We start from the raw sequence: 57,021 nt of genomic DNA, 5'->3' as shown, positions 1-57,021 counted from the left end.
GAAACCGAGCGTCGGAATCTCGGTATCGCCAACCGTCACTGTTGCTGTCGACACCGTCGAACGTGAATCCATACGACAACGATCACTGGCCCGGCTCTTCAAACCGATCCAGCACCGCCTCGAGAACAGCCCGCGCTGCCGGCCCGGACGCGGTGGTCGCCATACGAAACGGACACGCTACTGATAATCAGGATCGACGCCGTCGACGAGCCAGTCGACGGCCTGCTGGTGCCAGTCGTCGGTCGTCCCGGCGTTGAGATACCGTTCCCAGTCGTAGATTCCCGACTCCTTGGCGAGGCGGCGAAACTGCAGCGTCAGAATCGCCGAGTCGAGCACCACGCTCGAGCGAACCATTCCTGCGTCCTGGTAGTGTTGCTGTCCCGCCCGCATGACCTGCTGTTCGTCGTCGCTGAGCAGGTTCAACTCCCGCATGTCGACGAGAACGCCGAACTCGTCGGGCGCGTCCTGTAACGCCGTTCGAGAGTCGTCGGTCCACTCCTGAAGCTCTTGTTCGTCCATCTTCCCAGCAAACGTAATCTTGAACCCGAACTCCGTCTGTTCAATTGTGTACATTAGTGAACTATTTCGACGGGAGGGAATCTCATAATATTATGATTCCGATGTTCGCTACCCTGTGCCCGACCTGTGACACGCCGCCGCAAAAACAGCTGCTTCGACTCGAGGACAGCCCCGTCTAGACCGCGCTGCCGGGCTGGTACTCGCCGAACTCCTCGCGGAAGACGTTACAGACCTCGCCGACGGTCGCGTACGCTTTCACCGCGTCGATGATGTACGGCATGAGGTTCTCGTCGCCCTGGGCGGCCTCGCGCAGGGCCTCGAGTTTCGCTTCGGCCTCCTCGTCGTCGCGCTCGCTGCGGGTCGCCTCGAGGGTCTCGATCTTGCGCTGTTCGTCTTCTTTGGTGACCTCCTCGACGTCCATCTCGACGTCCTCTTCGACCTCGAACTCGTTGACGCCGACGATGATGCGGTCTTTGTTCTCGATCTCTTTCTGGCGGTCGAAGGCCGTGTCCTGAATCTGGCGCTGGACCCACTGCTGTTCGATGGCCTCAAGCATGCCGCCGCGTTCGTCGACCTCCTCGAGAAGTTCGTAGGCTTCTTCCTCGACCTGATCGGTGAGACTCTCGACGTAGTAGCTGCCGGCCAGTGGGTCGATGGTGTCTGCCGCGCCGGATTCGTGAGCGAGGATCTGCTGGGTTCGCAGGGCGGTACGGACGGACTCCTCGGTCGGCAGTGCGAGTGCCTCGTCTTTGCCGTTGGTGTGGAGACTCTGCGTGCCGCCGAGGACGGCCGCGAGGGCCTGATAGGCGACACGGACGACGTTGTTCTCGATCTGCTGGGCGGTCAGCATCGAGCCGGCCGTCTGGGTGTGGAACTTGAGCTGTTTGGATTTCGGGTCGTCGGCATCGAAGCGCTCGTCGATGATGTCGTGCCACATCCGACGGGCTGCACGGAACTTTGCGACCTCTTCGAAGATGTTGTTGTGGCCGTTGAAGAAAAACGACAGCTGTGGAGCGAACTCGTCCACGTCGAGGCCGGCGTCGATCGCTGCCTCGACGTACTCGATCCCGTCACCGAGCGTGAACGCGAGTTCCTGTGCTGCCGTTGCACCTGCTTCGCGGATGTGATAGCCCGAAATCGAGATCGTGTTGAACTTCGGCGTCTCTTCCGAACAGAACTCGAAGATATCCGTGATGATCCGCATCGACGGCTTGGGCGGATAGATGTAGGTGTTCCGCGCGCTGTACTCTTTGAGCACGTCGTTTTGGATCGTTCCACGGAGTTCCTCGCGGTCGACGCCCTGTCGGTCGCCCACGGCAATATAGAGCGCCAGCAAGACGGAGGCCGGCGCGTTGATCGTCATCGACGTCGAGACCTCGTCGAGCGGAATGCCGTCGAAGACCGTTTCCATGTCGTCGAGCGAGTCGATCGCGACACCCGCTTTCCCAACCTCACCGGCGGACATCGGGGCGTCCGAGTCGTGGCCCATCTGTGTTGGCAGATCGAACGCCATCGACAGCCCGGTCTGTCCCTGATCGAGCAGGTAGTGGAAGCGCTCGTTGGTGTCTTCCGGCGTCGAGAAGCCGGCGTACTGGCGCATCGTCCAGAGCCGACCGCGGTAGCCCGTCTAGCCCGTCGAGTATACCCCGCGCGTGTACGGCGGCTCACCCGGATAGCCGAGATCCTCGTCGTAATCGAGGTCGGCAACGTCGGCTGGCGTGTAGATCCGATCGACGTCTTGACCCCCTGTATCCGTCGTGAACGTCTCCTTTCGTTCACCGAACCGGTCGATGACTGGCTCTACTTCGTCTTCGTGCCACTCCTCCTCGTTGGCACGAATCTCCTCGAGTTCATCAGCGTCAAACATTATCGTTACCGTGGATGGGGTGGGGCTTGAAGTTTGATGAACGCGCCCGGCGTCGCCTCGAGTCGCGGGCCACTCAGAGGGACAGCAATCCCTCTCAGACGTCGTCGTCCGGGTCGTGTCGTGCGGCCATTCTGCGCGCCTCCGTCGCATACCGGTCTCGAGTCGCGGGGTCGTCGACGGTGCCCACGGCATCCGGCGAGACGCACAATCCCGCTTTCGTTTCTCGAGCAGGGCCGGTGAAACTCGTCAGCGCACGCTCGCGGCGGTGGTAGCGGCTGCCGTCTTCGGTGGCGTACACCAGGATGATCAGGTTCAGTTCGTCGTCCGAGTACGTCCGCTCGACGAGCCAGACGCGGACGCCGTCGTCGTCTTCGCCCGTGGTATGTTCGTCGGTCGATGGCATCGTGTTACTGGCCCGTGTCGTACTTGTACGTCGCCGATTCAGGGTCGATCCCGAAGTCCTCGGGTGATTCGACATCTGCCGACTCCTCGCGGCCGTCGGGTGCGTGCTTGAACGCCTCCCGGAGTCGGTCGGGCATCCGGAACCGGGAGCGCTCGAGTTCGAGGGGGACGGCCTCGGGATCGACGCCGTCGCGTTTGTCGGTCAGGCGCTGTTGGAGCGGTTCCGGAAGCCGTGCGTCGTCGATTCGCCGGAAGCCAAACTGGGCGAGATAGCTGCCTTCGCCGGTCAACGCGTAGACGGTGTCGAAATCCTCGTCGCTGGCGTACTCGACGAGGCGTTCGACGACGTGAGCCCCGACGCCCTGAGTTCGCCACTCCTCTAAGACGCCGATGCTGGTCAACTCACAGATGTCTGCACCGTCGTCGACTCTGTGGATGCGAATGCGGCCGAACCCTGCCTTTTCGCCGGATGCTTCGTCGACGGCGACGACGTAGTCGCGCGAGCGGAACGCCGTCTCGTCGAGCCCCATCGCCTCGATATGGTCGAGCAGCCAGACTTCCTCTCTGTTTTTCGCGTCCCGCACGTACATACACTAGAAAAACGGACCGTACGGCAAAAAATATTTGTGAGGACTGGCCATTGCTGGAGACTCGAGGCGGTTTTCATCTCGCAAGTCGCCGGCTGTACCGTTTTGCCGACAACCAGCAACGACGTGTCGGCACGGACCATGGAACGAGGACGACGACTGCGAGAGACAGTGCAGACCAGACGACGACCACTCCATTGCTGACTTCACCTGCCACGAGCCAGACCCCGACGGCGAGAACGGCTCCAAGAGTCGGGAGCAACACCCGCAGGGTGGCGTGTCGCATCGCCTCTGAAATCGTCGGTGCGGAGTACCAAGCGAGTAGTCCGCCAAGCCCGCCGCCGAAGACGATCAGCGAGTTTCGACTCCCGACGAACACCGTGGCAAGCACGCCGAAACTCAATCCAATCGCGAACGTCGCCGTCGTCTCATCGACCGGTAATCGTCGCGAGACGACGTTTCTGAGCAGATAGTAGCTTCCGAGAAAGCCAACGCCGTAGATAAATCCGCCGGCCACGTCGCCGGGATAGTGCACACCGAGTCCGACCCGTGTGAACCCAACCCAGCCGATGAGCGTGATTCCGACGAGCGCTCGGTTTCGAAGGGTGCTTCTCGGTAACTCGAGAGCGATCATGCCGACGATAATCGTGGCAGCCATCGTGTGGCCGCTGGGAAAACTCGTTGTGGAAATATGGGCCGCGTGCTCGTACCACGGGACGAACCACGTGGGGAAGGCGTCGGCGCTGACTGGTGGGTCGACGGTCGGACGTGTCGCGGTATGATACGATTTGGTGAGCGACATCAGCCCGTAACAGCCGATAACGCCGCCAAGCCACGGCGCTACACGATCGCGGTTGGTCCAGTAGGCAGCGATCATCGCGGGTGCGATCAGATAGACACTCCCGAGATACGAGAGCACGACCATGATGATTCCGAGCCACGTCGGCACAGCGTCACGGACGGCTTCGATGACAGCAGGATCGAACCACATTCAGACAACTATTAACTTTTCTAATAAGTATTTCTTTCGATCATGTTTGATTTGCACACGTCTGCGAACGCTTGCGTGTCGGATTCGATCACGACCACGCGTTTATGGGATGAGCAGGCGCAAAACCTCGCCGTTTACAGTAGTTGCCGAAGCAACTCTTCAAATAATCTAAAACTCTTTGATTCGTTGCGGTGGTTGGTGGCACCAGCATGCGATAGCTGAAGCGTCACGATCAAAGAAGCGAAGGAGCGCCGTACAGCGGCGCTCCGAAGCGTTGTCACTCGCTTTGCTTCTTCCTGACCGATCTGCTCGGTCGACTCAGAGAGCGGTCTATCCGTAGTCGGTCAGGAGCACGAATTCACGGAAGATCCTCGTCGAGATTGGTGGTTTTCCTGGAATCGCTCCCTCTGTAACGAGAACGTTCGCCAGAACCCAGAGATTGTACAGCGCAACTGCGAACAGAAAGTAGAACAGTCGCACCGAGAACGTCGGCGACGACGTTCTCGGAAGAAAGTCTCCGATTTGGCGATAAGAGGTCTCAATTCCCCAGCGGCGGCGGAACGCCGCCGCGTACGCTCGAGCGGCCTCAGGTGCGATCTCGAGGTTTGTGACAAACCACACGTGCTCGTCCTCTTCTGAGCGATGAGGGACTACAAAGATCATTACAGGAGCCGATGCGGTCGGTTTCCGCTTGCGCTGCATGAGATAGTCGTCGACAACCGTCTCAGCGCCGGCGCTGAGACGGTCTTTCATTCCTTTGCTCGGACGCGCACGAACGATGTAATCGACACCGAGCTGTTCCAATTCAGCGACAACGTGGACCTGGTAGAAGCCACGGTCGAGATAGACGTGCCTGAGTGAGATGTACTGCTGGGCGGTCTCCAGCAGCGTTCGAACGGCTTCGCGCTTGGCGCGAAAGCCGTTCTCTTCGAGTGGAAGCACAGCAAGCGTAAATCGTGTCCCAGGAGTCACAATACAGAGAGTCGCAAAACAGTACGTTCGAGTCGTTCCTTGATCCGGGTAGGTGGTGAGAACGTGATCTGTGTCGGCTGTACCGTAGAACCGCCATTCGTGAAGATCGATCGCGACGTCGACACAGCTGGGCAACAGTCGACGTTTCCGAAGGACCTCGAAGAGATCATCGCGGACGCCATCGAACTGCTCGTCGATGGCGTCCGCTTCCAGATTCCGAAGATGGTAGAGAAGTGACTTTGCGAGCGAGTTGCGAGCCGTTGACGTGATGTCAACTGGTTCGTTGTGGTCTAACTGGTGCGTTTTCCCGCCTGTATTGGCGAACTCTTGATCAAAAGCGATCCGAGAAAGGACTTCGAGAAAGTCCTCTCTCGTGTACTTTCCACACAACTTGATATCAAAGTCGAGTTCTGGATAGACAAGGGTTGATGCGGCACGACAGACCTGTTTTGCTTCGGTTGTCTTCACCATAGACACCCTCACCAGCAGCAGCATCGTGAATTAGGTTCGGCGTCTACTGTTCACGCCGGGGAGGATGTCAAACGGGACAGTGGTCTGGAACTGTACTATGACACATCTCGCCCTCGTCGACGCCCAGCACCCACTTGAGGGGCATGCCACGCTCATCGAGGGCGGCGAAAATGGGTTCTCGAGCGAGGCTCTCACTCGAGAACTGTCGGGAGTTGTGTGAGCGATGAGAGCCGATGTGTTGGCTCGACGGCGAGTGCGTCGTCGGTCGCGGACTCACTCGAGCGTGTGAGCAGCGCCGAATCGATCCCCGCGTTGTGGGCGGCTTGAACGTCGATCTCTCGGTCACCGACGTACAGCGCCGATTCGGCCTCGAGGGAGTCCATCGCGTGGGTGATGTTCGTCGGCTCGGGCTTGCGCCGAGCGAGTCCATCCGGCGTCAACGGACAGCCGTAGACGGTCTCGAACACCGACTGCAGGCCGAATCGGTCGAGGAGCCTCGTGACGACGGTCGGGTGGTTGTCGCTGACGATCCCGAGGGGATACTCGAGCGATCGAACCACGCTCACATCGTCGTAGGCCCCACGAAGCCCGCGTTCGACCTCGCTCAGCTGTGCACGGACCAGTTCGCGCACCGCCTGTGTACAGAACCGGTCGGTATCGATCTCGAGGTGACGACAGCGGTCGGCGATCGACTCGAAATCACCCTGCATGAGTTCCTGAAGCGTCGCTGCTGCTGGACCCGACCGTCCGAGGTTCTCGTATGCTCGGCTGAGTGCGTCGTACATCCGCTGGGACGAGGGCGTCTCAACCACGACCCCATCGAAGTCAAACAGGACCGCGTCGTACTGCATCGCTGGGGTGGTATTTGCTCTCGACCTATAGCCTTTTCTAGCTGACCGACAGCACACTGTGTGTCTCACGCGAACGGTGGCGGACCGTCCGGAGCACAGTCGGAACGCCCTGTCTGTGACGGTCACTCGCCGCTCGAGCCACTGAGTCACTCGGACTCGAGGGTCGGCACGTCGGCTGGCGTATCGAAGTCGTGGAAGTGCTCGCCTCGTTCCTTGCTTAGAATGTGCAGGGCCGCCGAGGCACCGTCGCCCGCAGCGATGATAGCCTGCCACTTTTCGGCTCGGACCATCGCCCCCGTCGCGTACAGGTTCTCGACGCTCGTCTCCATGTCGAGACCCACGTCGACGGTTCCCTCATCGTCGAACGCACACTCGAGGTCGTCGGCGATCGACCGATCCCCGCCCGTCGCGAGCACGACGTACTCGGCCGTGTGACTGTCGGATTCGGTTTCGACGTCGAAGCCGTCCGCACCGGCTTCGATACCGGTGACGGCGTCGTCCGTGTAGACCTCCGCGCCGCGATCCCTGACCTGTCCGCGTGTGAGTGCCATGAACTCGCTGCCGCTGATGCTCCGGATACCCGGATAGTTGAACAGGTGGGCTTTGTGCATCCACGTCTCGTCGGTGTCGAAGACGACGGTCTCGAGGCCGTTTTTCGCGGTGAACAGTGCAGCACTCAGTCCGGCGGGACCGCCGCCGACGATCGCAACGTCTGGCATATCACGGTCGACAACGATGAGCGAAATAAACGATTTTGCACGAACAGCTGATGGTCACGAAGACGGACCGGACGCCGTCTCCGGCGCGTTAATCGTCACTGGGGCCGACGATGTGGCGGCTCATCACGCCGGTGAAGTTGGCGATACCGACGTTCTGTGAGAACGACGTAATCGGAAACGCAGAGAAGATAGAGCCGAGCGAACTCAGAATGCCGTCGTTGAACAGCCCGCCGCGGAACTCCGTATCGGTCGGATTTCGACCCTCCGCGGCCTCCATGGAGACGGTTGGAGAAATCGCGGCAAAAACGGTTCGTTCTCGCGGTTGTCCAGCCTCGAGACTGCCGCGGCGACACTGATCAGGGAAGCGAGACGTCCTCGAGTTCGATCCGAGTCGACTCGGGAACTGACTCGCTCGAGACCGCATATGCGCCGTCTGTGGCCTCTGTCTCGGCGTCGTCATCTGTGAGCACGATCACGCCCTCGGCGAGCAGCGGCGTGAGGACGCCCGCAACCGTGGCTCGAGGGTCCGACAGCGGTTCGCGAACGACGACGCGGTCGCCGGCCTCGATACCGTACTCGTCGATCAGTTCGCTCGCGGTCTCGAGTGCCATCTCGTGACTGATCGTCCGATCGCCGTCGGTCAGGATCGTCGTCTCGGGGTCGATATCCAGCGGTGGGAACGAGGGGTTCTCGCTCCAGACGCCTGCATCGAAGTGGTGGATATCGGGTTCGTTCGGTTTCGACCCGTAGCCCACCCGCTGGGCACCACGCGGAAGGTCGTAGATCCCGGCTTCGAGGTCGTCGACCGGAGCCACGAGCGCTCGGAATTCGTCAGCATCCGTGAGGTCGGTTGGCGGGTCGAACCGCGTGGTTCCCTCGAGTAGCGAGGTGCCGAAGAAGGCGAGCAACGCAAGCGGGTTTTCCCCGACGATCCCGACGGTAACGTCCTTGCGAACGCCCGAGTGTCGAAGGAAGTTCCCGGCTTTCCAGGACGTCGTACACAGCCAGTGGTGGTCGAACTCCCGGCCCGTCGCATCGACGAGTGCCGTGCGATCGTCCCGGAGTTCACGCGTGAGGAGCTCGTCGACAGTCACGGCGGTCATACCGCGTACTCAGTTCCCGGCCGAAAAAAGCGCGCCGACTCGAGGCCGACAGCAGCCCGTCATACGACGGCGCGTTCGCACTGGTCGCCGACTGCTCGAGTCAGTGTCAATCGTCCGCGGCTGCAGGGGCAGTGTCGGGGTGGTCGATTTCGGTGCCGAGACACGCCAAGAACTCCGCGAGCCACTCGGGGTGGTCCGGCCACGCCTGTCCCGTCACCAGATTTCCGTCGCGAGTCACCTCTCCCGTCCAGTCGCCGCCAGCGCCGCGAACGTCGGCCTCGAGCGCCGGATAGCCGGTACAGGTGCGTCCCTCGAGGACGTCCGCGGCGGCGAGGATCTGGACACCGTGACAGACCGCCGCGACGGGTTTGTCTTCCTCGAAGAAGTGCTGGACGATCTCGAGGACCTCATCGTATGTTCGGAGATACTCGGGCGCACGGCCGCCGGGAACGACCAGCGCGTCGTACTCGGCGGGGTCGACGGCGTCGAAGTCGTGGTTCAACTCGAAGTTATGCCCCGGCTTTTCGGTGTACGTCTGGTCACCCTCGAAGTCGTGGACGGCCGTCGGACACGTGTCGCCGGCTGCTTTCTCCGGGCAGACCGCATGGACATCGTGGCCGACCATCTCGAGCGCCTGAAACGGGACCATTACCTCGTAGTCCTCGACGTAGTCGCCGGCGAGGAGCAGGATCTGTTGTGCTGACATGGAGCTCCCGTACGAGTACACCCGCACCGGACATAATCAATGTTGGATGATACCACGACACTCGGAATTTCGGACGTGTGTTTCTCGGCCCACTCACAACAGCTCCATTGGGAACACCACACGGGGCGAAGAACCGACAACGCTGCCACAGCCGTCGTCACACGACTAGCTGTGACGATCGGCTAGAACGCGCGTTTGATCTTCTCGAAGAAGCCTTCCTTGACGTCGATCTCGTCGCCGCCGGCCTCGGCGAACGCCTCGAGGGCGTCGCGCTGTTCGTCGTTCAGATTCTCGGGGGTGACGATCTGGACTTTCACGTAGAGGTCACCCTGCCCGCGGCCGCGGAGTCGTGGCATCCCCTTCCCCTCGAGGCGGAAGGTTTCCCCACTCTGGGTTCCTTTGGGGATGTCGAATTCGACGGAGCCGTCGAGCGTCGGCACCGTGACGGTGTCGCCGAAGGTCGCCTGTGGGAACGAGACGGCGAGTCGGTGTCGAAGGTCGTCGCCCTCGCGTTCGAACGCCTCGTGCTCGCGAACCGAGACGTCGATCAGCAGGTCGCCACGACGGCCGCCCTCGGGGCTGGGCGCGCCTTCGCCCTCCATCCGGAGCGTCTGGCCGTCCTGAATGCCCGGCGGAACCTCGACGGTCAGCGTCGCCTCGCTGCGGACGTAGCCCTCGCCGCGACACTCGTCGCAGGTCTCGGAGTACAGCGTCCCCTCTCCCTCACAGTGGGGACACGTCGTCGTCTGCTGGACCCGCCCCAGCGGCGTCTGCTGGACCTGCGTCACCTGTCCTCGGCCCTGACACTCCGAACAGGTCTCGGCGTCCGCGTCCGCGGGATGGCCCGCACCGTCACAGACCTCACACGCTTCGGGTCGCTCGACCGTAAACTGCTTTTCGGCCCCCTCGAACGCCTGCTCGAGATCGATCTCGAGTTCGGTTCGGAGATCCCGGCCCTTCCGTGGTCGACGCCGACCGCGGCCGCCACCGCCGCCGAAGACCTGTTCGAAGATGTCGCCGAGTCCGCCGCCACCCATGCCGCCACCGCCGCCCATGCCACCGAACGGGCCACCACCCATCCCGCCGGCACCGGCGTCGCTGGCGTCGAAGCCGTGCTTTTCGGCTTGCTCGTAGCGGTCGTGACCCATTCGGTCGTAGGCTTGGCGTTTTTCCTCGTCGGTCAGCACCTGCTTTGCCTTCTGGATCTTCTTGAATTTCTCCTCGGCGTCAGGGTCGTCGCTGACGTCCGGATGATACTCCGTAGCCTTCGTCCGGTACGCCTGTTTGATCTCCTCAGCCGACGCGTCGGAACTCACACCGAGCACGTCATAGAAGTCCTCGCTCATTCGTTGTCACACCGATACTCGGTTGAGCCACTTGAAACGAACGTTCCAGCACCGACGTTTTTGCGCAAGCGGTTCGCCTGCGAAAAAACTTCGCTCAAAAAGGCCGCTCGCTCTCGCTGGTCGCTTGCGGGTGCAGTAGCTTTCGTCTCGACCGCAGCGGCAACACCGCCGTAGTTACTGTTCGTTCACCGGGTCAATAAATAGTCAGATGTAGTCTGACCGGCTGAAGAAAACGACTTACTCGTCGTCGTCTTTGTCCACTTCGAAACGTTCGCTTCGCTCACGTTTCGAAACTACGGAAGGCTCACTTCGCTCACCTTCCGAGCCGACGACTCGGACTCGCGTTACTCGTCCTCGTCGTCGACGTCTTCGAAGTCCGCGTCAACGAACTCCTCGCCCTCGTCACCTGCTGCGCCGCCTGGGCCGGGGTTTGGACCGCCGCCCATGCCGCCCATGCCGGCACCTGCGCCTGCGCCAGCGCCCGCTGCACCGCCAGCGCCTGCGGCACCAGCCTGTTGCTGGTAGATCTGCTTGCCGATCTCCTGAAGCTCTTTGCTCAGGCTCTCGGTCGCAGCTTCGATGTCTTCGGCGTCCGCATCGCTGTCGTCGATCGTTTCCTCGAGTTCCTCGACGGCTGCCTCGATGTCACCACGCAGGTCGTCGTCGACTTCCTCTTCGTTCTCCTCGAGCAGCGTCTCGGCGCGCTGGATCGTCGCTTCGGCCGTGTTGCGGGCCTCGATGCGCTCGCGTTTCTGTTTGTCCTCTTCGGCGTGTTTCTCGGCTTCGGCCTGCATCTCTTCGATCTCGGAGTCGGAGAGTCCGGCACCACCCTCGATGGTGATCTCCTCGCTTGCGCCGGTGCCTTTGTCCTCTGCGCTCACGTTGACGATGCCGTTTTCGTCAATGGAGAACGTGACCTCGATCTGTGGGGTGCCTGCCGGCGCTGGCGGGATGTCGGTCAGGTGGAACTCGCCGAGCATCTCGTTTTTCTGTGCGAGTTCGCGCTCGCCCTGGAAGACACGGACCTGCACGGAGGTCTGGTTGTCCGCCGCGGTCGTGAAGATCTTCGACTCTTCGGTCGGAATCGTCGTGTTCTTCTCGATGAGCCGCTCGAAGAGGCCACCTTTGACCTCGATCCCCAGCGAGAGCGGCGTGACGTCGAGCAACACGATGTCGTCGACCTCGCCGCCGAGAACGCCACCCTGAATCGCCGCGCCCAGCGAGACGGCCTCGTCGGGGTTGACGTTCTTCTGAGGCTCCTTGCCGGTGAGCTCTTCGACCTTCTCACCGACCTGTGGCATCCGGGTCGAGCCACCGACCAGCAGGACCTCGTCGATGTCGTCTTTGCTGTAGCCGGCGTCCTCGAGTGCCTGCTCGGTCGGCTCGACGGTGCGCTCGATCAGGTCGCTGGTCAGCGACTCGAACTTGGCGCGAGTCATGGACTCCTCCAAGTGGATCGGGCCGTCGTCGGTGGCCGTAATAAACGGCAGGTTGATCTCGGTCTCCTTGCGCGAGGAGAGTTCGATCTTGGCCTCTTCGGCGGCGTCTTTGAGCCGCTGGAGGGCCTGTCGGTCCTCGCGGAGGTCCATCCCGTGTTCGGCTTCGAACTCCTCTGCAAGCCAGTCGATGATCGCCTCGTCCCAGTCGTCGCCACCGAGGTCGTTGTCACCGTTCGTTGCGACGACTTCGTAGACGCCGCCGCCGAGGTCGAGAATCGAGACGTCGAACGTGCCACCACCGAGGTCGTAGACGAGCACGGTCTGGTCGGAGTCGTCGTCGAGGCCGTAGGCCATCGACGCGGCGGTTGGCTCGTTGATGATGCGCTCGACCTCGAAGCCGGCGATCTCGCCGGCGTCTTTGGTCGCCTGACGCTGTCGATCCGAGAAGTACGCGGGAACGGTGATGACAGCCTTCTCTACTTCGTCGCCGAGATACTCTTCAGCGTCGCGTTTGATCTTCTGAAGGATCATCGCCGAGATCTGCTCCGGCGTATACTCCTCATCCTCGATCTCGACGGTGTAGTCGTCTTCGCCGATGTGGCGTTTGATCGAGGCGATCGTCTTTTCGGGGTTCTGGATCGCCTGATTTTTCGCCGGCTTGCCGACGAGTCGCTCGTCGTCGTCGGTAAACGCGACGACGGAGGGCGTCGTCCGCTCACCTTCGGCGTTGACGATGATCTCCGGGTCGCCACCTTCCATCACCGCGAACGCGCTGTTCGTCGTCCCAAGGTCAATTCCGAGAATTTTGTTGCTCGCCATCGTGGGGGGCTATTGTGCGCACTTTGTTTTAAAGCTTACTAGGGCGTTTCGTGAGCCGAATAAAATAGACCGAATCGGCGATAGACGCCACTCTCGAGGGGGTAACACAGGCAAATCGAAATCGCGTGAAAATCAGGTCAGAACTGTCAATCGGCGGTAGCGTCCGTCACTCAGCCGTTTCTTCGGCTGCGGCCTCGTCGCTATCGTCGCTGTCGGCCGCCGCCGAGGAGTCGTCGTCCGCGTCGCCCTCGAGTTCGCCGTTCGAGACCGTCACTTGTGCGTTCTGGATCACTTTCTCGCCCATCTCGTAGCCGGGTGTGTAGACGTCGGCGATGGTCCCTTCGGGCAGCGCGCTGTCGACGCGCATCATGACTTCGTGGCGCTGTGGGTCGCTCTCAGTGCCCGGTTCGGGATCGATCTCCGAGACGTTCTCGTCCTCGAGCACGCGGTCGAACTCGCGAAGCGTCATCTCGACGCCATCACGGAGGCTGTCGGCGTCACCGCTTTCCTCCGCTAAGGCGCGTTTCATGTTGTCGCGGACGCCGAGTAGTCGTTCGACGAGGTCCTCGGTGGCGCGGTCTTTGATCTGCTGTTGGCGCTTTTTCGCGCGTTTCTTGTAGTTCTGGAAGTCGGCCTGTTTGCGCTTGAGCCGACCCTTGAGGTCGTCGACTTCGGCTTCGGCTGCCTCGAGGTCGTCTTGTAACTCGCCGATGGTTTCTGCCTGTTCTGCGACGCGCTCGGAGAGATCCTCGAGTTCCGCGCGCTGGTCGGTGGCGGTGGCGTTTACTTCACGAGCATCCTCGACGATAGCGCTGACCTGGTGGGCGAGGTCGTCGTCGTGCTCGCTGATCTCCTCTAGAAGTTCCTGGATGTCGTCGCTCGTTTCCGGGGTGATAGCTGGCTCGTCGTCTGAAGCGGCCGGTTCGGCTTGTGGTTCGTCCTCGGCTGGTGTGTCCGTATCGGGCGAGTCGGCGTCGCCGGCCGCGTCGGACTCGACGTCGGCCGTCTCGCCGTCGTCGGATTGCTCCTCGGACGGGACACCCTGGGCCGTCGCGTTCGTGCCCTCGTCTTCGCTCATGTGCCAGTCAACGAACAGCGGTAATAAAAGGGTTGAGGTACGGTGCGCTGGCCACGACGGAGGTCCCGTCCGCGACGCTCGAGCAAGTACCCCGACGGCACCGTCGCTCGAGGCGCTCGAGACACCAGACCGTATTTGTCGCTCCCACCCGGAACGTCGGTCGTGAGGCGGCCCCAAGACGACCCCACAGATGCGCCACCGGCGCTCCGGTACGAAGATGGCACTGTTCGAATCGACGGCCTCGAGTCCGACGCGCTGGCCGCGGTTCGTGAGTCGGTCCCCGGCCTCGAGGCCGATCCCCGCACCGACGGCTGGCGGGTGCCAGCGTTTCGCTACGCTGCCCTTCGACGCGCGCTCGAGGCCGAGCACGTTCGAATCGACGACCACGTCCTCGATCTCGAGTCGCTGCCGGCGCTCGAGTCGGCGTACGAACTCCGCGAGTACCAACAGGAGGCCCTCGAGGCGTGGCTCGAGACGGATCGCTGGACCGACAGCACCGGTAGTGACTCGCTCGCGCGTGCACCGGCGGGCGTTCTCGAACTCCCGACCGGCAGCGGGAAGACTGTCATCGCCATCAAGGCGATCGAGCGACTCGCCGTGCCGACGCTCGTGGTCGTCCCGACGATCGACTTGCTCGAGCAGTGGCACCGAGAACTCGAGCGGGAGTTCGACTGCGAGATCGGGCGGTTCGGCGGTGGCGAGCAACGCAGAGAGGCGATTACGGTCTCGACGTACGACTCGGCGTACCTGAAAGCCGACGCCGTGGGCGATCGGTTCGGCGTCGTCGTCTTCGACGAGGTTCACCATCTCGGCGGCGAGGGGTACCGCGAGATTGCACGGCTGCTCGCTGCGCCTGCACGACTAGGGCTTACTGCCACCTTCGAACGCCCCGACGGGGCGCACGACGTGATCGAGGACGTCGTCGGGCCGCTCGTTTCCCGCGTCGACATCGACGAACTGGCCGGCGACCACCTCGCGGCCTACGATCTGAAGCGCCTCGAGGTGACACTCACGCCCGCAGAACGCGAAGAATACGAGCGAAACCAGCGCGTCTTTACGGACTACCTCGCACGCTCGAACATCCAGATGCGAAGCGGCTCGGACTATCAGGAACTCGTCAAACGATCCGGAAACGACCCCGAGGCCCGCAACGCGCTGCTCGCGCGCCAGCGCGCACGCGAGATCATGCTCGGAAGCGAGGCCAAACTCGAGGCCCTTGCCGACATCCTCGACGATCACCGCGGGGAGCGGACGATCGTCTTTACGGCCCACAACGACCTCGCCTACGACGTCAGCGAGCGGTTTCTGATCCCGACGGTCACCCACCAGACCGGCGCTGGAGAGCGTCGCGAAATCCTCGAGCGATTCCGCGAGGGGACCTACACGCGCATCGCGACCTCGAACGTCCTCGATGAGGGGGTCGACGTTCCCGACGCATCGGTGGCAGTCGTGCTCTCGGGCAGCGGGAGCGAACGGGAGTTCGTTCAGCGACTCGGACGGATTCTTCGGCCGAAAAAAGACGGCACGCGAGCGATTCTCTACGAGGTCGTCTCCGAAAATACGGGCGAGAAACGAGTCGCCGAGCGGCGACGCGACGACTCGCTGTAAGCTTCGACGCTCGATGGCTCGCACGACGGGCGTTCACCTTCGGTGTCGGCGCTGGTCGTCGACACTCCTCCGGGACGATCACCGACAGGTTGGATCCGGTTTCCTCCCTTCGTCGATCGAGCTCTCGTCTCCCGTTCGAGTCTCGAGCTATGATCACTCCTTCGAGTGCACCATCGCCATGAACAGCGCGTTCTCGGCCTTCCTCGAACGCCAATAGCGACTGCCCGCTTGGACGTCTACGATGGGTCCGTTATCGCACACCCCCGTCGACGGCACACCCCGACCGTGCAACTTGCCTTGCTATGGATGGGCTGGCCCTTACACTACTCGTTCTGGATACTGCAGTAGGCCGGTCGCGTACCCTTTCGCGAGCGTCGATGGCTCTCGAGACGCGGACAGCGGATCGAACCTGCTCTCGAACGACGACATGCGGCCCCACGGATTTCAATTATGGTAGCAAACGACTCAAACACAGACGACCGAAACGACGAGCAGCCGAAATCAACCGATAATAACGCGAATCAACCCGATGCGAGAGATGACCAACCGGAGCGGGAAGCGATAGCTGACGATCCGGAACGACAGGAGCGAGCCGACGGCGGAGACGGTGGTGGGTCACGATCCGACTCGGAGTCGCAGGCGGGTACCAGCGACGACCAGGAGGGTGAAAGCGCCGAGAATAGCAAGCAAGCGCAACTCGACGAGGTCCGCGAGAACTCCGAGGGCGAGAAGTTGACGACTGACCACGGTGTCAAAGTGAGTGATACGGACAACTCCTTGAAAGCGGGCGAACGCGGGCCGACAATCATGGAGGACTTCCATTTCCGGGAGAAGATGACCCAGTTCGACCACGAGTCGATCCCGGAACGGGTGGTCCACGCCCGCGGCACCGGCGCGCACGGGTACTTCCAGCCCTACGAAGATCCCGACCTCGGCGACGAGTACGACGACATAGAGGAGCTGACGAAAGCGAAGGTGCTGACGAATCCCGACCAGAAGACGCCCGTCTTCGTGCGGTTCTCGACGGTCGTGGGCTCGCGGGGATCGTCCGACACCGTCCGGGACGTCCGCGGCTTCGCGACGAAGTTCTACACGAAAGAGGGTAACTGGGATCTCGTCGGGAACAACATGCCGCCGTTTTTCATTCAAGACGCGATGGAGTTCCCGGACCTCGTCCACGCGATCAAACCCGAACCCGACGACGGGATGCCCCAAGCGTCGGCGGCCCACGATACCTTCTGGGACTTCGCCTCGTTGAAGCCCGAGACGACGCACATGCTCATGTGGGTGCTCTCGGGACGGGCCCTCCCGCGGGCCTACCGGATGATGCAAGGATTCGGCGTCCACACTTTCCGGCTGGTCAACGACGACGGCGAGTCGGTGTTCGTCAAGTTCCACTGGACGCCCGAACTCGGTACCCACCAGCTCGTCTGGGACGAGACGACGAAGCTCTGGGGTAAGGACTCGGATTTTAACCGGAAAGGTCTCTACGACGTCATCGAGGAGGGGTACGACCCCGAGTGGGAACTGGGTGTCCAGATCTTCGACGAGGAACAGGCCGAGGCGTTCGACTTCGATGTCCTCGATCCGACCAAGATCGTCCCCGAGACCGAGGTGCCGGTCCGACCGATCGGCAAGATGGTGTTAAACGAGACGCCGGACAACTTCTTCGCCGAGACCGAACAGGTCGCGTTCCACCCCGGCAACGTCGTCCCAGGGATCGACTTCTCGAACGACCCCCTGTTGCAGGGCCGGCTGTTCTCCTACCAGGACACCCAGCTCAACCGCTTCGGCAGCGCCAACTGGGACGAGATTCCGATCAATCGACCCATCGCTGAACGGCACAACAACCAGCGCGCCGGCTTTATGCGCCAGGAAATCAACGAAGGGACGGCCTCCTACAAGCCCAACTCGATCGGCGACGACGACCCACAGGAGGTCCCCGAGGAGGAAGGCGGCTACGAGCACTTCGCCGAGAAGATTTCCGGGGAGAAGATCCGCAACCGCAGCGACAGCTTCGAGGACCACTTCACGCAGGCGCGGCTGTTCTGGAATAGCATGTCCGAGCCCGAACAGCAGAACATCGTCGACGCCGCTCACTTCGAACTCGGCAAGGTCGACCGCATGGAGATCCGCGAGCGGATGGTCTACGATCTGTTCAATAACGTCGACCACGAGTTCGCCAAACGCGTTGCCGAGGGGATCGGCGTCGACCCGCCCGACGAACCCGGCGAGGAGATGCCGACCCACGACAGGGAAGATCCCTCGCTCAGCATGGAAAACCGGACCCCGGACACGATCGAGACCCGCAAGATCGCGATGCTGATCGACGACGGGTTCGACGATGAGCACGTCTCGACGCTCCGGTCTGCCTTAGAGGAGGACGGTGCTCGAGTCAAGGTCGTCTCGAAAGTTCTCGGCGAGAAGTCAGGAGCCGACGGCGGCACGGTCGACCCCGACAAACACCACGTCGCGGCGGCCTCGGTCTCGTTCGACGCGATCGTCGTCCCCGGTGGCAGTGAGAGCGTCGATGCGTTGTGCCAGCAAGGCGATCCGAAACAGTTCGTCGCCGAGGCGTTCAAACACTACAAGCCGATCGCCGCAGTCGGCGAGGGAACGGAGCTGTTCGAGGCGGTCGACCTGCCGGACACCGAGATCGCCGACGAGGGCGACCTCGAGTCAGACGCTGGCGTCGTTACCTGTCGGAACGACGACCTCGAGGCGTTCGCGGCAGCGTTCATCGACGCGATCGCCGAGCATCGCCACTGGGGACGCAGTCCCGAAGGAGTGCCAGCGTAGTCGTCGCTTGCGGGTGACGATTGACCAGCGGTCGTCGCGCGGTCACGCTGGCACCTGCTTCCCTGCTCGGATCGACTGACGCCACCGTTCGGTCCGCTACTGGAACGATGGCAATACGTCGTCGCCGAACGCTTCGAGGAACGCTTCCTGGTTCGTATTCACGTTGTGGACGAACACCCTGTCGACGTCGAGTTCGACGTCAGCCTCGAGCCACGCGATGTGCTCCTCGAGATCCCCGGAGACGCGGACGTTTTCCTCGACCTCCTCGGCGGTGATCTGGTCGGCGAGTTCGTCGTACTGTTCGGGCGTCCGAAGCTCTTGGGTCACGGGACCCGGGATGCAGTTCGTCCCCCACTGCTCGTGGGCACCCTCGAGTGCGTCTGCGTCGCTTTCGGCGTAGGAGTGTTGGGCCTTGAGATAGACGGGTTTCTCGGGTGCTGTTTCGCGGAAAGCCTCGACGCGGGCGGCGTCGGCCTCGTGGTCGGGGGTGGCGACCGTGATCATGCCGTCAGCCCACTCGGCGAGCCACGCCGCCGTCTCCTCTGAAAGCGCGGCCCCGATCAGCGGCGGCGCGGTCTCGGGGCGGGAATAGAGTTTTGCCTGTTCGACGTCGACGCGGCCATGGTGGGTCACCTCCTCGCCCTCGAACAGTCGCCGCATGACGTCGGCACACTCCTCGAGGCGGGCGTTTCGTTCGCGCTTGACCGGCCAGTCGGTGCCCGTGATGCCTTCGTTCAGTAGTTGGCCGCTGCCGACGGCGAGCCAGAACCGTTCGGGATACAGTTCGCGCAGCGTTGCCGCGCCCTGGGCGACGATCGCGGGATGGTACCGGTAGCCAGGTGCGTTGACCGTCCCGAAGGTCAGGTCGGTCGCCTCGAGTGCCGAGCCAAGCCACGACCAGACGAACCCGGATTCGCCCTGCTGTTCGCTCCAGGGATGGAAGTGATCCGACGCAAGGGCGTGGTCGAACCCGTGCTCGTCGGCGAGTTGGACGTACTCGAGGAGGGCACTCGGCGCGAACTGTTCGTGAGAGGCGTGGTAGCCGAGGTCGGTCACGGGACCGCCCACCCCCGGCCGTGATGGCGATCGGGATCGCGTTCGTGATGGGACAGCACGGTCACGGACTCCACGAAAACGGACTTAATTCCACGGCGTGGCTGTGCTACCCCGTTGCCGTTCTCGCCACTCGAGGGCGTGCGATCGTCGTGTCTCCAGCCGTGCCAGCCGCCGCAGTGTGATGTATGCGGTCCACAGCGACGCTCTCGAGTCGGTACGTATATAGTGAAATGGCTGTGAGGGATGGGCATGCTATCTGGGTTGCCAACCGGGAGCGCACTCGCGCTGGTGTTGATGCTCCTCGTCCCGGTCATCACGCTCGTACTGTACTGGATCGATCACACGCAGAACGACGGCTACGTCTCCGTTCTGGGGAGGCGATAACGATGGCGACGCTGCAACTGACGTTCGGTGTCTACCTGTTGATCCTGCTCGCGATCGGACTCTACTTCTATTTCACCACCGACACCCAGCGGCTCTCGGAGTACCTGATTGCAGACCGAGATGTCGGGACGTGGCCGGTTGCAATCTCCGAAGTGTCCTCGGTCGCAAGCGGCTGGACGTTCTTCGCGTGGGTCGGCGTCGGCTTTACCGTGGGGCTCAACGGGCTCTGGTTTTCGGTGACGATGATCTTCATCATCGTCTTCATGTACCGCTACGTCGGCTCGCGGTTCCGCCGCCAGTCCGAGAGCCTCGGGAGCATCACGATCGCTGATCACCTCTCGCTTGCCGTCGAAGACGAACGGCTCAGTTTCTACATTCGGGTCGTCGCAACGCTGTCGATTCTCGTCTTCATGGGTGCGTATATCGGTGCCCAGATCATCGCAGTCGGCGAGGCGATGGATACCGGCGTCGGAATCGATTATCTCGCTGCGGTCGCCGTCGGCGGTGTCGTCGTTGGGCTCTACACGACCCTTGGCGGCTTCAACGCCTCCATCTGGACGGACGTCTTTCAGGGAGTTCTCATCTTCGTCGCGGCGGTGACGTTACCCGTGCTCATGATCATGGAGGTCGGCGGCTGGTCGGTGTTTCTCTCCGAGGCCGCGGCGGTTGACGACGCCGCGTTGCTCGATCTCAACGCTGGCCTCGCCGGGCAAGCGATGCTCATCGCAACGCTTGCGTGGGTGACCTTCGCGTTCGGGACGATCGGCCAACCCCACTCGCTGATGCGCCTGCAGGCGATCCGCTCCGAACGCCATTTGAGCGGCGCAGCCGTCATCTCTGTCGCTTTTCAGTCGCTGCGTCTGACCGTCCCGCTGCTTATCGGGATGGCTGGCCGCATCATCTACGGCTCCGTCGAGGACCCCGAAAGCGTCGCCATGGTCGCGATCGTCGACTTCTTCCCGGCGGTCATCGCCGGTATCCTGCTGGCTGCGATCATCTCTGCGATCCTCTCGACGTCCGACTCGATGCTCCTCGTGGCCTCATCGGACCTGACCCGGTTCTACGAGGAACAGATCGACCCCAAAGCGAGCGACACCGAACTCATCCTGCTCGGTCGTGGCGTGATCGGCGTGCTGGCCATCGGCGGGATCGTGCTCGCGTTCCTCCGACCCGGTACGATCTTCGAGATTATCGAGTTCGCCTACGTCGGCCTCGGCGCGACGTTCGGCCTGCCGCTGTTGTTCTTGCTGTTCTGGGAGCGAACGACCGGTGAAGCCGTCCTCGCCGGCATCGTCACCGGACTTCTCACCTCGATCGGGAACCTCTATCTGTTCCCCGATCTGTTCCCAATCCTCGTCTGGCCGCTCTGTCTTGCCGTCATCGTCGGCGTCACACTCGTGACCGCAGCAGACGGCGCTGGCGTCGCCGACGTTCCCGAACCGACCCCACAGCGTGTCGATCCGGCTGACGACTAAGCGCCAGTTCCATCTTTCTCCGCTTTTCGTCCTTCTGTCACACCCGTCGTGGTCCGATTCCGAACTGGATTTCTGACTCGTCCTCATCCCGGCAACGGGGCACTTTTGGCCCTCCCGAACTGACTGCTCGCCATGCTGACGAAGGACCTGCTTCGCGTCTCGAGGGCCGGTGGCGGCTACCACCCCCAGTTTGCCGGCCGGGAACACCGGCCGTTGGCGGCCCGCGTGATCGGCACGTATCAGGGCCACGTCGGCACCCCACGAGCCGACCTCGAGGACGCACTCGCCGACCTCGAGGCCGACGCGTCGGATTTCAAACTCGTCCGCGGGTTCGCGGCCCTCCTCGAGCGCGAGGCGACGTTCGAAACGGACGCCGCAATCGAGCCCGAACGTGCCCGCCGGGCTGCGTTCGAGGCCGCCGAAGCGGTCGGCGTCGTCAGCGAGGACGACCGGACGATGGCGCTCGTTCGGGCTGGCGAGTCGCTGTCACTGTCCGCGGACGTCCTCGAGCGAGCGCTCTACGCCGACCTCGAGGCACGACAGGTGCTCACTGCGTTCGATTCGCCGTGGGACCCCGACGAACTCGTCGCCCAGTACAACCTCTCGCTCTCTCAGACAGCACTGTTCGATGCGACCGAACTGCGGGTTCGCTCGAGCGATCCGAAGGCGCTGATTTCGGCGATCAAACGCCTCCGGCTGATGTACGAGATTCGCCGCCTCGAGGACGAACACGCTGGTATCGCCGAACGCGAGGTGATCGTCACCGGCCCCACCCACCTCTTCCGGGCGAGCCGTCGGTACGGTACTCGTTTCGCCCGCCTCTTGCGGACGGTGACGAACGCCGACGAGTGGTCGCTCGAGGCGACGATCGACGACCGCGGGACCGAACGCACGCTCTCGCTGTCCCATGTCGACCCCGTCCGCGCTCCCGACGCCGACCCCGTCGCGGATGTCTCGTTCGACAGCGGTGTCGAGGCCGACTTCGCTGGTCGGTTTTCGAACCTCGACCTCGAGTGGGACCTCGTGCGCGAACCCGAACCGCTCGCGACGGGGACGCGGGTGATGATCCCCGATTTCGCCTTTGACTACCAACACAGTGACTTCCGCGTCTACTTCGAGATCATGGGTTTCTGGACGCCCGAGTACGTCGAGAAAAAACTCGCCCAACTCGCCGATCTCGAGGACGTCGAACTGATCGTCGCCGTCGACGAGTCGCTCGGCGTCGGCGCGGAGATCGCCGCCCGCGACTTCCGGGCGATTCCCTACTCGGGGACGGTTCGGCTGAAAGCCGTCGCCGACGTGCTCCGGGAGTACGAACGCCAGCTCGTCGCCGAAAGTGCGGCCACGCTCCCTGCACAACTGCAACCGGACGACGACGTCGTCTCACTCGAGTCGCTAGCCGAGCGCCACGGCGTCAGCGAAGACGCCCTCGCAGACGTCTCGTTTCCCGACCACGAGCAGGTCGGGCGGACGCTCGTTCAGCCAGCCGTGCTCGAGTCGCTCGCTGCCGACCTCGAGGCCGGGATGGCGCTTTCGGAGGCCGAGGACGTGTTTGCGGCTGTTGGTATCGGGGACTCGAGTGCGACCCTCGCCGAACTGGGCTATCGCGTCGAGTGGGAGGGGCTGGCCGGCGGGACGATCCGTGAGCGATAGCGATTCGACTGTTCTCGTGTCGGCACGAACGGCAGGAAAAAGCGGCAACGACGATATTCGAGCGGCGACCGTTCAGATGTCTCGCTGGCGGCCTTTCGGCACCATCGAGCGCAGTTCACCGTGGACGTAGAGACCGATCCCAAGCGGCTCGAGGTCGCCTGCAAGTTCGTGTGCAGCGATGAGATATCCCCAGTCGCCGTCCCACCACTCGAGGTCCTGATCCTCGCCAGCCGCGAACGCCCGTGCCTGTTCGCGCTCGAGTTCGATCACGCAGTCGGTGGCGAACTGGCCGAAGCGCTGGACGAAGTCCGTCGTCGGCTTCCAGTGTTCCTGTCGCGTCCGGAGGCAGGTCATCCCAATCGCTTCGATCTCGATCGGCGTCGGTGCCTCACCTGCGTAGATCCAGATCTTGCCGGCTCCTTTCTCCCAGAACGTGTAGTCGGCGAACGTTTCCGGCGGGATGCCAAAGCGGTCCTCGAAGTAGTCGATCACTTCCTTACGGCTGGCCCGACCCTCGACGGTTCGCTCTGTATCCGTTTCGGGGAGTCGATCGAAGCGCTGCCCGTCGTTGTCGCTCATTCGGCGGTCACCTCCAACTTCGCGACGAAAAAGCCGCCGGTGTCGTTCTGGTGTGGGTAGATACGGGCGGCGCGCTCGAGTGAGTCGTCGAACGTCTCGTCGTCCCACTCGGACAGTCCCGAGGAGTGCTTGAGGCCGAGGTCGAAGTCGACGACGCGACAGGCCTCGTTCTCGAGGGCGTGCTGGACGACGGCCTCGTTCTCCTCGGGCGCGAACGTACACGTCGAGTAGACGACGGTGCCACCCTCGCGTGTGGCTTGGACAGCCCGCCGGAGGATGCCTTTCTGGATGCCCGAGACGGAGCTGATGTGGCCTTCGTTCCAGTTGTCGAGCGCGTCGGGATTCTTCCGGATCGTCCCCTCACACGAACAGGGGGCGTCGACGAGCGCTCGATCGAACTCGTCGAACGGAAAGCGCTTGAGCGAGTAGGTCCGGGCGTCGGCGTTGGTCACGGCGAGACTCGTCGCGCCGAGTCGCTCGGCGTTGAACCGCAGCGCCGAGATTCGGCCGAGGTTGTTGTCGTTTGCGACCACGGTCCCGCGGTCGTCCATCAGTGCGGCGAGCTGGGTCGCCTTCCCGCCCGGTGCGGCACAGCTATCCCAGACGCGCTCTCCCGGTTGCGGGTCGAGGACGACCGGCGGCACCGCCGACACCTCCTCTTGTCCGTGAGTCAGCCCGTGAAACGATGTCCACGTCGAGCCCGGCGAGTCCGTCTCGAGGCGAACCACGCGCGGGTTCCAGTCGGCCTGTTCGTAGGCGACCCCCTCCTCATCGAGGGCCTCGAGCGTCCGCTCGACGGACCCTTTGATCGTATTGATGCGGGCGGCGTTGCCGAGTGGCCGTTCGCACGCGGCGAGAAACGCGTCGAAATCGTCGATGATCGGTCGATACCGCTCGAATGGCTCCATTGAACTGAAATTCGAGCGCCCAGCGTTTGTGGGTTTCGAAGGCACGTGGAAGCCGGCCCGCAATTCCGCTCGCGGTTGTCGCCGCGATCCGAGCCGCTCGGCATCGTCTTTATGCGAACTGCGTGCGACTCTCTAGGTATGACTGGACTGTGCTCTCAGGGACCGGAACCGGACCTCGAGACGCCGACGCTCGTCGAAGGATTTCCCGGCATCGGCCTCGTCGGCAAAATCGCGACCGACCACCTCATCGACCAACTCGAGATGCGCTACTACGCGAGCGTCGACTGTGAGGGACTTCCTCGGATCGGCGTCTATCGCAGCGGCGACCGAACCGCTCGGCCACCAGTCAGACTCTACGTCAGCGACGAACACGACCTGCTGGCTCTCCAGAGCGACGTGCCGATCGTTTCGGCTGCGGTCAACAACGTCGCCGACTGCGTGACACGCTGGGTCGGCGACCACGACGCGACGCCGCTCTATCTCAGCGGCTTCCCTACAAAACGTGAGACTGAGCCGGATCTGTACGGGATCGCGACCGGCACCGTCAGCGAGACCCTCGAGGCCCACGACATCTCACCCCCGCCCGAAGACGGCGTCATCACCGGGCCGACGGGAGCGTTGCTCAACCGTGCAGCCCACCACGAATACGACAGCTACGGCCTCGTCGTCGAGTGTAGCCCTCAGTTCCCCGATCCCGAAGCCGCGAGCGTGCTGTTAGAGGACGCCGTCGCGCCGATCGCTGACGTCTCGATCGACACGGACGACCTGCTCGAGCGAGCCGCGGAGATCAAAGAACAACGCGAACAGTTCGCCCAGCAGATGCAAGCGGTCGCGCAGGAAGAGAGTTCGCAGGCCCAACCGCTCCGGATGTATCAGTAGCAGGCCCGTCTTCGGAGCCGACTGGGCCATTCACCCGCGAAACGGCGGCACGAGATCCAGCGCTGCCCCGGCCACGAGCAGGCTGGCAGCGATGAACGCGGCGCTGAGTGGAAGCGACGAGCCGACGACGAGTCCGCGAACGCCGACAAACAGGAACACGAGCGAAAAGCCGAGCAGCACGACGGTGCCGATCGCATCGAAGATCGCGTCCCGAACTGCGCTTCGAGCGACTGCGTGTTCGGTCTCGCCGCCCGACTCGGTATCCGTGTCCGTCTCGCGTGCCATCGGTAGGTGAATGTGTCAACCGAACGGTGATAATCGTTCCGGTCGTCTTCGTCGCTCGAGGCACTACTGTCGATTACTGCTTGCCTACGCCGCCACCGACCGACTCGAGCGTCTGAGCCGTCGGAAGCCGCCAGCCGTAGGTGACAGCGACCAACCGCGTTCCGACCGTGACGGCCGCACACATCGCCGCGGCGGTGCTGCTCGTCGCGCCGAGAGACACGACCACCCAGTAGCTGGTCCCTCCTAACACCGCACAGCTCGCATAGAAGTCCTCGAACAGGATGAACGGGGCTCGATCGAGGAGGATGTCCGCGAGTGCCCCGCCGCCGACGGCGTTGATCGTCGCGATCGCGACGACGCCGAAGCTCGAGACACCGGTTTCGGTCGCGACAATCGCGCCAGCCGTCGTGAACGCAGCGAGCCCGACGGCGTCGGAAACCAGCGTGATCGGATGATCGTCCGGCGACTCGAGGGCGTGGTAGAGGCCGATCGCCAGACAGACGCCGAGCAGGCCAAGACTGATCTCGCCCAGTGACCGAAGCGCCAACGGAATGCGGTTCACGAGCAGATCCCGCGTGACGCCGCCGGCAAACGCCGTCGCAAGTCCGACGACGGCGATTCCGAACAGATCGAACTCCTCTCTGATCGCTTTGCTCGCGCCGACCAGCGCGAACGCGACCAGTCCAACCGTGTTCATCACGACGAACGGATCGGCTAACAGAACGCCAACGAGGTCTCGTGCCACTGGTTTTGCTAACGGTAGCGACTGTATTGAGCGCTCCGTCTCGGCCATGCTCGTGCGTCGATCTGCGGCCACCACGAATGGAAACCGAACCACTAGCCGCAACCCAAACCCATTTTCGCACGCTGGCTCTTCACTCATGTATGGAACCAGAAACCGCCGACACTGTCGCTCCCGAATCGTGTCCAACCACAGACGGGATGCCGATGCTCGGCCTCGGCACGTGGCAGAACGAAGACCCCGAGCAGTGTGCCGAAAGCGTCCGAACGGCCCTCGAGACGGGGTATCGACACATCGACACCGCCCAGATCTACGAGAACGAGGCCGCCGTCGGCGAGGGGATCGCGGCCGCCGATGTCGACCGCGACGACATCTTCCTCGCGACCAAGATCTGGATCTCGAACCTCGAGTCCGAGGACGTCCTCGAGACGGCTCGCGAGAGCCTCGACCGACTCGGCGTCGAGTACGTCGACCTGCTGTACGTCCACTGGCCAGCCCGAACGTACGACCCCGAAGACACGCTCGAGGCGTTCTCGGAGCTGTACGACGAGGGCCTGATCAAGAACGTCGGCGTGAGTAACTTCGAACCCGAGCAACTCGAGGAAGCCATCGAAACCTGTGACGTCCCGATTCTGGCGAATCAGGTCGAACTGCACCCGATGTTGCCCCAGGAGGAGCTTCAGGAAACGTGCGAACAACACGACGTCGAACTGGTCGCCTACTCCCCGCTGGCCCGCGGACAGGTGTTCGACCAGCCCGTGATGCAGGAGATTGCGGCCAAACACGACGCGAGCGAGGCCCAGGTCAGTCTCGCCTGGCTTCGCGAGAAAGGCATCACCGCGATTCCGAAAGCGACCAGCGAAGCACATATCCGGGACAACTGGGCGTCGTTGGCACTCGAGCTAGACGAGGAAGACGTCGACGCGATCGACAGCATCGAAGAGCGGAGTCGGAAAGTCGATCCCGACTTCGCGCCGTGGAACTGACACAATCGTTCAATGGCTGGCGGCAGCCACGGTTTGTGACACTGAACTGACCTATTTAAACTCCAGAAAAGCAGGAACGTTTACGGTACGCCGGCTTTTTGGCTCGCGTATGTCCACCCGCTCACGACAACGTGGCGGCGGTGGGGTCGTCGGGGCGATCAAAACCGACGTCCAGCGGTTACACGGTGCCTGGATGGAACTCGTCTTTCCACGCCAACGTGGCCGCGGCCACTCCGTCATGGGGAAATGGCAACCCGAGACGCTCCCCCAGCGCATCGCCTACCGGGGCTGGAGCCTTCTCGGGCTGGTCGGCTTGCTGGTCCTATACCCACTGACCGTACTCGGCCTCGGCACCCGCTACTACGCGGCGAAACTCGACTCGACGCGAACGCGACTCGGCATCGTCGGCGTCACGGGCATCGCCCTGCTCGGCTGGGGCCTGTTGACGCTTGCCTGGGGGGCGATGTCCTATATGGAACAGGTCGACATTCCGTTTGATGCGGTGTTGGCTGTCGCCGCAGCCAGCGGCGTCGCGACGGTGTCGACCGCACTCGCCGCCACCAGCTCGAAATTCGGCGGTCGCGGGCTCACAGTCGCTCTCGCCTACCCCTTCGCGATGACGGCGTTGTTCTTGCCACCCGTCGTCGCCGCACTCGTCACGCCGTCGCTCGAGGCCGTCGTCTTGGAGCCCAGCTACGACTTCGCCGTCTGGGTACTCGACAACGTCCTCTTCGTTGGCGGTATCAACGAGTATCTGCGCGGGAACTTCGAACTCGAGGGTGCGGCCTACGCGGCGATGTGGACCGGTATCTCGTTCCCACTGGGCTGGTTCCTGGGTGTCGTCACCGCGCTGGCGAACCTGGTCCGGCCGTCGCAATAATTTCTCGTTTTTCTCACCTCTGACAAACCATTGTGAACGGACTGCCGATTCCGGGGATCATTAGGTGGCTGGCTCCCAACGACCACGTATGGAATTTGACCTTACGACGACAGCAGGCGTGTTCATCGCCTTGATCGCTCTCGGCGTCGGTGGCATGATCGGATCGAACATGATGACGACGGATAGTATTCTGATGATGGTACTGCCGTCGATGGTGATCTTCGGCGCGATCATGCTCGCAATCGGCGTCAAACACGGCGAGTACCGCGCACAGCACTAATACGGACTGCTGTCGTCACTGGCCGCCGAGTACCGGCCCGCACTGGTGATCGGCGGGACATCGTGACAGCAGACCGTACAATGCGTTCGAGAGTCCTTTCTGTGGCCTCACTCAGCACTGAGCGATCGCTGTCGCTCGAGTCTGAGACGCCCGCAAAAACCGGTCAGACGGCGATGCGACGGCAAACTGGCCGCGCTTACATGTAGCCGAGGTCGCGCAGGCGCTCCATCAGGTCCTCTTTGTCCTGGGCGCGGCCCGCACGCTCGGTCGTCCCCTCGAGGTCCTGTAGCCAGGCAGGGTCCTCGTCGCTCTTTTCGGTGCTGATCTCGCTGCCGAGCGAGCGGAAGCCGGCGAAGTATTTGGGCGAGACGGGGATGTCGTCTTGGCTCAAGTCGTTCGGCAGGTCGGTGTCGCTTTGTGGGACGTAGCCGTCGTCGGGGAACTCGGCGACGGTGTCCGGCACAACGAAGTTCCAGAAGGCTTCCCAGACGGCGGCCTCGTCGAACTGCAGAATGGGTTGGACGCGGTCGTGGGGCGGGTAGATGTCGGGATCGTGACGCGGCGAGAAGAACGTCTCGTCGGCACGGGCTTCCTGTTCGTCCCAGCGGACGCCGGAGATGACGCCGTCGACGTCGTACTCCTCGAGCGCGTTGTTCAGCGCGACCGTCTTCAGCAGGTGGTTGCCGACGTAGGTGTCGAGCAAGAACGGGAACGTGTCCTCCTCGTACTCGAGGATGTTCTCGACGTGGTGTTGGTTGTGCTCGGAGAGTTCCGAAATCTCGATGTCGTCGCCGGGCTCGAGGCCGTGCTCGTCGACGTAGTCGCCGATGTCCTCGTTGCGCGCGTAGATAACCTCGAGATCCCACTCGTCAGCCCAGTGGTCGACGAAGTCGTGGATCTCGTCGAAGTGCTGGTAGTGGTCGATGAAAATCGCTGGCGGCACTTCGAGATCGAAGCGCTCGGCGACCTCTTTGACGAAGTAGAGGACGAGCGTCGAGTCCTTGCCGCCGGTCCACATCACGGCCGGGTTCTCGTACTGCTCGAGTCCCTGTCGGGTCACTTCGATCGCTTTCTCGATCCGGTCGTGGACGTGTGCGTAGTCTTCAGGGTCCTCACCAGCGCCATCGTCGTAGTCGACGTCGACGTACTCGGGGAAGTTCGCTGTCATAGGGTGTAATTAGATATAATTACCACATTTAAACGCTTTGGGGGAGCGGAAACGTCTGTCGCAAGCTGCGACGGTGGCTTGAAACTATCTCTCGGTTGCACAACTCGAGACGAGCCCATCGAACTGCTGTGATCGACGCTGTACAAACGCCTGTACTGCCGGTGTATCGCTGTTTCAGACGAAGTTGGAAAGCACCGTTTCATCACGAGAGATATGAGAGGTGGTCACAAGACGGTCACTCCGGCGGCGGGACGCGCCCGCGGCCGGCGTCGGAAAGAAGCAGCGAGTATTGCCGAGACCAGAATCGACTGTCGCTGGTGCTGTGTGAGACGGTTGACTGGAGTTACTGACCGCCGATCGTCAGCCACGGGTCGGCGATCGGGACAGCAATCCGTCTGAGTCACCTGTGAAACCGCGTAGAATACAGCCGCGACGAGGTGTGCGTTCGAATACTCTTACTCGTCTTCTTCGACGACTTCCGGATCGCTCATCGCGCTCTGGAGGCTGTCGAGCCCGTTGATCCACTCCGTGACGAGGCCGTACTCGAGGTCTTCGGCCATGGATATGTCGAGTTCCTCGCCGTCGATGACGAGCGTGCCTGCCTGTGCGGCGTAACCGAGTGCCGCATCGAGGTCCTCTTCGGCTTCGGCGTCGGCCGCCGCGCCGAGGTAGTCGCCGACACTGCCTTCGTCTGCGGGGCCACCGGCGATGAACTCCTCGGCGGCGAAGAAGACACAGACGAGACTCGTCTGGACGCCGTCGACGAGGATCAGTTTCTCCTCGTCTTCGATATCGACTTCATCGAGGACGATCTCGCGAACGTCACCGATCTCCGCGAGCGCTTCCTCTTGCTCGAGGGTCCCATCGTCGTAGGCGGCGACGATCTTTGCGATCGCGATCGCCGTGTCGTCCTGCAGATTCAACAGCAGGCGGGCCGAGTCCTCGTCTTCCGGATCGAGCTCTTCGTCTTTGATGCGGTCGATCCAGTTCTGCCAGCGTTCCTCCGAGTAGAACTCGGTCGGGGGATTGCTCATACAGAACCCTACACCGGCCGCTTGAAATGCCTTTCTCTACTGTGCGTCGATCCGAACGAACCCGTATCGTGGGTTTTAGGCCTGCTCGAGGGTGTTTACCGTATCAATACCGTAGACGAGCGCGGGTGTTTCGACGTGGGCGTTTCGGACGGCGTCCTCATGGCCGTTCTCGAGGAACCACTGCACTCGCCGCGGCACCGTCTTCGGTCCTAACACGGCTCCCGGCCGGTCCGGGTCGTCGATGTAGTCGGTCTCCATCAAAAAGGGCTCGCCGCGTTCGGCCGCCGTCTCGAGTTCGTCTTTGTCACAGATCACGCTCGGAATCGGCCCCTCGAGTCGCCCGCCCGCGTAGTGTTTGACGACCTTGTGTGCCGGGAGGCCGACGTCTTCGGCCCACTCTGTGACCTCGGTCATCTCCTCGCTTCCCTCGGCGTGGAGTTGGACAGCACACCCGAGTTCGCTCGCGCGCTCGAACGCGCGGCGCATGACGGCGTTTGAGGCCGTCCAGACAGCGTCGTCGACCTCGTAGTGGGGCCGGCCGGATTTCAGCGCCAGCGCCTCGCCCGCGTCGACGTACTCGGCCGCGACGTCGATCCCGGCCTGCATCAGGTCACGCGCCTCGTCAGGACTGAAGCCGCGGTCATCGACCAGGCGCGAAATGAGTCCGGGGTGGATGCCGAGAACGGGCCAGGCTCGTCCCTCGAGTTCGCTCGAGGCCGCTTCGACGACCTCGATGGTGCGCTCGAAGACGGCGCGGAAGTCCTCGCCCGTCTCGGCTTCGACACCGAGATGCCACGAGGGTTTGTTCACCACGAGCAGGTGGGTGCCGCCGACGCGGGCGAAGTCCCGGACGGCGTCGATACCGCGATGGTGGTCCGGATCGAGATGAAGGTGGTTGTCGAGCACCGGCGTCTCGTCGATCATAGCCGCTACTGTGTGTGCCGTGAGGGAAAAGTCACCGACTTCGGACGCTTCGGCTGTGGGACGAGCGTGACTTCAAGCCTGCTTTTCGGTGGCCTCGAGAGCTGATCACGTAGATGTGTCTGTACTCGAGGTATGCGTTCACTGCGGGTACGCGCTGACCGATGAGAGGTGTACCAATCAGATCACATTTACAAAGAGACATGATGAATACAGAGAATGTGTGCAGCAAACCCATTCTATTTTCTCGGCTGAGATATCGCGAATTAATCAGTCAGAGAGTGTACTTGGCAGGTTAAAAGTCGGTGATGCTATCTACAAGCCGATAATCTCGGTTTACAGTTCTTGCCGGGCCATACCCAGATGAGGATATAAATACAAACTGTTGGAATGATAAACATAGTACTTGTAAACAGAGCCATAATCAGCCCAAGTGGATAAAGAAAAATTCCAGGAGGCAGAGTCTCCTCAAACTTATTGAGTATATCAAATATGATGGCGGGAATTGAAAGAAGTGTGGTGGGAAGAACCGTCAAAAAGGCGAACACCAAAATTGCATCATCCGTCTGTGGTGCAGTGAGAGGTGTTACAAGCGTCAAAAGCAGGGAACTAGCACCAGCCAGTACTGGAAGATACCACCATTTATTCGTGCGAGAGGCAACGGCCCCAAGAGATCGAACGACTGGTCCCGGAGAGTAACTTTCAGAGCCCATAATACATGTCGTCGGCTAATTTATGAATATTTTTACTGATTTGATCTGGATATAGTGAGATCTTGTTCACTGTTCTCGCACGTTATTTTTGCTAAAATTCAGATAGACGGTCGCTTTCGTTGGTACATGCGTCCCCTCTACTTGCCGAGTCAATATCAGAACCGATGCGCACCAGAGGGTGTGACAGTACCCACCTCAAGACTCGAGCGTGATCGCCTCGTCGGCCGCGTTTCGCAGCGCGTCCGAGCGGCCGTACTCGCCCGGGGCGATGGCGATCGTTTCGACGCCGAGGGTGCCCGCGTGCTCGAGGACGGGCTTGAAATCCGTATCTCGAGAGACGATCGCGAGTCGGTCGAGTGTGCCGTCGCCGGCGAGAGCGGTCGAATCGACGGCGAGTTTGACGTCGACGTCGCCGCTGGTGATGATCACTTCGAAGCCGCGGGCTTCGGCGGCCTGAATGAGCCCGGGTGTGGCGTGTTCGTCGAGATAGAGCCGGATGACGCCGACGTGGCCGAGGTTTCGGGCGACATCTCGCAGGTCATCGAGGTCGACGTCGAACTCCTCGCGAAAGACGTTCGGCCCGTCGACGAACAGGCCCACTGTCGGCTCGGTCTCGCGGTCGGTGTCGGGACCGACGAGGCGGGCGAGCCGGGCGCGAACGTGGTCGAACATGTACTGGCGTTTCCACGGCCGCGAGATAGATGTGACGAAACGCGACGCGAGGTGTGACCGGCCACACCGCCGGTCGACCGACGAAAAGACATTACTACTCCGGGCGTGTCGTCTCGAGTATGCCGCTTCAGACGCCGCCGTTACGTGGGGCGCACGACGAGCGCGGAGCGAAGTTTACGGAGTTTGGCGGCTGGGATATGCCGGTCGAGTTCGATTCGATCCAGACCGAACACGCGGCCGTTCGTGAGGACGTCGGCATCTTCGACGTCTCGCATATGGGTCAGATTCACGTCACCGGGCCGGACGCGACCGAACTCATGCAACGGCTCACCTCGAACGACGTCACCCGACTCGAAGTCGGCGACTCCCAGTACGCTGCGATCACCAACGAGGAGGGGATCATCATCGACGACACCGTCGTCTACCGGCTGCCGGACGAGCCTGCGACGGCGTCGAGTGGCAGCGACGGCAAGCCGACGTATCTCTTCGTTCCGAACGCAGGCACCGACGAGGAAACACACGAACGCTGGATCAGCTACCGAAACGAGTGGGACCTCGAGGCAACGATCGACAACCGAACCGACGAGTACGCCATGTTCGCCGTGCAGGGACCGAACGCGCCAGCGCTCGTCGACGACCTCACCGACGAGGCCGTCGCCGAACTGGACCGCTTTGGGGCCCAGTATGCGACCATCGACGACGTAACCTGCTGGATCGCCCGCACCGGCTACACCGGCGAAGACGGCTTCGAACTGCTCGTCCCGTGGTCGGAAGCCGAGTACATCTGGTCACTCATCGAGTGTCAGCCCTGCGGACTCGGCGCTCGAGACACGCTGCGGATCGAAGCCGGCTTCCTGCTCGCCGGGCAGGATTTCGACCTCGAGTCGAATCCACGAACGCCTTACGAGGCCGGCATCGGCTTTACCGTCGCCCTCGAGACCGAGTTCGTCGGCCGGGATGCCCTCGAGCAGGTCCACGACGACGGCGTCGAGGAGCAGTTGGTCGGCGTCCAGCTGATCGACCGCGGCGTTCCACGACACGGCTACGATATCACGAACACCGACGGCCGGGTCGTCGGCACCGTGACCAGCGGGACGATGAGTCCGTCGCTGGGCCAACCGATCGGCCTCGGCTACGTTCCAGCCGACTACGCAGAGCCGGGGACGACCTTGCAGGTCGTCGTCCGCGGCCAGTCGAAAAAAGCAAGAGTTGAAACGATACCCTTCATCGACACAGTATAATGAGCTTCGACATTCCCGACGACAGACGGTATCTAGAATCGCACGAGTGGGCACTCGAGGAAAACGGCGTCGTTCGCGTTGGCATCACCGACTTCGCACAGGACGAACTCGGTGACGTCGTCTTCGTCGAACTGCCCGACGAGGGCGACCACCTCGAGCAGGACGGCGACCTCGGCGTTATCGAGTCGATCAAAGCCGTCTCGGACCTGTATGCGCCCGTCAGCGGCGACGTAAAGGCGGTCAACGAGGAACTGTTCAACGCTCCCGAACTCGTCAACGACGATCCGTTCGGTGAGGGCTGGATGCTCGAACTCGAGGCCGACGACCTCGACGAACTCGATGCCCTCCTGAGTGCCGCGGAGTACGAAGACCAGATCGCCTGAGACGGGCTGGCGTTCCGATCACGGGTAACGAGGTCGGTGTGTGGCGGGCAGTGCCGACAGCATCCGTCTCAATCCTCCGGCGGCGGCTCAGCACGGTTCGCGAGAACGAGCGCACTGCCGGCGAGCAGTACCATCGCCGTTGCCCAGCCGAGCCATACCGCTGGACTGTCTGCGTACACCGTCGCTGCTAACGTTCCGACGAAAATCACTGTCAGCGCGACAGTCAGCCGTTCCGTTCGATCGAGCATATCGTGGTCCTCCGTTCGTCGACTCGTTCTACTCCAAGCTGACGAGATACTCGAGTAAGTCGTCAAGTTCGGTGTTCGTGACGGCAAGCGAGTAGCCGTCGATCCGGGCGAGATCGGCCGCGTGGTCCCACAGTTCGTCCTCGTCGATGCCGTGGAGAATCACGGCGTTGGGCGTCGGGTTGACGACGCGCAGGGCAACCAGCGGTGATTCGCCGCGAGTGACGCCCGTAAACACCAGCACGCGGTTCGTGCTCTGGCCGTACAGCCGGAAGAACTCCTCGCTCGAGAGCCGGGTGATTGCTTCGATGCTGTTGATAACGGTGTGGCCGCTGATGCGGTCGGTGTTGCCGGTCGTGATCTCGGTCGCATCGATGTCGTCGTAGAGTGTGACGAGCGGGATCGACGTGGCATACTCCCGAAGGTCGTAGACGATGTCACTTTCGAAGCCGGCTGAAAGCACGCGACCGTACTGCCGGATGCGATCGCCACCCCGTCGCTCGTCGATCGCAAGCAACCCTTTGACGAGACGGCGAACGACGCCGATGCCAGGACTCTCACGACGGCCGCTCTCGTAGTCGGAGACCACCGACGAGGAGATGTCGAGTTCCGACGCGAGATCGGTCTGTGAGACGCCGAAATCGGTTCGCCACTTCCGAAGCGTCGCCCCGGGGTCGTCGCTCAGTGTGATCTCCCCGGCGATTTTCTCTGCGAGTTCCCGTTTTGGCCCACGGCCGCTCATATGCTCCCGTCATCCGGTCGACTCAAGTAGCTACTGAAGATCGGTTGTCGAAGCGTGACGCTCCGGAACCACTAAACGCGCCTTCCACCTACCACCGACAATGAGTGACTGGACCGAGAAGTACCGTCCGACGACGCTGTCGGAGGTACGGGGGAACAACAAAGCCCGCGACCAACTCGAGGAGTGGGCGCGGACGTGGGACGACCACCGAGAGGCGGTGATCGTCCACGGCAGTCCGGGTGTCGGGAAGACCTCCGCGGCACATGCGCTGGCCAACGATCTGGGCTGGCCCGCCATGGAACTCAACGCCAGCGACAATCGTCAGGCCGACGTTATCGAACGTATCGCGGGTGAGGCCGCAAAGAGCGGGACGCTTACTGCGGGCGGCGCTGGTCGCCGGCTCGTCATTTTAGACGAGGCGGACAACTTCCACGGCAACGCCGACTACGGCGGCTCGAGGGAGGTCACACGGGTCGTCAAGAACGCGAACCAGCCGATCGTGCTCGTTGCGAACGAGTTCTACGACATGAGCCAGTCGCTGCGAAACGCCTGTGAGACGGTCGAGTTCCGTGACGTCTCGAAGCGATCGATCGTCCCGGTGTTGCGGGATATCTGCCGACGTGAGGGGATCGAGTTCGAGGCGGAGGCGCTGAAGAAGATCGCTGACGCGACCAGCGGCGACCTGCGGTCGGCGGTCAACGACCTGCAGGCAGTCGCCGAGGAGACCAGCCGGCTCACGGTCGACGACGTCGTCACGAGCGAACGCGACACCACTCAAGGGATCTTCGACTTCCTCGATGCGCTCATCAAAGAGGAGGACGCCGAAGGCGCGCTCCGAGCGTCCTACGACGTCGACGAAAACCCCGACGAGATGCTGAACTGGATCGAAGACAACGTGCCGAAAGACTACGAGGGGGCGGAGCTGGCCGACGCCTACGAGTTCCTCTCGAACGCCGACCGCTGGCTTGGCCGCGTTCGGGCGACCCAGAACTACTCCTACTGGCGGTACGCGACCGACAACATGACCGCCGGTGTCGCCGCCTCTCGGCGCGGCTCGAAAGGGGGCTGGACTCGCTATGGCCCGCCGAGCTACTGGTCGAAACTCGGCCGGACCAAAGGGACTCGAAACACCCGCGACGCCATCGCCGAACGCATCGCCGAACGCGAAGGGACGAGCGTCGCGACCGCCCGGCGGGAGATCCTCCCGTTCCTCTCGGCGATGACCCACCACTGCAAAAACCGCGATCTGACCGTCCAGATGGCCGCCGTCTACGAACTCGACGAAAAGGAAGTCTCCTTCGTCACCGGCAGCGGCAAAGACACCAACAAGGTCCAGTCAGTCGTCGAGGACGCCAAGGAGTTGCTGGCCGAGGAGACGGTCGAACACTCCGGCGGTGCCTTCTTCGATGCCGGCGACTCGAGCGACGACACTGACACCACCGAAACCGAAACGGACGCTGGAGACGGCTCGAGCGATCAGGAGACGCTTGCGGCAGCCGCGGAGTCGGAGGCCGAGACGACCGCTTCGGAACCGGCGGCCGACGACACCGACGACGGACAGGCCGGACTGAGCGATTTCATGTAGCTCGCTGCAGTGCCGGACTGGTATCTGCGAGGACATGTCGGTGACAGTTACAACCAACACTATTACGTTGCAGAGCCATGTTAACACGTACCGGTGAGTGGCGAATGAACAACCGACATCGCTGCCCCCTCTGTACGGCAACGTACGACGAACGGACGCCCCTCCACGTGCACCTCGAGGTCGAGCACAGAAAGTCCGAAATCGTCACCGAGTTCATCGACCTGTACGAGACTGGACTCGACAGTTCGATCGACGGCGGGCCAAGGGTAGCCAGCAAGGAGCGGCCGATGCCGTCGGCTGACTAGGTCACATCAGTCGTCCGGTCCGATCTGTTTTAAAAACGCCGCCGAAAGCCCGTTAGCGACGCCGTCGGCCAGCGCCTGTGGCGTCTCGCCCTCGAGCGGTGGCACCGTTTCGACGTCGTGGCCAGTCATTCGCTCGAGTTCGGCCGGGTTGGTTCGCTCGGCGACTGTCGCGCCGTCGTACTCGTTGCAGACGATTCCGGCAACGTCGATCCCGCGACGCTCGAGCGCTTCGACCGAGAGCGCGGTGTGATTCAGTGTGCCGAGTCCGGATCGGGTGACGACGAGCGCCGTCGCCTCGAGATCGTCGACGAGATCGATCACCTCGTGGTCGCCAGCGAGTGGCACGCGGAGCCCGCCGATGCCTTCGATGATCGGGCGCTCGGTCTCGGCGATCACGTTCTCACAGGCCGTCAGAACCGAGCCATACGTCAGTTCCTCGCCAGTCTGTGCGGCGGCCACGCGCGGCGCGAGCGGCGGCTCGAGGTATCGACAACAGGTCGCGGCGTCGGGGTCGCCACACGCCTCGGTGACGAACCCAGCGTCGTCGTCCGGCGGAAAGCCAGTCTGTGCGGGTTTGATCGCCCGCGCGTCGACGCCTCGCTCGCGCAGCCAGCGCGTCAGGCCCGCCGTCACAACGGTCTTGCCGACGCCGGTATCGGTGCCGACGACGGCGATCGGGTCGCTCATCGGTCAGATTAGCCCGATGTCCTCACCCGCCGCCCGGAACGCCTCGAGGCAGGTGACGATGTCGTCTTGGTCGTGCGTCGCCATCGGCGCAACTCGAATCCGGCTGGTTCCCTCGGGGACCGTCGGTGGCCGAATCGCCGGCGCGACGACGTCTCGCTCCCGAAGTCCGTCCGCAAGTGCAAGGGCGTCCTGTCGGTCGCCGACGAGCACGGGGAGGATCTGTGAGTCTCCGACGACCGTATAGCCCATCGACTCGAGGCCGTCCCGGAGGTGGGCGACGTTCTCCCAGAGCCGTTCTCGAGCGTCGCTGTGGCGGGCGATGTGGAGCGCCTCGCTCGCGGCCGCGGCGGCCGGCGGGGCGAGACCGGTCGAGAAGACGAACGAGCGAGCGTCGTTGACCAGACACTCGATCAGCGCCTCGCTGCCCGCGACGTAGCCGCCCTGGCTCGCGAGCGCTTTCGAAAGCGTCCCCAGCTGGATCTGGATTCGATCCTCGAGTCCCTCCGCCTGCACGACGCCACCGCCGTTGGCGTAGAGTCCGGTTGCGTGGGCTTCGTCGACCATCACCCACGCGCCGAACTCCTCGGCGAGGTCGCAGAGTTCGGTCAGCGGGGCGACGGTGCCGTCCATGCTGAACACCGAGTCGGTGACGATCAACCACGACTCGGAAGCACCGTCGGCCGTGGCCGCTCGCGCCTCGAGTTTCGAACGCAGGCTCGAGGCATCACAGTGATCGTAGACGACCGTCTCGGCACTCGTGAGACGACAGCCATCGATGATGCTCGCGTGATTGAGTTCGTCGGAGAAGATCACGTCCGGCTCGAGGGCCGTGATCGTGCCGACGTTCGCAGCGTACCCCGAGGAAAAGGCGAGCGCGCGCTCGGTTCCTTTCGTCTCGGCTAGCAGCCGCTCGAGATCGTGGTGTACCATCGTGTCGCCGGTGACGAGTCGGCTCGCGCCGGCACCCGTGCCGACGGTCGCAGCGGCCTGCCGAGCCGCATCTTGGACACGCTGGTCGTCCGTCAGCCCGAGGTAGTTGTTCGCGGCGAACACCAGCGCTTCGTCCGACTCGAGGACCGGGAGGCCGCCGCCGGCGGGAGCCGCAAAGTAGCCCCGCTCGGCGACCCGGTCGACGGGTGACAACGATCGTTTCAGCGTCGCATCCTCGAGCCGCTCGAGTCGGGCCTCGAGGTCGAACCCGCGGTCTTCCATTCGGGTGAACGGTATCATCGCCATGCTTTCACTCTCACGGTTCTGCCTGGATTCGGGTTGTGTCCGCGCTCGTCTGTCTCGTCTCGAAAGAGACGACTTCCGCCGTTCCGGACCGTTTGCCGTCGGTTCGGCACACGTTAGTTAGAACCCGGGCAGCAGTTCCGCGGGGCCAAAGACGCCGTACTCGCCGGCCCGGTTCCGTCGAACGCCAGTTTGCAGATACCCCAGCGCCGGGCCGTTGACGTTGGCTTCCATGCTCGTCTCGTCGCCGAGTTGGAACGTGTTCGTCGCCGTCTCGCCGTCGAATGTCCGCCCCGTCACGGAAACGGTCGTCGTCGTCGGCTTCTCGTCGCTGCGAACGTCTAAGATGCCGCCGACGGTGACGTCCTCGGCATCGCAGACGCCAGCGCGCTCGAGCAGGATGTCGTCGGCGTGTTCCATGTCCTCGAACTCGATGACGCCGTCGTGGTCGTCGATGATCGCTTCGATCTCCTCGTCGGNGTGTATAAGAGACAGTCGTCGGCGTGTTCCATGTCCTCGAACTCGATGACGCCGTCGTGGTCGTCGATGATCGCTTCGATCTCCTCGTCGGAGAGTTCTCGAGCGGTGTCGATATCGTACTCGGGCAGGTGAGCGATGTCCTCGCGGACGGTCCCGCGGTTGTCCTCGTAGCCCGATTTGAGACCGACGCCCCAGTGGATGTCGACGTCGGTGACCTCGACGAACGACTGGGCTGCGAGTGCAGCCGCGCCGGTCAGCAGGCCGGGCGTCGCCCCAGCGCCACAGATGAACGTGACACCGGCGTCCTCGAACGACTCGCGGCGCTCGTCCAGCATACCGATCACGCGCGAGCGTTTGAGCACGTCGATCATGACGCCCGAGTAGCCGCCCTCGAGGAAGCGATCGGCGGTTCGCGGGATGAAGTCGTGTTCGTAGTTCGGCAGTGCCAGCAAGACGGCGTCGATCCCGTCGCCGTGGTCGATAACGTCCTGAATCGAATCCTCGCTGGGCTGAGCTTGCTCGGAGGCGACGACGCCTTTATTTTCGCCGTGTTGTTTGACGCCGCCTTCAGCGGCCGTCGCACCCGCACCGCCGTCAGAACGGAGACCCGACGAAGATTGCGACCCGTCAGTTCGCTCACCGCCGTCAGAGCGAAACCCTGTCGAGGATCGCGGACCGTCGGTCCGCTCACCGCCGTCCGTCGCGACCTCGTTGTCGATGTTGCCCTCCGTCGCTGCCAGCAACTCGTCGACGTCGAGGCCGTCGAAATCGATCGCGGTGCCGTGGCGGTCACACGCCGCGACTGGGGTCAGCGCGTCTTTGTACTGGCTCACTTCGAGTGCTCGTCGGCCGATTCCACCGGTTCCAACTACTGCAAACGTGATTTCGTCCATGTGTCTCTGTGGGTTGTCTCGTCGTCAGTCGTCGCTCGGTTCTGCGCCTGTACTCGCTGCCGAGTCGGTCGACGACTCCGCGGCGTCGCGGTGGCGAGCCTTGACCGCCTCGGGGTCGAACTCGTTTGTCTCCTGATTCGGCTCGAGGCCCGCCCGTTCGATGATCTCGATGTCGTCGCCGGGTGACTGGCCCTCCGTGGTGAGGTAGTCGCCAGTGAGCAGGCCGTCTGCGCCGGCCTCGAGCGGGAGATGCTGCTCGTCGGGCGCGAGATTGACCTCGCGACCACCGGTGAGCCGCACCCGCGACTCGGGATGGAGGAGTTTGTACACCGCGACCGTCTTGACGATCTCCTCGGTCGTGATGGCGGCTCCCTGCTCGGCAAGCGGCGTTCCCTCGACCGGATTGAGCACGTTCACCGGGAGCGAGGAAATGCCGATCTCTTGGAGCGCGATCGCCGCGTCGACGCGGTCGGTCGGCGTCTCGCCCATGCCGAGGATAACGCCAGCACAGAGATCCATGCCGGCGTCCTTGGCGATCTCGAGCGTCTGCACCCGATCCTCGAAGCTGTGGGTGTCGACGATCTCGGGGAAGTATCGTGGTGAGGTCTCGATGTTGTGATTGTAGTGATTGATCCCCTCCTCGACCAAGATCTCGGCTTCCTCCTCGGTGAGAATGCCGAGGGAGGCGTCGATCTCGAGGGCACACTCGTCTCTGACGAGTCGGATGGCCTCGAGAACCTCTTCCCACTCCTCGGGTCGGTGTTGCTTCGAGACGCCCTTCTCGGCGACGACGATGCCGAAACGCTGGGCCCCGTCGCGTTCGGCCCGCTTTGCGGCTTCTAAGACCTTCTCGGGGCCGATGAAATCGTACGTGTCGATGCCGGTGTCGAAGTGGACTGACTGCGCACAGAAGCCACAATCCTCGGCGCAGTTGCCCGCCTTTGCGTTGACGATCGAGCAGGCGTCGACCGTGCCGTCACCGAAGCGATCGCGCACGGCCGCGCCAGCCTCCGCGAGCGCCTCGACCGGCTGAGCCAGTAACGCGACCCCGTCGGTCCGATCGAGTCGCTCACCGGAGAGCACTCGCTCGAGGGCATCGTCGACCGTCTTGTTGTCTGTCTCGTAAACCATACTCGGAATGGTGGTTAACGACATTATAATTGTTGTGGAATGTCGCGTTATTTGCAACATCCGGGGAAGCCGTATGTCGCTGCTATCCGCGGCTGTGCCGGTCGTATGCTCCGGAAGCATCGCCGGGACGTTCGTCACGGGCCGCAGCGAACGAGAAGGGTCCGTGATGGCTCGAGTCCCCAGCATCGGTGGACTGAGCCACATCCGCATCTTGGTTGACACTGTCTCGGAGACAGCGACTCGTCATTCCAAACGCTTGTGTGGTGAGATATCATAGCACGATCATGGTTATCCGGACATCCGAGGAGCGATTCGAGGAGCTACCAGAATTCGACTACGACCACGACTACGTCGACGTCGGTGACGTCCGGATGGCGTCCGTCGAGGCGGGACAATCGGCGGATGACGCCGACGAAACGTTCCTCTGTCTCCACGGCGAACCCACCTGGTCGTTTCTCTACCGAAAAATGATCCCGACACTGGCCGAGCGCGGTCGCGTCGTCGCGCCCGATTTCATCGGCTTCGGTCGGTCGGACAAGTACGAAGACCGTGACGCCTACACCGTCGAGATGCACTACGAGACCCTGCAGACGTTCGTCACGGAACTCGAGTTGACGAACATCACCCTCGTCTGCCAGGACTGGGGCGGCCTGCTGGGACTGGCGCTCGCCGCCGACGAACCAGAGCGATTCGCGCGGCTGGTGCCGATGAACACCGTCCTCCCCGACGGCACCCAGGAGATGCCCGAGATCTGGCACCGCTTCGCCGAGACGGTCGCGACGGCCGAGGAGCTAGATGTCGGTCGTATCGTCCAGAACGGCTGTTATAATGATCTCCCGGCGGACGTCCTCGAGGCCTATCGCGCGCCGTTCCCGGACGAACGGTCGCTGGCCGGGGTCCGGACGTTTCCGGGGCTGGTGCCCCAGTCGCCGGACGAACCCGGTGCGGACCGCTTCGCCGAGGCCCGCGAGCGACTCGCCGACTGGGAGAAGCCGGCGTTCGTCCTCTTCGGGAAGAACGATCCCATCATGTCCGGCTTCCGGGATTCGATGCGCGAGCTAATTCCGACCGCGAGCGACCAGCCCGACGTCTGGATCGACGAAGCCGCCCACTTCCTGCAGGAGGACGCCGGCGAAGAGATCGCCGAGCGAATCGTCGCCTTCGTCGACCGGACGTGAGACCCTATCGCGGCGTCTCGGCACCCCACTTCTCGAGTGCCGTCGCGAGTTCGTCGTGTTCGTCGGCGTAGGAGTCGAGCGAGACGCCCTCGAGGCTCGCCTCGACCGACTGCCGGAGCGCTTTCGCGCCCGCGTACGTGCCGTCGGGGTGGCCGTGGATGCCGCCACCGGCCTGAACGATGATGTCCGTACCGAGCGCGTCGAGTAACTGGTCGACGACACCGGGGTGGAGGCCGCCGGAGGCGACGGGCAGGACCGGGTTCATCCCGTACAGGTCCGACGTGAGCCACTCGTTGATCCCCGGTGTATCCTCGTTTGCGAGTTTGCCCAACCCGGCGGTGCCGGTGTGGATGTGGTCGACGCCACAGAGGCGGGCGAGTTGGGCGAGCACGCGCATCGAGACCCCGTGGTGCTCGAGACGGTCGAAAGCGGCGTGCATGGCGCGGTGGGCGTGGATCGCGAGGTCGTGTCGGTCACAGCGCTCGCGGACCGTCTGGACGGCCGCCCAGCCACAGGTGATCACGTCAACCATGACGAAGCCGCCACCGTGTTCGGCGACGAGGTCGACACGCTCAAGCATCTCGTTCGTCTCCGCAGTGACGTTCACGAGGTAGTCTTTCCGCTCGCCGACGTCCTCTTCGACGCGGTCTCGAGCGGCGAGGCTGTCGGCGAGTCGGTCCTCGAAGGGGTTGAACGACTGATCCGTGAGATTCTCGTCGTCTTTCAGCAGGTCGACGCCGCCGCGCCAGGCGTCCTCGCCGATCTGGACGTGGGCGTCCGTCGAGAGCCCGACCTTCGGTTTGGGAACCGTCGCGAGGATCGGTCGATCGCCTGCGTCGAGTTTCTCGTGGGCGACGCTGGTCCCGAACTGCGGGCCGGGGAAGCCGGAAACGATGGACTCGGGCCAGTGGCAGTCCTCGAGGCGGATCGTCTCGACCGCTTTCATCCCCATGATGTTGCCCGCGATACACGAGAGGATCTGAGCCATGCTCCCCGATTCAAACAGGGCGTCGGGGTAGGCGACGGTGATCTCGTGGCCGTCGATCGCACACGCGACCGCGCTTAGATCGGTCAGTTCGTTCTCGTCGACGTGCAACGCGGCCCACGTTCCGTTGGAGGACTCCGAGGCGACCCGGCTCGCCGCCGCCTCCGTCGACATCCCGTCGGCGGGATCGATCGTGAACTCACAGACGAGATCCGTCGCCGTGGGCTCGTACTCGAGGTCGAGGAAGTCGTCGTACTCGATGCCAGTCATAGCAACTCTTGCACTTCAATACGGGGAGTAATAGGGTTTGTGCCGGTTGTCCTCCGCTGTCTCCCCTTGTTATATCTCGGTGCTCACGCCCGGGCTCGAGTCCGCCGGAACGACGAGTTGGATACTCGACCATCGGATGCGGTACTTTTGGACGTTTGTAATATTCTTACCGTGTCGATCCCCGAAAACGGCCGTCACACTAATACGGTATCAGTCTCGCTTGTCGACAGTGAAAAAATTCCGAACGTTAAAGTTGTGCGATTATGTAATATCACGGAAGGAGCCTATGACTGATAGTACGATAAACACGAACTCGAGTGACGGGACACTCGACGTCGGGGCGGCGACCGACGATCTGTTCGAGGATCTCGAGGAGGGGATACCGGAGGGGGAGCCGGTCGACGGGGACGCGACGGACGAGTCGGAATCGACGGCCGACGAGCGAAAGCCGTCCGAGGGTGGTGTCGAAGACCAGACGGCTGCGACCGTCTTCGGGAACCTCCAGAACAGCGACGCCGCGTCCGACGACATCGATGGCGTTCTCGAGGGCGAGAGTCCCGAAGACATCATCGCGAGCGCGGACGAACCGGAGCCGGCTGCGGACGACTCCCTCGTCGACGAGGACGCCCTCGAAGAAATGCTGTTGACCGATCGAACGAAAGAGCGGGAGTTCCTCTGGATCGACGCCGACGACGACGCCGAGACCGACACGTCGGCCGCTGACGACGACGCTGGCCCGTCAGTGGCGGACACTGTCGAGCCCGAAGCCGAGACCGACACGCCGGCAGAGCCCGCTGCCGGCGACGACCCACGTCCAGCCGTGAGCGACTCGAGCGTCTCCGAGCCGGCCGCTGACTCGGTGGAGACCGACTCGGCTGTCGCCAGCATCGACGACGCGGAACCCATCGACGCCAAAAGCGGCGCTGTCGACCCGGACACAGGGACACAGGAGTCGGCCTCGAGCGACGACGTGGACGACCAACAGGCACCAGCGGCGACCGACGACAGCGAGGAGACGGCGGCGACCGTCGAGAGCGAGCCGGCCGCCGACCGCGAGGCTGAAGCGGATGGGGACCACGAAACGGGTCCAACACGCCGTGGTACTGACAAACAGACGGGTACACCGGCGACCACGGACGATGACAACGGCTCCGCTGGCGTGCTCGGCTGGCTCCGTTCGACGCTCGGTCGGCTCTTCTCGTAGGGTCGAAGACGGGACATCCGCCCACGATCACGGATTCGAGTGATCGTCTCCGTTCGGAATCACCACCGACGAGCGCGTTCACTTTGCGAACTGTTGTGCCAGCGTTTCCGACCAGTAGAGGTCGCCGTCGTAGATGACTGACGCGTCGGTCTCGCGTAGCAACGAGACAACGCTCGACTGTTCGAGCGTAAAGCTCGATTCGGTTCCACAGAGATAGGCGAACTCGTTGGCTTCGGTGTGCGGGAAGTAGTACGAGCCGGTCACGCGGGTCGAATAACAGTCGAGCGTGACCAGATATCGATCGCGCTCGTCCTCGAGTTCGTCGACGGTGATGGTGATCGGGAGTCGGTGGTCGCTCTGGATGAGCGAGTGGGTGCCGTCGCCGACGACGGCGTAGTCTTTGCCCATCATGATTCGGCTGCGTGCGAGCCCGAGTGCGCGCTCGATACTGAATCCGTTGACGAGGTGCTTCGCAAACGTCGAGCCGACTTTGACGGCGTGGTCGTTCAACACCTTGGTGAACGTCACCGCACCGGCGACGCTTCCCTTTTCGATCAGCTGCATCCCCTCGTAGTAGGAGCCACAGGCGTTGAGAAAGAACGTCTGAGCGTTACAGCGGTCGAGACTCGCCGTCGAGAGCGAGCCGTCCGGACACCGCAGGCCACCGCTTTCACAGTGGCCGATGTAGTGGACGAACTCGTAGCCGTGTTCGAAGACACGTGCGAGTTCGGCCGTCGTGAGCGATTCGGCGACGGTCACGTCTATCGCTAGCTCATCGGCGCGCTGGCGATAGATGTCGGCGACATCGTCGTGTTCGCCGGCCATTCCTGAGTCGTTCAAGACGACACAGATCGATGTCGACTCGCTCGAGCGCTCGAGATAGTCGAGTCGGTTGCGGTAGGCCTCGGGTGTGGTCTTGAAGACGTCGATCGGCACCCCGTCAGCGAGCCAGCCGTGCACTCGCCCGGTTCGGAGGTCTGGTTTGACGATGTCGACTGAGGCGACGTTTCTGGCGCTTGCTCTGTCGTGTCTGCCACTGTCCGGGCTCCCACCACCGCGATAGAAATCGGCCAGCGAGCGCTCGATCAGCTCTTTGCCCTCGAGTGTGGACGTCCGCGGCATGTAGAGCAGGCTGAGTCGATCGAGCAAGAACGGAAGCTGCTCGACGGTGTCGTACTCGGGGGCGACGTACATCGAGAGATGCCACTCCGGGAGCCGGTGTTCGATCGCTTCGTAGGGGACCTCGAGATAGGTCGCGAGCCGTTGCTGTGGGCTGGCCGCATAGAGAGTGGCCGCGTCGAGTTCGAGCGTCTCGAGGACGCGTTGTTCCGCCAGATTCGTGCCGTAGGGGCCGGCGTTGCGAACGAGACAGTCGAGAAAGAACGTCTTGCGCAACAGCCGCTCGACGTCGCGCTCGAGGTCGGGCATCGGTGAGAGCGATGTCTCGATCCCGAGGTCGGGAAGGCGAAGCCGTGGGTGGTCTCTCTCGCACCGAGCGGGACAACAGGTTCTGATGGTCGCCTGCAGATAGTACGCCAGTGGCGCAACGACGAACAGCGCGTCGTAGGTCGGCGGCACGACGACCTCGATCCCGGAGTCGGACCGTGTCGTTTGCAGGTGGTCCGGAATATCGAGGGAGTCGCCGCGCTCGAGCAGCGGCGGATGTCCACGAAGGGTGGGATAGGTTCGATCCGGACTGTCCGTCTTGTGTGATGCAGCGAGGTGGGTGAGTGCTGTTGCAACCGCATCGGGCGAGTCGGGAACGGTAATCGTTCCCGTCGGAAGTTCGTGGTGGCTTCTGAAGCCGATGGTCACCGTGGTCCGCTTTGGAAACGAGACACTGATCGACTGGAGGTCCTCGGTTCGCTCGATCGTTGCTGCGCCCGAAAACTGGAGGTATATCTTGATCTCCGTGTCGATGTCGACGATGTACTCGCCGGCAGAGAGTGCAAGCGACGACTCGCTCGGCTCGAGTTCGTGTCGCTCGCTCGACTCGAGCGAGAACGCGTAGGTGATCGCATGGGGAAACTCGAGTTCGTCCGTCGTGACGAGCAGTGTCTCCTCGACCGGACGCGGCAACTCCGTCGCCGACGTCTCGACGACGGGGTCAGCACCGTGAACCGACACCGTGGTGTTGTCGGCGTCTCTGACACGGAGCGTTTCCCCGTCGACTCCCCACTCTATCATTCGATACGCTGAATGTCGCTCGGGAAAGTTAGTTGTATCGGGTCGGTTCTGAACCGACATATGACGGGTACTACGGACGTTTCGAACCGCCAGCGACGGTTCTCCTGAAACCTCGCTGAATAGTCATTCTGAGTCACGTGTGGACCTGCCCCATCGCTCGCCGAAGACGGGTACACTTATACTGCCGCCAGCCGGCACATCGGACATGGAACACGACCACGTCCGGGACGTCGATCCCGCCGTCGCTGATGCACTCGAGGGAGAGGTAGATCGCCAACGAGAGTCGCTGCAGATGATCGCCAGCGAGAATCACGTCTCGGAGGCGGTCCTCGACGCACAGGGCAGTGCCCTGACGAACAAGTACGCCGAGGGGTATCCGGGCTCGCGTTACTACGGCGGCTGTGAGTTCGCCGACGAGGTCGAACAGCTCGCGATCGACCGCGCCACGGAGCTGTTCGGTGCCGAACACGTTAACGTCCAGCCACACTCGGGCACGCAGGCCAATCAGGCCGTCTACTTCGCGATGCTCGAGCCCGGCGATAAGATCCTCTCGCTGGATCTGACCCACGGCGGCCACCTCAGCCACGGCCATCCGGCGAACTTCGTCGGCCAGCTCTACGACGTCGAGCAGTACGAAGTCGACGCCGAGACGGGTTACGTCGACTACGAGGGGCTCGCCGAGCAGGCCGAAGAGTTCGAGCCGGACATCATCGTCTCGGGCTACTCCGCATATCCACGCGAGATCGACTGGGAGCGCATTCAAGAGGCAGCCGACAGCGTCGACGCGCTCCACCTCGCCGACATCGCCCATATCACGGGGCTCGTCGCCGCCGGCGTTCACGACTCGCCGGTCGGTATCGCCGACTTCGTCACCGGCAGCACGCACAAGACCATCCGCGCCGGTCGCGGTGGCATCGTCATGTGCGACGAGGAGTACGCCGACGACATCGACGCCGCCGTCTTCCCCGGCGGACAGGGCGGCCCGCTCATGCACAACGTCGCCGGCAAGGCCGTCGGCTTCAAAGAAGCACTCGAGCCCGAGTTCGAGGACTACGCCTCCCAGACGGTTGCTAACGCGAAGGCCCTCGGCGAGCAACTCGTCGAGAACGGCTTCTCACTCGTCTCGGGCGGCACCGACAACCACCTCGTGCTCGTCGACCTGCGCGAGAGCCACCCCGACACCTCCGGCGGCGACGCCGAAGAAGCGCTCGAGGACGCCGGCATCGTCCTCAACGGGAACACGGTGCCCGGCGAGACGCGCTCGGCCTTTGATCCCTCCGGCATCCGTGCCGGCACGCCCGGCCTGACGACGCGTGGCTTCGACGAGGACGACTGTCGCACCGTCGCCGATCTGATCACGCGCGTCATCGACAACCCCGACGACGAGACCGTCCTCGCGGAGGTCCGCGAGGAAGTCGAGTCGCTGTGTGACGCCAACCCGCTGTACGAGTAACGCGCCCGTTTGGGCCCGTTCGGCGACGGGTCCCACTCGTGACGTCCGTCACTGAACCGAGACTGTCCGGTTCGCGTATCTTTTTGTGCTGTGTCGTGTTCTCGTGTGGCATGACTGAGTCGACCGCGACGACGATGTACCGGACCAGAACCGACGCGCTGACGACCGACGTCGGCGCGGGACAGCCGGTCGTCTTCGCCCACGGGACCCTGATGGACCGGACGATGTTCCAGCCCCAACTCGAGGCGCTGGCCCCCGACTACCGCGCAGTCGCCTACGACCTGCGGGCGCGGACGGATCAGTACGCGTCGACGTACGATCTCGTGGATCTCGCCGGTGACTGTGCCGCGGTACTCGACGGCCTCGGCGAGGAACGCGCCGTCATCGGCGGGATGTCGATGGGCGGGTTCATGGCGCTGCGCTTTGCACTTGCCTATCCCGAGCGAGTCGACGGGCTACTCCTGATCGACTCGATGGCGACACCCCACGAACCCGCCGAACGCGAGACCTACGGCCAACTCGTCGAGCCACTCGAGAGGTCGCACGACCCCGTGCCGCGGTCGCTGGCCGAGGGTGTCGCCGGCTACCTCTTCGGTGAGACGACGCGCCAGATGAACCCCGCGCTCGTCGAGGCGTGGATCGATCGGTGGGCGACGTACCCCGGCGCAGCGGTCTACAACGAACTGCACTCCTGGCTCGAGCGCCCGGACGTCACGGACCGACTCGCGGAGATCGATGTCCCCGTGCTCGTCGTCCACGGCGAGGAAGATCCGTCGATCGACCCCTCGCGAGCCGAGCCGATGCTGGCTGAAATCCCCGACGCTCGCATGGAACAGATTCCGAACGCGGGCCACACGTCAACCCTCGAGGCCCCGGACGGAGTCAACGAGGCGATTACGTCGTTCCTCGATGAGCGGTTCTGAACGGATTATGGCCATGACCGTGCATATGTGTGGTCCTATTGACGGCTGTTCTGCGCACGAACCCGAGGGTTGATTAGCCTCGCGGCCACCCACTCGAGTAATGACCGAGATCATTGATGGCAACGCCGTCGCAAGTGAGATTCGTGACGATCTGACGGACGCAATCGAGACACTCGCCGACGCGGGTGCTCGACCCGGCCTCGCGACCGTCCTGATGGGCGACGACCCGGCCAGCCAGACGTACGTCAACATGAAACAGCGCGACTGCGAGGAGGTCGGCATCGAGAGCCACCACGTCGACGTCGCTGGCGACGCTCCAGCCGAGAAGTTGTACGACACCATCGCCGATCTCAACGACAACGACGACGTTCACGGCTACATCGTCCAGGCCCCCGTCCCCGATCACGTCGATTATCGGGAGGTTATCCGCCGTGTCGACCCCGCGAAAGACGTCGACGGCTTCCACCCCGAAAACGTCGGCCGACTCGTCGCCGGCGACGCCCGATTCCGACCCTGCACGCCCCACGGCGTCCAGAAGTTGCTCGAGTCCGCCGACGTCGACACCGAGGGCAAAGACGTGACGATCGTCGGTCGCTCGGATATCGTCGGCAAACCCCTCGCCAACCTACTGATCCAGAAAGCCGACGACGGCAACGCGACGGTGACCGTCTGTCACTCCCGAACTGACGACCTCGCCGCGAAGACTCGCAGTGCGGATGTCGTCGTCGCCGCCGTCGGCGTCCCCGAACTCATCGACGGCTCGATGATCAGCGAGGGAACGGTCGTCATCGACGTCGGCGTCAATCGTGTGGATGCTGACACCGAGAAAGGGTATGAACTCGTCGGCGACGTCGAGTTCGAGAGCGCAAAAGAACCCGCCAGCGCCATCACGCCCGTTCCGGGCGGCGTCGGCCCGATGACGCGTGCGATGTTGCTCTACAACACGGTCAAAGCCGCAAGCCTGCAAGAAGACATCGACGTCGACCTGCCCTGAGCCGTCGCTTACGATCTCTTTTCTATTCCGTTTCGTCGAACTCGAGGCTCTCGAGTCTGTCTTGGGCCTGTGTAAACGCCACCTCGTCACCTCGCAGCCCGTTTGCGAGGTCGCGAGTGGCGTCGATCAATCGGTCGGCCGTCTGCGGGTCGACGTCGCCGTCCAGCATCCGGATGCGGGTGACGTGTTCGCCGAGGGTCTCGAGTGCGCTTCGCTCGGCGTTCGTCAGGTCGCGGTCCGCGGCCCACGTCCGGACGTCACGGCGGTACTCGCGGACGGCGTTTGCGGCGGCGAGACCGCGAGCACTCCGCAGGCTCGGTGGAACTTCAGCGGCCGGTGGCCGCTCGCCGGTGTCGGCGTCACGGAGCAACGCGAGGAAGTAGAGTTCTTCGCGCTCCTCGAGGAGAACATCTCGGCCGACGATGTCGGCGACGTGTCGGAGTTCGCTGGCGGCGAGATACGCGTCGTCGAGTTCCCGGAGCGTGCCGGCGTTGACGAAGCCACGACGACGGATGTACTCGCGACACTCCTCGCGGGCCCGTGCAGCGAGATCATTCGTCGAGAGCTCGTCGATCGCGTTTCGAACCGGCGTGAGATCGAACGCGACCTGTAGATCGGTGTGTTCGGTGCGCTCGTCGATCCCAACGCTGCGAAGGCTGCCACAAGCTGGACAGCCGACGCTCCCGGTTTCGTAGTACGACCATCGCGTGCTACACTCCGTGCACTCACGCTCACCCCGGACTTTCATGTGCCCCACTACGTATGCCAGCCCAAAAACCACACTGGAGTCTCTTAGCTGTTCGATGGACGCCCGACGAGCAGTTTCGCGGTGGAGAGCCCACCGATGCCGAGCGTGAGCCAGTACGTACTGGCCCGGTAGATGAGTGCGATCGTGACGGCAGCAGCCGGCTCGAGGCCGCCGAGTGTGGTGAGTCCAGCCGTGACGATCACCTCGACACCGCCGGTGCCGCCGGGTGCCGGGACGATCGCTCCCAGCTTTCCGAGCGCGACGACGAGGGCGACGACGGGCAATGCGAGTTGGTATCCCAGCGCGAGTGCGCCGATATAGACAGGAAGCATCAGGCAGACCATTCCGAGATGGGCATAGACGGCCGTGAAGACGAGCGTGCGTCTGTCCGCTGTGATCGTTCCGACCGTCGTGTAGAACCCATCCAGTCGCGATCGAACGGCAGTGGGAGAGAGCTGTTCATCGAAGCGAGTGGTAACCCGGCCGACGACGCGACGGCAGAGCCCGGTACTGGCGAGGACAAGTCGGTAGACGACAGCCGATCGGCGAACGGCGACGTAGACAACCGAGACGATGACGACGAACAGCCCGGTGAACGCGACGATCTGTGTCTGCATGTCTGTGCCGGAGATGTCGTCGACCGCCAGAACGCCGAGTGCCAAGAAGCCGAACGTGTAGTAGGGAATGTAGTTCAACAGATCTGCGGAGAGAATACTCGCGAGGCTGCCCTCATACGCCATCTCGCTATCACGCGAGACGAGATACGCCGCGAACGGTTCGGTCGCGAGTTGCCCGTAGGGGGTCGCGTATTTGACGAACATGACCGTCAGAAAGATCTGGATGATCTGCCTGCGTGGCATCGTCTCGTCGACGACGCCGATGAACCGTTCCCAGACCAGCCCGCGAAACAGCAGCGCGCCCAGCCCCGAGAGAAACGCGAGGCTGAGCACTCGAGGGCTGGCCTTCGAGAGTTCTGCCACGATCTCCCGGCTACCGATCACGGCGATCAGCACGAGGAGGAGGAGGAGGGCAAACGAGAAGCCGAGGACGATCCGTCGTTTCACGAGCCAAACATGGTACTGATACTACAATTATGTTATGAATGAGCTGGAAACTAAAATCAGGCGGGAGTGATGGTTACGGGCCGTCACGCGTGGGTTACTCGTCGAACGGTACGAAACCAGTGACGGTCACACGGGCTGTCAAGCTGTTCAATAGGTCATTAACGGACGGCAGTTGCAGGCCGCACTGAAACCAGCGGGAACGTCCTACCCAGAGATATGTCCGACCCAAGACTCAACCGACGAAAGTTCGTGACCGCGACCGGGACTGCAACTGCGCTCGTACTCGCTGGCTGTGCCGATAACGGTAACGACGAAGAGGAAGAAGACGACACCGCTCCGGACGACGACATGGACGATGACATGGACGACGACCTCGAGAACGGTGACGAGACGTATATGCTGACCGTCACCGTCGAAGACGACGAGGCTGAACCCGTCGAGGGTGCGCTCGTCACACTCGAGCACGCTGACGATGCGATGGACGAGGAAGACGACGAGGAGATGGACGATGAAGAAGACGACGCGATGGAGGACGAAGAAGACGACGAGGAGATGGACGATGAAGAAGACGACGCGATGGAGGACGAGGAAGACGACGAGGAGATGGACGACGAAGAAGACGATGCGATGGAGGACGAAACCGACGAAGACGGCCAGGTGGAGTTCGACGACCTGGAAGACGGCGAGTACACCGTCATGGCGGAATACGAAGGCGACGAAGCCGAGGACGACGTCGAGATCGCTGGCGCCGACGAAGAAGTGACCCTGACGCTCGGCGAGGAGGCAGCCAACGGCGACGAGACTGAAGACGACGACGAGACCGAAGACGACGACGAGACCGAAGACGACGACGAGAACGACAGCTAATCGGCTGGGTGCCCGGTCCCAACGCGACTCGACAACGCACTCTCAGGTTGCTGCTCGCTCGTCGTCCCTCGAGACTCGAGCAGGCGAATCGCGGTCTCATCAACGCCGTCGGTCGCTCGAGTGACCGATTCGGATTCGGTGGCGGTGTTCCATACCCGATCACGGACGGCGGCATCGGTGATCGACGAGCAGTGACGACCGCAGTCGGTATCACGGCGTGACACCACGCAGAACGGACCGTGCGAGGGCCGCACAGACGACTGTTGTCGGCTCGAAACCGGCGACTGATCACTGAAAGAGACGACACGTGCTGTCACGTCGCTACCAAGCACTGATTGCCACACCGCTTGGCGACCGTTTTTTGCGCACTCAGCGTGTAGCCCTGTGTATGCGAGATGAAGACGAGATCCGCGAGCAGTATGAGTTTCTCAAAGAACACCTCGAGAGCGAGGACATGCGCCACGAGGGTGTCAGAGAGATGTTCACGTACTACAAGCGTGCGCTTGGCTGGGTCCTCGAGGAGGAACACATCTGAGCTCGACCGCCGCTGAAACGTATCGTAATTCCGTCCAGTGTCGTTAGGTTTAAGTAGACTCAGCGGAAGTCTTCACGTGACGCTTCGCTTGGAGGGCCGAAGCGTCAGCGGGGACCAATTCAGGGCGGCAAGCGATCGCGTGACATTTTTCCGTCACGCGATCTGCTTTCCTGTTTCCAACCAACACAACTGAACAGCGACTGCGTTTTTCGACAGGCACGTGGTACCGACTTTCACAGCCTCGCGTCCCCTGTTTCGTTCGTATAATCATCCATAAACGATCCACATGGACGGTAAACATGACTTCGATGCTATGTATTCGCTGCGTTGAACCCCTCATGGTGATTATCATTCGAGACGCGCTGAAACGGCGATTCTCATCGGTAATATCGTTGTTTCGATCGAAACAACCCGATAGCCTTATTAAAATTCGACAGTAAGTGGAATTGGTACTTTCCCAATGTACGACCTGACAGGATTCCAGCGAGACTTGCTGTACGTTATCGCTGGCGAGGAGGAACCTCACGGACTGGCGATCAAAGAAGAGCTCGAACAGTACTATGAAAAGGAGATTCACCACGGTCGGCTCTATCCGAACCTCGATACGCTCGTCGACAAAGGACTCGTCGAGAAGGGGCGTCGTGACCGCCGGACGAATTTCTATACGCTCACCCGTCGCGGCCGCCGGGAACTCGAGGCTCGCCGAGAGTGGGAAGCGCAGTACGTCGACCTGTAGGACGTGGTTCGGTCACGAACGACGACCGCGTTCGCGGGGCTGGTTCTCGGCGTCGGCATCAGTGTCGCTGCCTGGATCTTCTTTGAGACCGTGTTGTTCTTTCTGTTTCTCCCGTTCGTCCCGTTTCTGTTCGGCTTCGGACGGGCGGACGGAACACCTGAGCAGACGGTACGACACTGTCCACAGTGTTCGTTTCGAACGTCGGAGTCGGCCTACGAGTACTGCCCGCGAGACGGTCGCCGACTTCGCGACGGTGAACGCGAGTACGCGAGTGCGCGATAGTATCCGTCGACAGTCGATTGCGGTGGCCATCGGTGATACTGCCCGCTCCGAACGTGGTAGCCACCCAATCGGCTGGTCGCTCCGAATCGGTGACTGTCGGCCGACAGTATATATGGGTCCACAGTATACGGTGAACGGTGAACGGTGTCTCGCTTCAGGTCGTCGATGCCCCACTGGACCAGACGGTGTTGCGGATCGCACTCGCCGGTGCACTGGGCATGTTTCTTGGACTGGAGCGTGAGTGGTCCCAGAAACCCGCCGGCATCCGAACGTTTTCCCTGATCAGTCTCCTCGGGGCGGTGTTTACGCTGTTTACCTTCGAGACCGGCATCGGTGACGGATTGCTCGTCCTCGGCGGCGTGCTCGTGATTATTCAGGGCGTGTTGCTGGCGGTTCAGGGGCTGTTGAGCGACGACACTGGTCTCTCGCTGACGACCTCCGTCTCGATGCTCGTCGCCTACGGCGTCGGGGCGCTGGTCGCCGCCGGATTGATCCTCGAGGGAGTCACGGTCGCCGTGCTCTCGTCGCTGTTGCTCGTCCTCAAACGCGAACTTCACGAGTTCGCGTGGGGGCTCTCTCACGAAGAGATGCGCTCGACCACCGAGTTCGCTATTCTGGCCTTTGTTATCTACCCGCTGTTGCCCGCCGAGATCTCCCTCGAGATCGGTGGCTTGACGCTGCCACTCGAGCCACAGGTGATCTGGCTGATGGTCGTCGCGGTTGCAGGGATCGGGATCGTCAACTACGCGATCGTCTCGACGTACGGCGGCCGCGGCATCGCCGTGACGGGCTTTTTCGGCGGGCTTGCTTCATCGACGGCCGTCGTCGGAACGATGCTCGATCACGTCAATCAGCGGCCCGAGGCCGCCTCCTATGCCGTCGCGGCGATCTTGCTCGCGAACGCGGCGATGGCGGCGCGGAACCTCGCGATCGCCGTCGGCTTCACCATGGGTGGCGAGACGGCAGTCCTCCTCGAGGCGATCGTCCCGCTCGGCGCTGTCATCCTGCTGGCGTTCGCCATCGCGGCGATCACCGCAGACTGGCACGAATCCGGGCCGATGGATCTCCAGAGTCCGTTCTCGATGCTGAACGCGCTCGCGTTCGGTGCCGTCTTCCTCGTCGTCCTCGTGTTCGGATCGCTCGCCGAGACGTGGTTCGGGACGCTTGGCTTCTATGCGACCGCTGTCGCAAGCGGCTTCATCTCGAGTGCGGGTGCGACCACGTCCGCGGTCGTCCTCTATCGGGGCGGCCAACTCGGCCCCGCTGAGGCGACGATCGCAATTCTGCTTGCGACGGTCTCGAGTATCGTCGTCAAGGCTGTGCTTGCGTCGACGTCGCCGAACCACGACTTTCGAAAGCAGGTCGCGAAATACAGCGGACTACTCTTGCTCGGTGGGGCACTGGCATCGGTTCTCGTCGTCATGTAGCGCAACTCGTGACGAGCTATTTCACTGCTGAACGCTACCATACAACATGGAACGCGCCACGGTCGAACCCGAAGTCAAGACGATCCCGGACGAGCGAGCCAGACGGTGGGTCGACTACCACCACCAGTTCGCCGCCCCGAGTACGTACGTCTACGAGTTCGTCTGGGACACTGGCGCAGACGCGGTGGGTCCGTTCTGTACCGATGTCGACGGCAACGTCTTGCTGGATTTTACGAGTCACGTCGCTGCCGCCCCGCTTGGCTACAACAACCCGATTCTTCGCGAGAAACTCCGTGCGTTCGATCTCGTCGATCCGCTGAAGATCGCCGGTCAGGACCTGTCTCTTATACA

General features: G+C 62.7%; 55 protein-coding genes and 4 pseudogenes (1 of these 59 only partly in view). 25 read left to right on the top strand and 34 right to left on the bottom strand.

Annotated features, from left to right (window positions below; genetic code table 11):
- The 15 genes and pseudogenes from C495_RS14225 to grpE form a co-directional block, all read right to left on the bottom strand.
- A protein-coding gene (locus C495_RS14225) for an aldo/keto reductase (RefSeq protein WP_008164105.1) crosses the window boundary here: on the bottom strand, positions 1–72 show its start. Its footprint begins 768 nt before the window's first position; 72 of the gene's 840 nt are visible here — the first part of the coding sequence; its start codon is at positions 70–72; the stop codon falls past the left edge of the window.
- A 105-nt stretch (positions 73–177) separates the two neighbouring features.
- Positions 178–573: a hypothetical protein gene (locus tag C495_RS14220; protein ID WP_008164103.1), complete on the bottom strand. Its 396-nt coding sequence runs from the start codon at positions 571–573 to the stop codon at positions 178–180.
- A gap of 121 nt (positions 574–694) precedes the next feature.
- Positions 695–2,386, bottom strand: a pseudogene (locus C495_RS14215) (acyl-CoA mutase large subunit family protein).
- 94 nt (positions 2,387–2,480) lie between these two features.
- Positions 2,481–2,789, bottom strand: coding sequence for a hypothetical protein (locus C495_RS14210; protein ID WP_008164101.1), 309 nt, complete (start codon positions 2,787–2,789; stop codon positions 2,481–2,483).
- A 4-nt stretch (positions 2,790–2,793) separates the two neighbouring features.
- Positions 2,794–3,378 carry a GNAT family N-acetyltransferase gene (locus tag C495_RS14205; RefSeq protein ID WP_008164098.1) on the bottom strand — a complete coding sequence of 195 codons (585 nt, stop codon included), beginning with the start codon at positions 3,376–3,378 and terminating at the stop codon, positions 2,794–2,796.
- Positions 3,379–3,451: 73 nt separating this feature from the next.
- Positions 3,452–4,366, bottom strand: coding sequence for a phosphatase PAP2 family protein (locus C495_RS14200; protein ID WP_008164095.1), 915 nt, complete (start codon positions 4,364–4,366; stop codon positions 3,452–3,454).
- Between the two features lie 330 nt (positions 4,367–4,696).
- Positions 4,697–5,809, bottom strand: coding sequence for a transposase (locus C495_RS14195; RefSeq protein WP_008164093.1), 1,113 nt, complete (start codon positions 5,807–5,809; stop codon positions 4,697–4,699).
- A gap of 191 nt (positions 5,810–6,000) precedes the next feature.
- On the bottom strand, positions 6,001–6,660 hold the full coding sequence (locus tag C495_RS14190) for an HAD family hydrolase (RefSeq protein ID WP_008164090.1): 660 nt from the start codon (positions 6,658–6,660) through the stop codon (positions 6,001–6,003).
- A gap of 146 nt (positions 6,661–6,806) precedes the next feature.
- On the bottom strand, positions 6,807–7,379 hold the full coding sequence (locus C495_RS14185) for an FAD-dependent oxidoreductase (protein WP_008164089.1): 573 nt from the start codon (positions 7,377–7,379) through the stop codon (positions 6,807–6,809).
- 103 nt (positions 7,380–7,482) lie between these two features.
- Positions 7,483–7,650 (bottom strand): annotated as a pseudogene (locus tag C495_RS14180) (solute carrier family 23 protein); the annotation flags it as partial.
- A gap of 85 nt (positions 7,651–7,735) precedes the next feature.
- A complete protein-coding gene (locus C495_RS14175) occupies positions 7,736–8,482 on the bottom strand; it encodes a hypothetical protein (RefSeq protein ID WP_008164085.1) in 747 nt (248 codons plus the stop codon).
- Between the two features lie 106 nt (positions 8,483–8,588).
- Entirely contained in the window at positions 8,589–9,188 is a 600-nt protein-coding gene (locus C495_RS14170; RefSeq protein ID WP_008164083.1) for a DJ-1/PfpI family protein, read from the bottom strand.
- A gap of 182 nt (positions 9,189–9,370) precedes the next feature.
- A complete protein-coding gene (gene dnaJ, locus C495_RS14165; RefSeq protein WP_008164081.1) occupies positions 9,371–10,534 on the bottom strand; it encodes a molecular chaperone DnaJ in 1,164 nt (387 codons plus the stop codon).
- 344 nt (positions 10,535–10,878) lie between these two features.
- A complete protein-coding gene (dnaK, locus tag C495_RS14160; RefSeq protein WP_008164079.1) occupies positions 10,879–12,792 on the bottom strand; it encodes a molecular chaperone DnaK in 1,914 nt (637 codons plus the stop codon).
- Positions 12,793–12,958: 166 nt separating this feature from the next.
- Entirely contained in the window at positions 12,959–13,870 is a 912-nt protein-coding gene (gene grpE / locus C495_RS14155; protein ID WP_008164075.1) for a nucleotide exchange factor GrpE, read from the bottom strand.
- Between the two features lie 162 nt (positions 13,871–14,032).
- Here grpE and C495_RS14150 point away from each other — a divergent pair, with 162 nt between their 5' ends.
- Positions 14,033–15,478, top strand: coding sequence for a DEAD/DEAH box helicase (locus C495_RS14150; RefSeq protein WP_193788015.1), 1,446 nt, complete (start codon positions 14,033–14,035; stop codon positions 15,476–15,478).
- Between the two features lie 450 nt (positions 15,479–15,928).
- Entirely contained in the window at positions 15,929–18,277 is a 2,349-nt protein-coding gene (locus tag C495_RS14140) for a catalase (protein ID WP_008164068.1), read from the top strand.
- 96 nt (positions 18,278–18,373) lie between these two features.
- On the opposite strand, the gene C495_RS14135 is transcribed toward C495_RS14140, so the two are convergent.
- A complete protein-coding gene (locus C495_RS14135; RefSeq protein ID WP_049890368.1) occupies positions 18,374–19,333 on the bottom strand; it encodes a TIGR03885 family FMN-dependent LLM class oxidoreductase in 960 nt (319 codons plus the stop codon).
- Positions 19,334–19,582: 249 nt separating this feature from the next.
- Between C495_RS14135 and C495_RS18505 the strand changes: the two genes are divergently transcribed.
- The 3 genes from C495_RS18505 (at position 19,583) to C495_RS14125 (ending at position 22,845) form a co-directional block, all read left to right on the top strand.
- Positions 19,583–19,717: a hypothetical protein gene (locus tag C495_RS18505; RefSeq protein WP_275039971.1), complete on the top strand. Its 135-nt coding sequence runs from the start codon at positions 19,583–19,585 to the stop codon at positions 19,715–19,717.
- 2 nt (positions 19,718–19,719) lie between these two features.
- Positions 19,720–21,192 (top strand): sodium/proline symporter, encoded by a 1,473-nt coding sequence (locus C495_RS14130; RefSeq protein ID WP_008164065.1) that lies wholly within the window; start codon positions 19,720–19,722, stop codon positions 21,190–21,192.
- Between the two features lie 132 nt (positions 21,193–21,324).
- Positions 21,325–22,845 (top strand): DUF790 family protein, encoded by a 1,521-nt coding sequence (locus tag C495_RS14125; RefSeq protein ID WP_008164063.1) that lies wholly within the window; start codon positions 21,325–21,327, stop codon positions 22,843–22,845.
- A 72-nt stretch (positions 22,846–22,917) separates the two neighbouring features.
- Here C495_RS14125 and C495_RS14120 read toward each other — a convergent pair whose 3' ends face one another.
- A complete protein-coding gene (locus tag C495_RS14120; protein WP_008164061.1) occupies positions 22,918–23,424 on the bottom strand; it encodes a DUF7122 family protein in 507 nt (168 codons plus the stop codon).
- Complete coding sequence (locus tag C495_RS14115) at positions 23,421–24,332, bottom strand: RsmB/NOP family class I SAM-dependent RNA methyltransferase (RefSeq protein WP_008164060.1); 912 nt, start codon at positions 24,330–24,332, stop codon at positions 23,421–23,423. Before C495_RS14115 ends, C495_RS14120 begins: the two co-directional genes overlap by 4 nt.
- 138 nt (positions 24,333–24,470) lie before the next feature.
- On the opposite strand from C495_RS14115, the gene C495_RS14110 reads away from it, so the two are divergent.
- Positions 24,471–25,211: a proteasome assembly chaperone family protein gene (locus C495_RS14110; RefSeq protein WP_008164058.1), complete on the top strand. Its 741-nt coding sequence runs from the start codon at positions 24,471–24,473 to the stop codon at positions 25,209–25,211.
- Between the two features lie 30 nt (positions 25,212–25,241).
- Here C495_RS14110 and C495_RS14105 read toward each other — a convergent pair whose 3' ends face one another.
- Both C495_RS14105 and C495_RS14100 read right to left on the bottom strand, forming a co-directional pair.
- Positions 25,242–25,496 carry a hypothetical protein gene (locus C495_RS14105; protein ID WP_008164056.1) on the bottom strand — a complete coding sequence of 85 codons (255 nt, stop codon included), beginning with the start codon at positions 25,494–25,496 and terminating at the stop codon, positions 25,242–25,244.
- Positions 25,497–25,569: 73 nt separating this feature from the next.
- Complete coding sequence (locus C495_RS14100) at positions 25,570–26,241, bottom strand: trimeric intracellular cation channel family protein (RefSeq protein ID WP_008164055.1); 672 nt, start codon at positions 26,239–26,241, stop codon at positions 25,570–25,572.
- 140 nt (positions 26,242–26,381) lie between these two features.
- On the opposite strand from C495_RS14100, the gene C495_RS14095 reads away from it, so the two are divergent.
- The 3 genes from C495_RS14095 (at position 26,382) to C495_RS14085 (ending at position 28,384) form a co-directional block, all read left to right on the top strand.
- On the top strand, positions 26,382–27,224 hold the full coding sequence (locus tag C495_RS14095; protein WP_008164053.1) for an aldo/keto reductase: 843 nt from the start codon (positions 26,382–26,384) through the stop codon (positions 27,222–27,224).
- Between the two features lie 109 nt (positions 27,225–27,333).
- On the top strand, positions 27,334–28,104 hold the full coding sequence (locus tag C495_RS14090) for a hypothetical protein (RefSeq protein ID WP_008164051.1): 771 nt from the start codon (positions 27,334–27,336) through the stop codon (positions 28,102–28,104).
- Between the two features lie 88 nt (positions 28,105–28,192).
- Positions 28,193–28,384 carry a DUF7333 family protein gene (locus C495_RS14085; protein ID WP_008164049.1) on the top strand — a complete coding sequence of 64 codons (192 nt, stop codon included), beginning with the start codon at positions 28,193–28,195 and terminating at the stop codon, positions 28,382–28,384.
- 196 nt (positions 28,385–28,580) lie between these two features.
- On the opposite strand, the gene C495_RS14080 is transcribed toward C495_RS14085, so the two are convergent.
- The 4 genes from C495_RS14080 to C495_RS14065 all read right to left on the bottom strand — a co-directional run bounded on the left by C495_RS14080 (position 28,581) and on the right by C495_RS14065 (position 32,892).
- Positions 28,581–29,552 carry a phosphoadenosine phosphosulfate reductase family protein gene (locus C495_RS14080; RefSeq protein WP_008164047.1) on the bottom strand — a complete coding sequence of 324 codons (972 nt, stop codon included), beginning with the start codon at positions 29,550–29,552 and terminating at the stop codon, positions 28,581–28,583.
- 455 nt (positions 29,553–30,007) lie between these two features.
- On the bottom strand, positions 30,008–30,586 hold the full coding sequence (locus C495_RS14075; RefSeq protein WP_008164045.1) for a DUF2150 family protein: 579 nt from the start codon (positions 30,584–30,586) through the stop codon (positions 30,008–30,010).
- A 75-nt stretch (positions 30,587–30,661) separates the two neighbouring features.
- Positions 30,662–31,510, bottom strand: coding sequence for a TatD family hydrolase (locus tag C495_RS14070; RefSeq protein ID WP_008164043.1), 849 nt, complete (start codon positions 31,508–31,510; stop codon positions 30,662–30,664).
- A 905-nt stretch (positions 31,511–32,415) separates the two neighbouring features.
- Positions 32,416–32,892, bottom strand: coding sequence for an NYN domain-containing protein (locus C495_RS14065; RefSeq protein WP_008164041.1), 477 nt, complete (start codon positions 32,890–32,892; stop codon positions 32,416–32,418).
- Between the two features lie 119 nt (positions 32,893–33,011).
- Between C495_RS14065 and gcvT the strand changes: the two genes are divergently transcribed.
- Positions 33,012–34,133 (top strand): glycine cleavage system aminomethyltransferase GcvT, encoded by a 1,122-nt coding sequence (gene gcvT, locus C495_RS14060; protein WP_008164040.1) that lies wholly within the window; start codon positions 33,012–33,014, stop codon positions 34,131–34,133.
- On the top strand, positions 34,133–34,516 hold the full coding sequence (gcvH, locus tag C495_RS14055) for a glycine cleavage system protein GcvH (RefSeq protein WP_008164038.1): 384 nt from the start codon (positions 34,133–34,135) through the stop codon (positions 34,514–34,516). Before gcvT ends, gcvH begins: the two co-directional genes overlap by 1 nt.
- A 68-nt stretch (positions 34,517–34,584) precedes the next feature.
- Here gcvH and C495_RS14050 read toward each other — a convergent pair whose 3' ends face one another.
- Entirely contained in the window at positions 34,585–34,764 is a 180-nt protein-coding gene (locus tag C495_RS14050) for a hypothetical protein (protein WP_008164036.1), read from the bottom strand.
- A gap of 28 nt (positions 34,765–34,792) precedes the next feature.
- Complete coding sequence (locus C495_RS14045) at positions 34,793–35,503, bottom strand: helix-turn-helix domain-containing protein (RefSeq protein WP_008164035.1); 711 nt, start codon at positions 35,501–35,503, stop codon at positions 34,793–34,795.
- Positions 35,504–35,603: 100 nt separating this feature from the next.
- Here C495_RS14045 and C495_RS14040 point away from each other — a divergent pair, with 100 nt between their 5' ends.
- The gene (locus C495_RS14040; protein ID WP_008164032.1) at positions 35,604–37,088 is read left to right on the top strand and encodes a replication factor C large subunit; all 1,485 of its coding nucleotides are present in this window, start codon (positions 35,604–35,606) and stop codon (positions 37,086–37,088) included.
- Between the two features lie 104 nt (positions 37,089–37,192).
- Positions 37,193–37,393, top strand: a complete 201-nt coding sequence (locus tag C495_RS14035) for a hypothetical protein (protein WP_008164030.1) — start codon at positions 37,193–37,195, stop codon at positions 37,391–37,393.
- A 6-nt stretch (positions 37,394–37,399) separates the two neighbouring features.
- Here C495_RS14035 and bioD read toward each other — a convergent pair whose 3' ends face one another.
- From bioD to bioB, 4 genes and pseudogenes are all read right to left on the bottom strand, one after another.
- Positions 37,400–38,080 carry a dethiobiotin synthase gene (bioD, locus tag C495_RS14030; protein WP_008164029.1) on the bottom strand — a complete coding sequence of 227 codons (681 nt, stop codon included), beginning with the start codon at positions 38,078–38,080 and terminating at the stop codon, positions 37,400–37,402.
- 3 nt (positions 38,081–38,083) lie between these two features.
- The gene (locus C495_RS14025; protein ID WP_008164027.1) at positions 38,084–39,292 is read right to left on the bottom strand and encodes an aminotransferase class I/II-fold pyridoxal phosphate-dependent enzyme; all 1,209 of its coding nucleotides are present in this window, start codon (positions 39,290–39,292) and stop codon (positions 38,084–38,086) included.
- Between the two features lie 141 nt (positions 39,293–39,433).
- Positions 39,434–40,686: pseudogene (locus C495_RS14020) on the bottom strand (transcriptional regulator).
- Positions 40,687–40,710: 24 nt separating this feature from the next.
- Positions 40,711–41,817 (bottom strand): biotin synthase BioB, encoded by a 1,107-nt coding sequence (gene bioB / locus C495_RS14015; RefSeq protein WP_008164025.1) that lies wholly within the window; start codon positions 41,815–41,817, stop codon positions 40,711–40,713.
- Positions 41,818–42,101: 284 nt separating this feature from the next.
- On the opposite strand from bioB, the gene C495_RS14010 reads away from it, so the two are divergent.
- A complete protein-coding gene (locus C495_RS14010; protein WP_008164023.1) occupies positions 42,102–42,995 on the top strand; it encodes a haloalkane dehalogenase in 894 nt (297 codons plus the stop codon).
- 4 nt (positions 42,996–42,999) lie between these two features.
- Here C495_RS14010 and rbcL read toward each other — a convergent pair whose 3' ends face one another.
- On the bottom strand, positions 43,000–44,250 hold the full coding sequence (rbcL, locus tag C495_RS14005; RefSeq protein ID WP_008164021.1) for a type III ribulose-bisphosphate carboxylase: 1,251 nt from the start codon (positions 44,248–44,250) through the stop codon (positions 43,000–43,002).
- 286 nt (positions 44,251–44,536) lie between these two features.
- On the opposite strand from rbcL, the gene C495_RS14000 reads away from it, so the two are divergent.
- Positions 44,537–45,454: a hypothetical protein gene (locus C495_RS14000; RefSeq protein ID WP_008164020.1), complete on the top strand. Its 918-nt coding sequence runs from the start codon at positions 44,537–44,539 to the stop codon at positions 45,452–45,454.
- 78 nt (positions 45,455–45,532) lie between these two features.
- On the opposite strand, the gene C495_RS13995 is transcribed toward C495_RS14000, so the two are convergent.
- Positions 45,533–47,641, bottom strand: coding sequence for a hypothetical protein (locus C495_RS13995; protein WP_049890367.1), 2,109 nt, complete (start codon positions 47,639–47,641; stop codon positions 45,533–45,535).
- 205 nt (positions 47,642–47,846) lie between these two features.
- On the opposite strand from C495_RS13995, the gene glyA reads away from it, so the two are divergent.
- The 3 genes from glyA to C495_RS13980 all read left to right on the top strand — a co-directional run bounded on the left by glyA (position 47,847) and on the right by C495_RS13980 (position 51,011).
- On the top strand, positions 47,847–49,094 hold the full coding sequence (gene glyA, locus C495_RS13990) for a serine hydroxymethyltransferase (protein ID WP_008164015.1): 1,248 nt from the start codon (positions 47,847–47,849) through the stop codon (positions 49,092–49,094).
- 110 nt (positions 49,095–49,204) lie between these two features.
- Entirely contained in the window at positions 49,205–50,017 is an 813-nt protein-coding gene (locus C495_RS13985; protein WP_008164013.1) for an alpha/beta fold hydrolase, read from the top strand.
- A 100-nt stretch (positions 50,018–50,117) separates the two neighbouring features.
- Complete coding sequence (locus C495_RS13980) at positions 50,118–51,011, top strand: bifunctional methylenetetrahydrofolate dehydrogenase/methenyltetrahydrofolate cyclohydrolase (protein ID WP_008164011.1); 894 nt, start codon at positions 50,118–50,120, stop codon at positions 51,009–51,011.
- Between the two features lie 22 nt (positions 51,012–51,033).
- On the opposite strand, the gene C495_RS13975 is transcribed toward C495_RS13980, so the two are convergent.
- Positions 51,034–51,759 carry a DUF7117 family protein gene (locus C495_RS13975; RefSeq protein ID WP_008164010.1) on the bottom strand — a complete coding sequence of 242 codons (726 nt, stop codon included), beginning with the start codon at positions 51,757–51,759 and terminating at the stop codon, positions 51,034–51,036.
- Positions 51,760–51,803: 44 nt separating this feature from the next.
- Entirely contained in the window at positions 51,804–52,823 is a 1,020-nt protein-coding gene (locus C495_RS13970) for a lysylphosphatidylglycerol synthase transmembrane domain-containing protein (RefSeq protein WP_008164008.1), read from the bottom strand.
- Between the two features lie 216 nt (positions 52,824–53,039).
- Between C495_RS13970 and C495_RS13965 the strand changes: the two genes are divergently transcribed.
- The 7 genes and pseudogenes from C495_RS13965 to C495_RS13945 form a co-directional block, all read left to right on the top strand.
- On the top strand, positions 53,040–53,690 hold the full coding sequence (locus tag C495_RS13965; protein ID WP_008164007.1) for a hypothetical protein: 651 nt from the start codon (positions 53,040–53,042) through the stop codon (positions 53,688–53,690).
- A 47-nt stretch (positions 53,691–53,737) separates the two neighbouring features.
- On the top strand, positions 53,738–53,911 hold the full coding sequence (locus C495_RS17875; protein ID WP_161605567.1) for a hypothetical protein: 174 nt from the start codon (positions 53,738–53,740) through the stop codon (positions 53,909–53,911).
- 167 nt (positions 53,912–54,078) lie between these two features.
- Positions 54,079–54,225 (top strand): hypothetical protein, encoded by a 147-nt coding sequence (locus C495_RS18150; protein WP_008164005.1) that lies wholly within the window; start codon positions 54,079–54,081, stop codon positions 54,223–54,225.
- Between the two features lie 460 nt (positions 54,226–54,685).
- Positions 54,686–54,961 carry a PadR family transcriptional regulator gene (locus C495_RS13960; protein WP_008164003.1) on the top strand — a complete coding sequence of 92 codons (276 nt, stop codon included), beginning with the start codon at positions 54,686–54,688 and terminating at the stop codon, positions 54,959–54,961.
- A gap of 3 nt (positions 54,962–54,964) precedes the next feature.
- Complete coding sequence (locus C495_RS13955) at positions 54,965–55,243, top strand: hypothetical protein (protein WP_008164001.1); 279 nt, start codon at positions 54,965–54,967, stop codon at positions 55,241–55,243.
- A gap of 137 nt (positions 55,244–55,380) precedes the next feature.
- Positions 55,381–56,670, top strand: coding sequence for an MgtC/SapB family protein (locus C495_RS13950; RefSeq protein WP_008163999.1), 1,290 nt, complete (start codon positions 55,381–55,383; stop codon positions 56,668–56,670).
- A 46-nt stretch (positions 56,671–56,716) separates the two neighbouring features.
- Positions 56,717–57,021: pseudogene (locus C495_RS13945) on the top strand (aminotransferase class III-fold pyridoxal phosphate-dependent enzyme); the annotation flags it as partial.

This window comes from Natronorubrum sulfidifaciens JCM 14089 (assembly GCF_000337735.1).
Taxonomy (GTDB): Archaea; Halobacteriota; Halobacteria; order Halobacteriales; family Natrialbaceae; genus Natronorubrum; species Natronorubrum sulfidifaciens.
Note: the sequence above shows the minus strand (reverse complement) of the source record. Positions and strands in the feature narration are given on the sequence as shown.

Bases quoted from the DNA above. Each gene is read 5' to 3' on its own strand.
- C495_RS14115 (WP_008164060.1), bottom strand. From the start codon at position 24,332: ATGGAGCCATTCGAGCGGTATCGACCGATCATCGACGATTTCGACGCG.
- C495_RS14200 (WP_008164095.1), bottom strand. From the start codon at position 4,366: ATGTGGTTCGATCCTGCTGTCATCGAAGCCGTCCGTGACGCTGTGCCG.
- gcvT (WP_008164040.1), top strand. From the start codon at position 33,012: ATGCCGCTTCAGACGCCGCCGTTACGTGGGGCGCACGACGAGCGCGGA.
- C495_RS14080 (WP_008164047.1), bottom strand. From the start codon at position 29,552: ATGACAGCGAACTTCCCCGAGTACGTCGACGTCGACTACGACGATGGC.
- C495_RS14085 (WP_008164049.1), top strand. From the start codon at position 28,193: ATGGAATTTGACCTTACGACGACAGCAGGCGTGTTCATCGCCTTGATC.
- C495_RS14175 (WP_008164085.1), bottom strand. From the start codon at position 8,482: ATGACCGCCGTGACTGTCGACGAGCTCCTCACGCGTGAACTCCGGGAC.
- C495_RS18150 (WP_008164005.1), top strand. From the start codon at position 54,079: ATGCGAGATGAAGACGAGATCCGCGAGCAGTATGAGTTTCTCAAAGAA.
- C495_RS14110 (WP_008164058.1), top strand. From the start codon at position 24,471: ATGACTGGACTGTGCTCTCAGGGACCGGAACCGGACCTCGAGACGCCG.
- C495_RS14140 (WP_008164068.1), top strand. From the start codon at position 15,929: ATGGTAGCAAACGACTCAAACACAGACGACCGAAACGACGAGCAGCCG.
- C495_RS13975 (WP_008164010.1), bottom strand. From the start codon at position 51,759: ATGAAAGTCCGGGGTGAGCGTGAGTGCACGGAGTGTAGCACGCGATGG.
- C495_RS14045 (WP_008164035.1), bottom strand. From the start codon at position 35,503: ATGAGCGGCCGTGGGCCAAAACGGGAACTCGCAGAGAAAATCGCCGGG.
- C495_RS14035 (WP_008164030.1), top strand. From the start codon at position 37,193: ATGAACAACCGACATCGCTGCCCCCTCTGTACGGCAACGTACGACGAA.
- C495_RS14050 (WP_008164036.1), bottom strand. From the start codon at position 34,764: ATGCTCGATCGAACGGAACGGCTGACTGTCGCGCTGACAGTGATTTTC.
- C495_RS14025 (WP_008164027.1), bottom strand. From the start codon at position 39,292: ATGGAAGACCGCGGGTTCGACCTCGAGGCCCGACTCGAGCGGCTCGAG.
- C495_RS14010 (WP_008164023.1), top strand. From the start codon at position 42,102: ATGGTTATCCGGACATCCGAGGAGCGATTCGAGGAGCTACCAGAATTC.
- rbcL (WP_008164021.1), bottom strand. From the start codon at position 44,250: ATGACTGGCATCGAGTACGACGACTTCCTCGACCTCGAGTACGAGCCC.
- bioB (WP_008164025.1), bottom strand. From the start codon at position 41,817: ATGGTTTACGAGACAGACAACAAGACGGTCGACGATGCCCTCGAGCGA.
- C495_RS13965 (WP_008164007.1), top strand. From the start codon at position 53,040: ATGTCCGACCCAAGACTCAACCGACGAAAGTTCGTGACCGCGACCGGG.
- C495_RS14070 (WP_008164043.1), bottom strand. From the start codon at position 31,510: ATGATCGACGAGACGCCGGTGCTCGACAACCACCTTCATCTCGATCCG.
- bioD (WP_008164029.1), bottom strand. From the start codon at position 38,080: ATGAGCGACCCGATCGCCGTCGTCGGCACCGATACCGGCGTCGGCAAG.
- C495_RS14040 (WP_008164032.1), top strand. From the start codon at position 35,604: ATGAGTGACTGGACCGAGAAGTACCGTCCGACGACGCTGTCGGAGGTA.
- C495_RS14075 (WP_008164045.1), bottom strand. From the start codon at position 30,586: ATGAGCAATCCCCCGACCGAGTTCTACTCGGAGGAACGCTGGCAGAAC.
- C495_RS14210 (WP_008164101.1), bottom strand. From the start codon at position 2,789: ATGCCATCGACCGACGAACATACCACGGGCGAAGACGACGACGGCGTC.
- C495_RS14185 (WP_008164089.1), bottom strand. From the start codon at position 7,379: ATGCCAGACGTTGCGATCGTCGGCGGCGGTCCCGCCGGACTGAGTGCT.
- C495_RS14065 (WP_008164041.1), bottom strand. From the start codon at position 32,892: ATGTTCGACCACGTTCGCGCCCGGCTCGCCCGCCTCGTCGGTCCCGAC.
- C495_RS14095 (WP_008164053.1), top strand. From the start codon at position 26,382: ATGGAACCAGAAACCGCCGACACTGTCGCTCCCGAATCGTGTCCAACC.
- C495_RS14130 (WP_008164065.1), top strand. From the start codon at position 19,720: ATGGCGACGCTGCAACTGACGTTCGGTGTCTACCTGTTGATCCTGCTC.
- C495_RS13995 (WP_049890367.1), bottom strand. From the start codon at position 47,641: ATGATAGAGTGGGGAGTCGACGGGGAAACGCTCCGTGTCAGAGACGCC.
- C495_RS14000 (WP_008164020.1), top strand. From the start codon at position 44,537: ATGACTGATAGTACGATAAACACGAACTCGAGTGACGGGACACTCGAC.
- C495_RS14120 (WP_008164061.1), bottom strand. From the start codon at position 23,424: ATGAGCGACAACGACGGGCAGCGCTTCGATCGACTCCCCGAAACGGAT.
- C495_RS13960 (WP_008164003.1), top strand. From the start codon at position 54,686: ATGTACGACCTGACAGGATTCCAGCGAGACTTGCTGTACGTTATCGCT.
- grpE (WP_008164075.1), bottom strand. From the start codon at position 13,870: ATGAGCGAAGACGAGGGCACGAACGCGACGGCCCAGGGTGTCCCGTCC.
- C495_RS14220 (WP_008164103.1), bottom strand. From the start codon at position 573: ATGTACACAATTGAACAGACGGAGTTCGGGTTCAAGATTACGTTTGCT.
- C495_RS13985 (WP_008164013.1), top strand. From the start codon at position 49,205: ATGACTGAGTCGACCGCGACGACGATGTACCGGACCAGAACCGACGCG.
- glyA (WP_008164015.1), top strand. From the start codon at position 47,847: ATGGAACACGACCACGTCCGGGACGTCGATCCCGCCGTCGCTGATGCA.
- C495_RS14190 (WP_008164090.1), bottom strand. From the start codon at position 6,660: ATGCAGTACGACGCGGTCCTGTTTGACTTCGATGGGGTCGTGGTTGAG.
- C495_RS13980 (WP_008164011.1), top strand. From the start codon at position 50,118: ATGACCGAGATCATTGATGGCAACGCCGTCGCAAGTGAGATTCGTGAC.
- C495_RS14195 (WP_008164093.1), bottom strand. From the start codon at position 5,809: ATGGTGAAGACAACCGAAGCAAAACAGGTCTGTCGTGCCGCATCAACC.
- C495_RS14205 (WP_008164098.1), bottom strand. From the start codon at position 3,378: ATGTACGTGCGGGACGCGAAAAACAGAGAGGAAGTCTGGCTGCTCGAC.
- C495_RS14090 (WP_008164051.1), top strand. From the start codon at position 27,334: ATGTCCACCCGCTCACGACAACGTGGCGGCGGTGGGGTCGTCGGGGCG.
- dnaJ (WP_008164081.1), bottom strand. From the start codon at position 10,534: ATGAGCGAGGACTTCTATGACGTGCTCGGTGTGAGTTCCGACGCGTCG.
- C495_RS18505 (WP_275039971.1), top strand. From the start codon at position 19,583: ATGCTATCTGGGTTGCCAACCGGGAGCGCACTCGCGCTGGTGTTGATG.
- dnaK (WP_008164079.1), bottom strand. From the start codon at position 12,792: ATGGCGAGCAACAAAATTCTCGGAATTGACCTTGGGACGACGAACAGC.
- C495_RS14170 (WP_008164083.1), bottom strand. From the start codon at position 9,188: ATGTCAGCACAACAGATCCTGCTCCTCGCCGGCGACTACGTCGAGGAC.
- C495_RS14105 (WP_008164056.1), bottom strand. From the start codon at position 25,496: ATGGCACGCGAGACGGACACGGATACCGAGTCGGGCGGCGAGACCGAA.
- gcvH (WP_008164038.1), top strand. From the start codon at position 34,133: ATGAGCTTCGACATTCCCGACGACAGACGGTATCTAGAATCGCACGAG.
- C495_RS14125 (WP_008164063.1), top strand. From the start codon at position 21,325: ATGCTGACGAAGGACCTGCTTCGCGTCTCGAGGGCCGGTGGCGGCTAC.